Genomic DNA, 57,671 nt, shown 5'->3' on the forward strand with positions numbered 1-57,671 from the left:
GGGACCTTTCACCCGGCGACCTTTCTCCGCTCCCTCGGTCCGGAACCCTGGCGATCCGCCTATCCGCAGGCCTGCCGTCGTCCTACCGACGGGCGCTACGGCGAAAATCCCAACCGGATGCAGCACTACTATCAGTATCAAGTGGTCCTTAAACCGGCGCCGTCGGATATTCAGGAGTTGTATCTCGAAAGCCTCAAACAGCTCGGTATCGACCCGGGTAAACACGATATCCGGTTCGTGCAGGATGACTGGGAGTCGCCCACGCTCGGCGCCTGGGGATTGGGCTGGGAAGTTCGGCTCGACGGCATGGAGATCACCCAGTTCACCTACTTCCAGGAAATCGGCGGCATCCCGCTCCATCCCATCACGGGTGAGATCACCTACGGCACCGAACGCATCGCCATGTACCTGCAGCAGGTCGACAATGTCTACGACCTGACCTGGACCGATGGCGTGACGTACGGCGACGTGCACCATCGTAGCGAGGTCGAGTTCTCCCGCTACAACTTCGAGGAGGGGGACGTACCCATGTTGATGGCAACGTTTCAATCATTTGAATCGGAATGTCGCCGGCTGCTGGACAAGAAGTTGACCTTGCCGGCCTACGACTACTGCATCAAGACCTCGCACATGTTCAATTTGCTCGACGCACGGGGGGCCATCAGCGTCACCGAACGAACGTCCTACATCGCCCGAGTGCGGGCGCTGGCGAGACGTTGCGCCGAGTCGTACCTGGCCGATCGCGAGGCGATGGGGCACCCCTTGATCAAGCAACCGGCCGCCAGGACCTAGAGGGCCGACGGGACCCACGATGCCATCACAGAAGCCCAACCGGAAGATCCCCGCTCGCGCCAAAGCCAAGACGCCCGGTTCCAGCGAGCTGCTGCTCGAAATCGGCACGGAAGAGTTGCCCTACCAGTTCGTGGCGCCCGCTCTCCGCGCCCTGCAGGAAATGGCTGCGACGCTCTTGAAGGATCTCCGCTTGACCTACGGCTCGATCCGCACCGTCGGCACGCCGCGGCGATTGGTCCTGTTGATCGAACAGTTGGCGCGACAGCAGGCGTCCGCTGTGAAAGAAGCCATGGGGCCCTCCAAGGTGGTGGCGTTCGACCAGGCCGGTCAACCGACGAAGGCCGCAATCGGATTTGCGGCGGGGCAGGGGATTCCCGTCGAGCAGTTGCAGGTGCGGCAGACGCCCAAGGGCGAGTACCTCTTTGCCGTGAAGCAAGAGAAGGGGCAGGCCGCCGCCACCGTGTTGACCCAAGCCTTGCCCCAGTTGTTGGCCAAACTATCCTTCCCAAAAGCCATGCAGTGGAACCACACCGGCGTACGCTTTGCCAGACCGGTCCGCTGGATCGTGGCGCTGTGCGGCGGCAAGGTCCTTCCCATCGAGTTTGCTTCGATCAAGGCCGGCAAGATGAGTCAGGGCCACCGGGTATTGGGCGGCAAGCGCTCCGGGGCCAAGGGGTTCGCGGTCAGTTCAATCGCCCAATACCTCAAGGAAACGGAGCGGTACGGGGTCATCGTGGATCAAGACCGGCGGCGAGCCATGATTCTTGAGCAACTCGCCTCGCTGGCCAAGTCGGCACGCGGCCAGCTCCACCAAGACGATGATCTGCTGGAACAAGCTGTGTACATGGTCGAGTATCCGCATACGATTCTCGGGTCCTTCAAGCCGCACTACCTTTCGCTGCCGAAAGAGATCCTCATGACCTCCATGAAGGAACACCAAGGGTACTTCGCCTTGGTGGACCAGAAGGGCCAGTTGTTGCCGAATTTTTTGGCCGTGACGAACATGAAACTGCCGAACATGCAGTTGATCCGGGAAGGCAATGAACGGGTGTTGGCCGCGCGCTTGGCCGATGCGAAGTTTTTCTTCGACGAAGATCGCAAGGCTCCGCTGGCCGACCGCGTGGTCAAGCAACAGGCGGTCACCTTCCATCAGAAGCTCGGCAGCTTACAGCAGAAAACTCAGCGCGTCGTGGCGATGGCCGCGCATCTGGCAGAGCAACTCGGTGATGCGGAGCTGGCACGCGAGGCTCGGCGTGCCGCGGAGCTGAGCAAAGCCGATCTGCTGACCGGTATTGTCGGCGAGTTCCCGACGCTTCAGGGCATCATGGGCGGGGAGTATGCCAAACATGACGGCGAATCTCCGGCGGTCAGCGCGGCGATCCGCGAACAATATCTGCCCCGTGCGATGGACGGCGGGTTACCCGACACGCTTCTTGGCAAGGTGCTGTCGCTGGCTGATCGTCTGGACAATATTGCTGCCTTCTTTCTCGTCGGTCTGGTGCCGAGCGGATCCGAAGATCCCTTCGCGCTTCGTCGGCATGCGTCCGCGATCGTGAGGATCATCATCGAGAGCGGACTCAAGTTGGATGTGTCCCAGGCGCTCCGTGCGGCACAGTCGGCGCTGAGCGCACAACAGATCAGCGCGGCCCCTCCGCCTGCCAAGGGAAGCCAACAGGATGCCCTCGGGTTTCTTTTTGAACGTGTGCGGTTTTACGGCAGAAGTGCCCATCAGCTGCGGGACGATGTCATGGAGGCCGTGCTGAATGCGGGAGACCGGTCGCAGATCGATTTCGTGGACCTGTTTGATAGGATGAAGGCCTTGCAGCAAATCACCACCAGGGCGGAGTTCGATCCACTCATCGTCGGCTTTAAACGGGCGCATCGTCTCACGGACAAGGAGCAGTGGGACCGGAAGCCGGTCGAGCCGGGGTTGTTTCGCGAGGCGGCCGAATCCACGCTCTCCCAGATGCTCCACGGCAGCCGCGATCAGTATCGTGCTGCAATGGCGGCCGGGAACTACGGGCAGGCACTGGACGTGTTGGTTCGCATGAAAGGACCAATCGACGATTTTTTCAACGCCGTCATGGTGAATGCGGAAGATCCGGCGGTGCGCGAGAACCGGCTTTCGCTGCTCAAGGAAGTCGATGATTTGTTCATGTCGTTCGCTGATTTCTCGCTGATTGTGGTACAAGGATCATAGGGAATGGTGAGCCCTTGGATCCCACGTCAGTTCGTTCCCCTGACCCGTCCGAGGCCAGTGCTGCGGCCGAGTTGAGGGCCAAGAAAGTTCGGCGGTTCGCGTCCGGCATCAGCGTCGTGATGATGGTGCTGTGCAACGCGGTGTTTCTGTTCGGCATCTGGGTGACCGGCGTCAATGTCGAGCGGTTGGTGCGGACTCCGGACATCTATGATCCCAGACAGGATGTTTGCCTCCGGCTGGCCTACCAGCAGGTGCCGGGCGCGGAAAATCCGGTGCAGTTCTGCTCTGAATGGCTCAATCTCGCAGATGCGACCGGGAAGACCCATACGTTTCAGAAAGACACGCAGATCAAGCAGGGCGCAGACGGGAAGTTCTATTTCGACTACGGACCATTCGTAGACTACCGGCTGTTCGCGGTCGTGGCATTCGTGGCGGCGATTATCGTGTGCGGCATCCGCGTCACCCGGCATCTTGTCACCCGTTATCGCATGCGATTGGAAGCCGCCGCCCACCAGTCGGTCCCGACTCATTGACCTCATAGCAGAAGGAGAGCGTCGCGTGGCCAAGAAATACGTCTATTACTTTGGGGATGGCAAAGCCGAGGGCGACGGGAACATGAAGGAGCTCTTGGGCGGCAAGGGGGCCGGGTTGGCGGAAATGACCAACCTGAAGGTGTCGGTTCCGCCGGGGTTCACGATTTCCACCGAGGCCTGCGTGGAGTACTACAAGCGCGGCAAGACCTATCCTCCCGGCATGATGGAACAGGCGCTGCAGGCTTTGAAGCGGGTCGAACGGTCGATGCATGCCGGATTCGGCGATCCCGTCAATCCGTTGCTGGTGTCCGTACGGTCCGGCGCGCGCGCCTCCATGCCGGGCATGATGGATACCGTGCTCAATGTGGGCCTCACGACCAAGACGGTCGAAGCCCTGGCCGCGAAGACTCGGAACGAGCGTTTTGCGCAGGACAGCTACCGTCGCTTCATCGGCATGTTCGGCAGCATCGTCATGGGCATCAATCGCGAGCACTTCGAGGACATCCTCAAGCACAAGAAGCAGGACCTCGGCGTGACGCAGGACACTCACCTCGATGCCAAGGCGTTGAAGGAACTCGTCGCGAGTTACAAGGAACTCGTGAAGGAGGAAACCAAGCGCGACTTTCCTGACGATCCGCTCGATCAGCTACGCATGGCGATCAACGCGGTGTTCTCGTCCTGGTACGGCGCGCGCGCGGTCACCTATCGACGCCTCTACGGCATTCCGGATTCCTGGGGCACCGCGGTGAACGTGGTGGCGATGGTGTTCGGCAACATGGGCGAAACCAGCGGCACTGGGGTAGCCTTTACGCGCGACCCTGCGACTGGCGAGCGGACCTTCTTTGGCGAGTGCCTGATGAATGCGCAGGGGGAAGACGTGGTGGCTGGTATCCGAACGCCGTTGCCGGTACGCCAGCTCGAGAAACACGTGCCGCAAGCCTATCGGGACCTCGAACATACCTACAAACGGTTGGAGCGCCATTACCGCGACATGCTGGACCTGGAGTTCACGATCCAGGAGGGCAAGCTCTACATGCTCCAGACCCGCGTCGGGAAGCGCACGGGCATCGCGGCCGTGCGGATCGCCGTGGACATGGTGAAGGAAGGCGTCATCTCCAAACGGGAGGCCCTGCAACGGATCGGACCGGACCAGCTCGCGCAGTACCTCTATCCCATTTTCGACGCGAAGGCCGAGTCCCACTGTACGGCGCTAGGCAAGGGCCTGCCGGCCGGACCGGGCGCCGCAGCCGGACAAATCGCGCTGACGCCTGATCGCGCCGTGGAGATGAAGGCCGCCGGCAGCCGGGTCGTCCTCGTACGCCAGGAGACCAGCCCCGACGACATTCACGGCATGAACGCCGCGCTGGGCTTCCTGACGGCGCGCGGGGGCATGACCTCGCATGCGGCCGTCGTCGCTCGCCAGATGGGCAAGGTCTGCGTGGCCGGTTGTGACGCGGTGGAAGTGTTGGATAGCGGAAGCGTGCGGATCGGCACCCAAACCTTCCGTGAGGGGGACTATCTCTCGGTCAATGGTTCTACCGGGAACGTCTATGCCGGCGATATTCCCGTCGTCGAATCCGAAGTCATCCAGGTGCTGCAGGGCAAGCTGGAGGCGGCCAATTCAGAGAAGTACCGGCTGTTCGACACGGTGTTGAAATGGGCGGACGACGTGCGCCGTCTGAAGGTCCGTGCTAATGCCGATGTACCAGACCAGGCCCGCATTGCGCGAGGCTTCGGCGCGGAGGGGATCGGCCTCTGCCGCACCGAGCATATGTTCTTCGCGGAGGACCGCATCCTCATCATGCAGCAAATGATCCTGGCCCGGACCCGCGAAGAGCGGGAAAAGTATCTCGATCAGCTGCTGCCGCTGCAGAAGCAGGACTTCATCGGCCTCTACCGCGAGATGAAGGGGTACCCGGTGACGATTCGCCTTCTGGATCCGCCGCTGCACGAGTTCTTGCCGAAGCGCGAAGACCTGATGGTGGAGATCGCCCAACTGGAACTGACCGGCGGCGCCGCGTCGGTGCTCGAAGAGAAGAAACGGCTGCTGGCGCGGGTGGAGGAGTTGCACGAGTTCAATCCCATGCTGGGCCTACGCGGTTGCCGTCTCGGCATCACCATGCCGGAAATCACGCGCATGCAGGCGCGGGCGATCATGGAGGCAGCCTGCGAGTTGGCAAAGGAAGGCGCGAAGATCGTGCCTGAAATCATGATTCCGCTGGTGGGGATGGTGTCGGAAATGAAGGCGCAGAAGGATTTGGTGCGCGAAGTCGCAACCGAGACCATGAAGCGCTGCAACGTGAAGCTCTCCTATCTGGTCGGCACCATGATCGAACTGCCGCGCGCGGCGGTGACTGCCGATCGGATTGCGGAAGAGGCGGAGTTCTTCTCGTTCGGCACGAACGACCTCACGCAAACGACGTTCGGATTTTCCCGCGACGATGCGGCGAAATTCATCGATCATTACAAGACCGTCAACATCCTCGAAACCGATCCCTTCGCGGTGCTGGATCGTGAAGGGGTGGGAGCGCTCATGCGCACCGCGATCAATGGTGGACGAAAGACGCGCCCCGACATCAAGTTGGGCATCTGCGGTGAGCATGGTGGCGATCCAAGCTCCGTCGAGTTCTGTCATCAGCTGGGATTGGATTATGTGAGCTGTTCGCCCTATCGTGTGGCCATTGCCCGATTGGCCGCGGCCCAGGTGGCCATTACGGAGGGTGATGCCAAGCCCAAGGGCACAGCCAAACCAAAGCCAAGGTCCGGCAAGGTCAAGGCTGGAACCAAGGCTGCCGCATCGAAACCTGCGGGGCGTAAGGCCGTCCAGCCGGCGAAGCGTGCTGCGAAACCGGCTCCTGCTAAGGCACGGCGGGGCAGAAAGCCGGCTGCCCGCCGATCCACCCGCTCGAAACGGTGAATCCGTCCGCACGTGATCGTGAGTACATGACCCTGGCCCTTCGCCTCGCTGCGAAGGGCCGGGGTTCGACCAGCCCCAACCCCATGGTCGGAGCGGTGGTGGCGAGCGGAGGTCGCATCGTCGGCCAGGGTTCCCACCGCAAGCCGGGCGGACCCCATGCCGAAGTGCTCGCCTTGAGCCAAGCCGGAGCACGGGCCAAAGGCGGCACCCTCTACGTCACGCTCGAACCCTGCAGTCACCTCAAGAAGCGAACCCCTCCCTGTGTTCCACTCGTCATCCGATCCGGCGTCCGGCGGGTTGTGGTGGCGATGGTCGATCCGAATCCCTTGGTCAGCGGCCGTGGCATCGCGCAACTGAAGGAGGCCGGGATCAGCGTGGTCGTCGGCTGCGGCGAGCAAGAAGCCGTGCAGCTCAATGAGGCCTACTGTCATTGGATCAAGACCGGGCGTCCCTTTACGATTCTCAAAGCGGGAATGACCCTGGACGGCAAGATCGCCACCGCCGTCGGGGAGTCGCAATGGATCACGGACGAAGCAGCCCGCCTCCATGCCCATCGGCTCCGAGCCGAGGTGGATGCGATCCTGGTCGGGGTCGGCACGGTGCTGTGCGATGATCCAAGACTGACCGTTCGTTTGCCGAACGATCCGATATCCGCAAGGCGGCGACAGCCGCTGCGGGTGGTCGTGGATAGTCGCCTGCGCATCCCGTCCAAGGCCGCCGTGCTGGAAGAGCAGACCTTGGCCCATACGCTCATTGCTACGACCGGAGCGGCCCCCACTCGCAAGGTTGCGCAGCTTCGAAGGCGCGGGATTGACGTGTTGGTTCTGCCGAAGGCCGGAGGGCGCGTCGACCTCTCAACGTTATGGGCGCGGTTCGGACAATTGGGCATCACCAGCCTGTTGGTCGAAGGCGGCAGCGAGGTCAATGCCGCGGTGTTGCAGGCCGGGCTCGCGCAGCGGCTCATGTGTTATGTCGCTCCGCTCTTGCTCGGCGGGCAGGACGCCAAGGGGCTGGTGGGCGGCCGTTCGCCCAGACGGCTTCGGGAGGCCTTACCGCTGAAGAATCTCCGCATCGAGCCGGTAGGGCGTGATATGCTGATTCAAGCCGACGTGATCAACGAATAGGGAGTCTCGTGTCACCACAGTCCCGCCCGCTTGCTCGGCTCAGTTTTGCCTTCTCCCATCGAGGTCGTGCGTTCCTGTCGGTCTGCATCATGTTGTGCTGCACGGCGTCGACCGCCTGGGCTGCGGAGGAACCGGCTGCGCCGGAGCTGGCTGCACAGGTATGGGAATACATCACGACGGAGGACGGCGATCGCGCCCGCTCCCTGCTGGCCTCGATCGTGACCCGCCCGGATGCCACGGTGTCGGCACTGGAAGACCTGCTGCGAAAGGGGCGTCCTCACGGACTGCAACCGGTCGGGTTGTTGCCGGATGAGCAGCTCGTCGTTCGTGATCGCACCTACCAGTACAGCCTCTCAGTGCCCCAAAGTTATGAGCCGACCCGCGACTATGCGCTCATCCTGTGTCTGCACGGAGCGGGGTTTACTGGCGAAGCCTATCTGGACCGTTGGAAACCGCGTTTGGGTGAAGGGTATATCCTGGCCTGTCCGACCTATCCTGCCGGTGCTTGGTTCACGAGACGGGCGGAGGATCTGGTTTTGGCGACGATACAGACCGTCCAGCAGCGCTATCGGATCGACCCCAACCGGATTTTCCTGACGGGCATGTCCAACGGCGGGATCGGCGCCTGGTTGATCGGGATGCACCATGCGCCGCTGTTTGCCGGCCTGGCGCCGATGGCCAGCGGAATCGATGACGTGCTGTTTCCGTTTCTGGAGAATCTCCGCACGACTCCTGTGTACATCATTCATGGTTCACAGGACCAGGTGATGCCGGTGGAGTTGAGCCGGAAGCTGGCGGGTGAATTGAAGAACCTCGGGTACCCGTTCATCTACCGGGAACATAACCGGACCCATGCGATGGCAGGCGGACACTTTTTCCCGCGCGAGGAGTTGCCCGACCTGGTCAAGTGGTTCGATACGCAGCATCGTATGGTGGCGCCGAAGGAAGTCACGGTCGTCCGTGAGGCCAGTCACCTGACGGCGTTCGGCTGGGTGAGAATCGATGCGACGGACGAGATCGCCTCCTTTTCCGAAGATCTGATCGATAAGCGTGACGACAGTATCCGCCATCGTCGTTACGCCAGGTTGACGGCCAAGGTGACTGGGCCCAACCGGATTGAGGTGCGCACCGACAAGGTTCGTCAATACACGTTGCTCCTCAACGAGGATCTTGTGGATTTTTCTCAACCAATCGTGGTGACGACCGACGGACATCCGTCGTTTGAAGGGATGTTGACGCCTCAGGCGGGAACCTTGTTACGGCAGGCTCGTCTCAGGCTCGATTCGGGGATGCTCGTTCCTGTCTTGCTCACGGTCACGGTTCCACCACCGTCGTCATGATGGGAGCCGATGCGGCGGGGAGACCCAGCGCGATTGCGTTGGTCGTGGCGGTTGCGCTGGTCGCCGTCAGTCCCCCGACGACCGACGCGGAATCCTGTGCCCTGCCGACGAAACATGCGGGTGTGACCTTTCCCCTCGACCGGCTGGAGGCCGGGTGGGCCTGCCGCCTCAGGCCGATCGTCGAACAATTCACGACGGCGAACAAGTTTGGACCCCTTCGGGCGCCTCTGTCCGAATCCCTCTATCAATATTTCCTGGAACATCCGGTCATGGCGGCCGCCTTGTTGAATCGTCTCGATCTTGGTCTGTACAAGGCTGAGATGCGCGGAGGCGGGACCTTTTGGGCGACCGACGGCGAGGGAACCGAAGGCGTCGTTCAGCCGCTCTATCGCGACGGTGTGACGCGAATTTATTTCGCGCAGGGTAGCCATGACGGACGGTTTCTCCCCCGGGTGACCGGCAAGGCCGTCGTGCTTCTGCGCTTCCACCCCGTGCAGGACCACCAGGGACGCGAGTCCGTCGATAGCACGATGGTCGCTTACCTGCGGCTCGACAACCGGTTTCTCTCCGGGCTGATGTCGCTGTTACGACCCTTGATCGGTCAGGTGGTGAATCGCCAGTTGCTCAAGGGATTCGAGGCGGTTCGTCGTCTGGGGGAGATGATGCACACGCAACCGAAGCAGGTGTGGTTCGAGGCGACGGATCCGCCGGCCTTGCCGGACGAGGAGGTGGCGTTCTTGAAGCAAGCGCTTCAGGAAATCGGAATGAAGGGCCCATGACGACGGCGCGCAGTTTCATCTATCTCTGCACCTTGGGGGTGTTCTGCTTCATCAGCTACAACCTCGTACGGATGCCGGTGTTGTCCCTCTTTGCGGAATCGCTGGGTGCCGGGCCGGAACAGATCGGGTTGATCGTGTCCGTATCGACCATGACCGGCGTGCTCCTGAAGCTGCCGTCCGGAGCCCTCTCCGACATTTACGGACGCAAGATGTTGTTGCGTATCGGGGTGGTGGCATTCGGGCTGCCGCCTTTCCTTTATCCCTTCGTCTCGGACCTCGACGTGCTGACGGGATTACGGTTCGTGCATGGCTTGGCGACGGCGATCTTTGCTCCCAGCGCGTTGGCCACGGTGGCGGATTTGTATAAGGAACGGCGTGGTGCGGCGCTGGGGACCTATACGGCCTGCACACAATCAGGCGCGTTGTTGGGCCCGTTCCTCGGCGGATGGCTGGTCTACCAAGCGGGGTTTACCACGGCCTTCGTGACGGCCGGCGTGTTCGGCTGCATGGCGATTCTGATTTTCTTCAGCCTTCACCTGGAGCCGCCCCCTCCGCGGATGCACGAGCAGGGAATCGGTCCGTTGATCGCTGAGATCGGGAAAGGGTTTTGGGCCGTGGCGCGGAACCGGCGGGTCTTGATCACCAGCTCGACGGACGCGGCGAAGATGATTGCCAACGGCGCCCTGATGGCCTTTTTGCCGCTCTATGGCCTCTCGGTTGGGCTCAATCCCGGCGAAGTGGGGTTCCTCTTTACGGTGCAGGCCTTGACCTCATTCCTTTCCAAGCCGATTATGGGGCGGATTTCCGATCGGGTCGGGCGGCAACCATTGATCTTGCTGGGATTGCTCATTTGCGCCGTCACCTTTATCAGCATCCCGCAGGTTGGGTCCTTCCCCCTCCTGTTGCTGCTCTCTTCGGGGTTCGGCTTTGGAGAGGCCGTCGTGTCCTCCTCATCGGCGGCGCTGGTGGCCGACAGTTCGGAATTCAAACGGCTCGGAGCCGGGATGGGCATGCAAGGTACGGTAATGGACATCGGGCATGCGAGCGGGCCCCTGTTGGCCGGGCTGCTCATTGCCCATGTGAGTTACCAGGGGGCGTTTGCGGTGATTGCCGGGATTCAACTGCTGGCCGCCTTGGGGTTTTGGGCGACGATGAGGACTGTCGCGCGCTCGTGTATAATGCCGCCGCAATGAATACCGAGTTGCTTGAAACCATGCAGCGCGCCATCACTGCCGTGGGCACCATCGGGCTGATCGGTTTCTGTCTCTATGTCTTACGAACCAACAGAGGAGCGTAGCCATTGTTCAGCGGCATCGTTGAAGAGATGGGGGCAGTCACCGCCCTGAACAAGGGATTGGCCGGCACCAGGCTGACCATCATGGCCTCGACCGTCATGAGTGATTTAGCCATCGGTGCCAGTGTCAGTGTGAACGGCACTTGCCTGACCGTCGTTGCGCGGAGCGACCATGACTTCTCCGTCGATGTGTCGCCGGAAACGCTTCGGGTCACCACGCTCGGCACCCTCACCTCGGGGGCTCCGGTGAATCTGGAGCGGGCGATGAAATTGAACGAGCGAATCGGCGGGCATCTGGTGTCGGGCCATGTCGATGCGATTGGCGTGCTCCGCAGCCGGCAGCAGGACGGCAACGCGCTGGTGCTGGAGTTCGAGGCGCCGAACGAGATCCTGCGCTATTGCGTGGCGAAGGGATCGATCACCGTGGACGGCATCAGTCTCACGGTCAACGATGTGACCGAACGATCCTTCGCCGTGGCCATCATTCCACACACGGCGAAGGTGACTACACTCGGGCTGAAGCAGGTCGGGGATCAGGTGAATCTGGAGGCGGATGTGATCGGCAAGTACGTCGAACGGTTGCTGCAGGAACGCGGCGTCCTCCCGCCCAAGCCGGCTCCGGTCATCGATACCGACTATCTGAAGAAGCGCGGCCTCATCTAGTCTTCGATAGTCGAAATATCTCCCACGTCCTCTCCCAACTCCTTGGCCTTCAGCACGCGGCGCATGATCTTGCCTGAGCGTGTTTTCGGCAACGACGGCACGATGTCGATTTCTTGCGGGACGGCAATCTTCCCAAGTTCCTTCAGGACGTGGTCCTTCAGCGACTGCACCAGTTCCTTGGAGTCCTGATACCCCTGCTTCAAGATGACGAAGGCCTTGATGGCTTCCCCGGCCGTACGATGCGGTTTGCCGATCACCGCCGCTTCGGCGACCGCCTCGTGGCTGACGAGCGCGCTCTCGACCTCCGCGGTGCCGATGCGGTTGCCCGCTACCTTGATCACGTCGTCGGCGCGGCCCATGAACCACATGTAGCCGTCGTGGTCCTTGCGGCACACATCGCCTGCCGTGTAGCAGTTCGGAATGGTGTTCCAGTAGACCTTGTAGCGATCAGGGTCCTTGTAGATGGTCCGCATCATGGAGGGCCAAGGGCGCTTGATGACGGCAAAGCCGCCGACGTTACCAGGGAGGCTGCGGCCTTCCTTATCGACTACGTCGGCCTCGATGCCCAGGAAGGGTCTTGTGGCGGAGCCTGGTTTGAGCGGCACCCCAGGCAGGGGACTGACGAGAATCGCGCCCGTTTCGGTCTGCCACCAGGTGTCCATGATGGGCTTGTCGCTGCCGGTGACACGGTAGAACCATTCCCAGGCTTCCGGGTTGATCGGCTCGCCGACGCTGCCTAGAATGCGCAAGGTCGACAGGTCGTATTTCTTCGGCCACTCTTCGCCATACTTCATGAGCAGGCGGATGGCGGTCGGGGTGGTGTAGAAGATCGAGACGCCGTAACGTTCGATCAAATCCCACCAGCGGCCGGGGTGGGGGTAATCGGGTTTACCCTCGGCCATAAGGATGGTCGCACCGTTCAGGAGGGGCCCGTAGACAATATAGCTGTGCCCCGTTACCCAGCCGGGATCGGCGACGCAAAAATAGACATCTTCTTCCTTCAGGTCGAAGACATACTTGGTGGTGATGTAGGTGCCGACCATGTAGCCGCCGTGGACATGGACGACTCCCTTCGGTTTGCCGGTGGTGCCTGACGTGTACAAGATATACAGCGGGGCTTCTGCGTCCAGCGCCACGGCCTCGCAGACGGCCTTCTGGCCACTAAGCCATTCGTTCCAATCAATCTCCTTCGGCGAGGTGAGTGGCGCGGCATTGGCCTCCCGGCGTACCACCACGACCTTCTCCACCGAAGGACAGGAGCGGACCGCCTCGTCGACGACGGCTTTGAGGTTAATGGTCTTGGCGCGATCGTAGCCGACGTCGGCGGTGATGACGACACGCGCCTCGGCATCCTGAATTCGGCTGGAGAGGGCCGGGGCGCTGAAACCGGAATAGACCACACTGTGAATCACGCCGAGCCTCGCGCAGGCCAGCATCGCGACCATCTGCTCGGGGATCTTCGGCAGGTAGATCGTGACCCGGTCGCCCTGCTTCAAACCCAAGTCTTTCAGCGCATTGGCACAGCGGTTCACTTGCCGAAACAGTTCCCCATAGGTGAAGATCCGCTCCTCACCCTGTTCACCGACCCAGATGACAGCCACCTTATTCCGGCGCCAAGTGTTGACGTGTCGATCCAGGCAGTTGTACGCGATGTTGCAGGTCGCGCCGACGAACCATTTCGCCCAGGGATAATTCCAGTCCAAAACCTTGGTCCAGGGGGAAAACCAGTCCAATTCCTTGGCCACGCCGCCCCAGAAGCTTTCCGGATCGGCGATCGAGGCCTTATAGGCCCGGTCATAGTCTTGGATATAGGCCGCCGCTTTGGTCTTCGCCGTCGGTTCAATGATGCGGCCGTCTTTCAGTAGCGTATCGATTTTGTCGTCCATCGATCCCATTCCTCCAGATCCAGGGCGTCACCCTGCGCCATACGATCGAGAACGGCATTATGCGGATGGGACCCAGGAACTGCAACCCTCGCCGCAGCTGTACAGCTCGGACGCTCACAGAGGCCCCCGGGTTTCTTGACAGTCGAACGGAGGCAAGGGTAGGCTGAGGTCGTCGGAGCCCACTGGAATTCACACCCCATGCGCACTCACCCATCAAGTCGGTCCGTCGGCGTCTTCGCGCTGGCGGTTCTGTGGCTGACCCTTGTGGTGGTCGGCGCTCCTCCTCCACTATCGGCCCAGGTGGGCAAACCCGAGGGTTTGTACTACAAGTCCTGGGGGGTGGTGGTCGGTATCGAAAATTATCTGGTCGCGCCGAAAGCGCCCGGGGCGGTGGATGGCGCTCGGGTGATGGCGGCGGCTTTGCGCGAGCTTGGATTCGATGAAGTGGTCGAACTGTACGATAAGGATGCCGCCTCCAGGCGGGTGCTGCAGGTGCTTAACGACTATCTTCCGCGTAAGGTAGGTCGCCAGGATCGCGTGGTGATCTTCTTCGCCGGGCATGCGGGCGTCATCCAGGAGGCTCAAACGAAGGAAGTCGGGTATCTCGTGCCGTGGGATGCGCAGCTCAATAACCAATCCAAGGCCATCACGTTCGATTACCTCAAAGAGTTCACCCGGCGTTCGGCCTCGAAACATATGCTGTTATTGATCGATGCCAACGTGCGTGGGTGGGAGGTGACGGCGCCTCAGCCGCTCTCGCTGGAGGGCCGATTGTCGCCCGAGGACGACACGGAGAAACGGGCCATTCAAGTCTTGACCGCCGCGGAAAAGGACGAAGTCCTGGCTCGCAATCCAGGACCCAGTCCCTTCGTGACGGCCGTGCTTGCCGGGATCAAGGGTGCGGCGGATCTCAATAGGAACGGTTGGGTCATGGCGAGCGAGCTGGCCGCGCAGGTGAAGCAGGAGGTCGAAGCGGCCACCAACGGCGCGCAACATCCGCAATTCGTGCAGTTGGAGGGAGACGGCGATGTGATTCTGGTCGAGGGCCGTAAGGCGCTGTTCCAACTCGGCAGTGAGCCGACCAGCGAGGCCGATCGCGCCAAGGCCGCCCGAGCCCAGTATGAGCAGGCGTTTGCGTTGCTGCAGCAACAGAAGTCGGCGGAGGAAGCGTTGGAGCGGCTCAATCGAGCGATCGCCTACGATCCATCGTTCGGCGATGCCTATGTGTTGAAGAGTTATGTGCGGCTTGAGGTGCTGCCGAATCTGGAAGAGTCCTTGGCGGCTGCGCGTGCGGCCGTGCAATATGCACCCCAGAATCCAGACTCCCACTACTCGCTGGGGCTCGTGCTCGAAAAACAGGGACAGTATGCGGAGGCGGAGAAGGCGATGCAGCAGTCTCTTGCCGTGAACCCTGCGTATACCGACGTGTATCTGTCGCTCGGCTTGCTCTACGCCGACTATCTGAATGAACCGCACAAGTCGGTCGATGCGTTCCGGCGTTATGTAGAACTGGGTGGTCAGAACGAACGGGCGATCCGCGCCGTACAAGGGGCCGGTCCGCCCGCCGATCAGCCGTCTCGTTAGTCTTCTTTCCCTCCGCCCTTCAGATAACCCAATCCGATTTTGAGTGCGCGTCGTGTGATCTCCGGCCAACGGACCTGCGGATACTCCGCCAGGACCGCCGCCGCCTTCGGATCCTGAACATCCAATTGTACGACCCGAATAATCCCGTCTTCGATTTGAACATCCGCCATGTGTCGGTCTCCTTGCCTGACGCGTAGGTGATTCCGCTGTGATGCCGTCAACGCCGGACGTCGTCGCGCGTTGACAGCCTAGGGGGTGCATGTTAGCATAACCCCGCGTGTTTTCGTGCAATTGTATCTCCGGCACCTGTGAACCTCACCCGACGCCATCGACGACCTTGCCGCGAACGATCCGAACCGTCAGCTCTCACATGCGAGATACCAAGGAGGAACCGTATGAGCAGAGTAGAGGGGGCTGTTGCGAAAATTTCCGGGAGCGCGCTGGCGCTCGTGCTGTTGCTCGGTCTCACCGCCTGCGGGGGACCGCCGAAATGGGTGAAGCAGGGGGCCGGCGCCCTCAACGAAAAAAACGACAAGTCCTTCTACGGCGTCGGATCCGTTGTCGGGGTGAGGAACGAACCACTCGCGTGGGATACCGCCGAAAACCGCAGCCGCGCGGAGATCGCTAAGACCTTCGAAACCTACACCGCCTACCTGATGCGCGACTACGCCGCCTCGACGACCGCCGGCGATTTTTCCCGCAACAGTGAAGAACAAAATATCGAGCGAGCCGTGAAGACGTTCTCCGCAGTCACCCTCAACGGCGTGAAACCGATCGACCGCTACAAGGACGAAAAGTCGGGCACCTACTACGTCCTTACCAAATTGAGTCTGGAGGATATGAAGAACAACCTGGATCAGGCCAAGGAGCTGAACAGTCAGGTGCGGGACTTCGTGCGTAAGAATGCGGATCGATTGTTCGACCGATTGGAAAAGGAAGAGGAGAAGCGGGCGACGAAGTGATCCGTTCCGTTGCAAGGCGCGGCTGCAGACCGGGAGGATAGGCATGATCGAGTGGTGGAGGCGTGCTGCAAGACGGGCGATGGTGGGAGCCGCGGTTGCGATGAGCGCCGTAACAGTCAGTGCCTGCGGCCATGAAACGAAGGTCACCCGCGTCGATACCGGCGTCGTGACCGACCTCAGCGGGCGATGGAACGATACGGATTCCCAGATGGTGGCCGAAGCCATGGTTCGGGAGGCATTGAACAATCCGTGGTTGGCGAATTTCACCAAGGGAAAGAGTCGCCAGCCGGTCGTCATTGTCGGCACGGTGTTGAATAAGAGTCATGAACACATCAATGTGCAGACATTTATCAGCGACCTCTCCCGCGAATTGACCAATTCACAAAAAGTGACGTTCGTGGCCGGGAAAGGGGAGCGCGAAGAAGTGCGGGAAGAGCGGCGAGAGCAGGCCGTGCATGCCCGCGAGGATACGCAGAAGGCGCCGGGGAAGGAACTCGGGGCCGACTACATGCTGCGTGGCAGCATCTCCACGATACTGGACGAGCAGGACGGGGCGAAAGCGGTCTTCTACCAGGTCGACTTGGAAATGGTCGACATGGAAAACAACGTCAAAGCCTGGTTGGGCCAGAAGAAAATCAAGAAAGTGATCGAACGGAAACGCACGGTATTCTAGCCAGCCGGACGCCGTTGAAACCGCACGTTCCATCGACTACGGCCTCCCTTGCGGGAGGCCGTTTCGTTTCATCAGGCCGCCGATTCTTCCTGCTGTGGGGGCTCATCTGGACCCTGAGCGGATGCGGCCTGTCCGCCAACCATTACCTGCTTATCGAACAGAGCCTTTCGGTCAACGACCCACGGCGTGCCGATGCCGTCATGGCACAGGCCGAGTCCGACTATGGGCCGCGAAACCGGCTGCTGTACAACATGGATCGGGGTATGACGTTGCATCTGGCCGGCAACTATGCCGAGAGCAATCGGTTGCTCGAACTGGCGGCGCAGGAGGTAGAGCGGCTGTACACCAGAAGCCTGAGAGTGGAAACCGCCGCCTTTCTAACCAACGACATGGTCCTGCCCTATGAGGGAGACCCCTACGAACACGTCATGATCCACGTCGTCAAGGCGCTGAACTATGCGGCGATGGGGGAGTTGATGGAGGCGCTGGTCGAGGCGCGGCAAATCGATCATCGGCTCAACGTGTTGTCGGATAAGGTTGCGGACAAGAATGCCTATCGTGAAGATGCCTGCGCGCGCTATTTGACCGGCCTGTTGTATGAAGCGGCAGGGGACCTGAACGATGCCTTTATCGCCTACCGCAAGGCGCTGGAGATCTATGAGGCGAACGGCGGCTGGGCCCGCACGCCGGTTCCGCCGATGCTGCGCGCGGACCTCTTGCGTGTGACTGATGCGCTGCATCTGGCCGCGGAGTTCGAAGAATACCGCCGACGTTTTCCCGAGACACGGTGGGTGTCGCGGAATGACCAGCCCGATCTCGCCCAGGTGGTAGTGATCGGCTATAATGGCCGCGCGCCGCGCAGGGACGAGACCTTTTTGGACCTGCCCATCAGTCTCAGCGCTTTGCAGCTGGTGTTGTTGAATCGCGGCGTGCTCCATGCCTCCAATCGGCACGAGCGCCGTGTAGCGGACAGCGTCCTCTATGGGTTGAACGGTCGGGTTGTGCGGGTGGCCTTGCCTCATCTCGTGCCGCAAAAAACTTCGGTGCAGTACGAAGACGTCACCTTGGTACCCCGAGAAGGACCTCCGGTTTCCGCACAGTCTCAGCTGGTATACGACGGGACCGCCTTGGCCGAGCAGGCTCTCTCGTCGCGCATGCCCGGCATCACGACCAAGGCGCTTGCACGGGCGGCGATGAAATTCGCTGCGGCGGAGGCCGCCACGCGCGGTTCCCAACATGCGGTCAGCAAGGATGATGCGCCGTGGGTCGGGCTGATCGTGGGGCTCATTACGCACGGGTTGGCGGTGGCGTCGGAGGCGGCCGACACGAGGAGTTGGAGGACCCTCCCGGATGAGATTCAGATTGCGCGCCTATGGGTTCCTCCCGGCGAGTATCAAAGCCGAATCCAGACCGTGACACGCGGCGGCGGCGCCAGACCGGGGTCGACACGTCCGTTCGTGCTTCGGGCCGGGCAGACTATCTTCGTGATCGAACGGGTGATTTTATGACGCCGGTTCGACCGGGACGGCCAGGGGGGCTGAGAGGCCTTCTCGCGCTCCTCCTGTTGGCGCTCGGGGCATGTAGTTGGGGAGGAGGTTCGATCCGCCCGCAATGGATCGATGGGCAGAGTCCGAATTACCCTGATTCGCAGTACTTGGTGGGGGTCGGCCAAGCCGAGTCCCGTCCTCGCGCGGAGGAACAGGCCTATGCCGCCCTGGCGAGAATTTTCAAAGCCGCGATTACTGCCGAGGCTAAGGATTGGGAGTCCTACGTGGTGGTGGAGCAGGGGGGGCAGACGAGCACCGAACGGCATTTGACGCTCGATAAGGTGACGACGGTGACTTCCGACAAGGTCCTCGAGAGCGTGCGGGTTCTCGATACCTGGTTTGACCAACGGACCAGACAGTACTATGCTCTGGCCGGCATGGATCGCGCGCAGGCCGAAGCGGCGATGCTCGAGCGCATGGGCGCCTTGGATCGTGAGATCGAATCCCAGGTCAGCGAGGCCCGGCGGGCGAAAGAGAAGTTGCTCTACGCCAGGAATCTGAAACGGGCCACGACCAACCTGGTGATACGAGAAGCCTATAATACGGACCTTCGCGTCATTCGGCTCAGTGGGAAGGGGCTGTCGCCTGCGTATCGTCTCGCCGAACTTACCGCGGAGTTGGAACAATTCCTGGTGACGAATCTGGGTATGGCGGTGGCATTGTCGGGGCCGGAGGCGCCACCGGTCGCTCACGCTCTGGTCGAGGGCTTGGCTCGGGAAGGTTTTTCCGTGGTGGAGGTCGACTCCGAAGCCGGAGGGGAGCAGGCCGATTTGCTGATCCGGGGGACGGTAGCCACGTGGCCGATCGAAGTCGGCGATCCACAGTTTCGATACGTGCGCTGGTGTGCGGATGCCGTCGTCGAGGACGTGCCCACGCACCGCGTGATCGGCGCGGTGACCAAGGGCGGGAAAGAAGGCCATGTGGCCGAACGTGAAGCGTTGTCCAAAGCCGTGCGGGTGATGCAGCAGGAGTTTTCCGCGAACCTCGCGAAGGCGCTGGCTGCATATGTTTATGGGGAGCAAGACCTGATGGTTCCGGTCTCCGCGCCGTCCGGCTGTTCGAAGGAGACCGTGATGCCAAAGACGGGTCGCTGAGAGTGGATCGTCAACCATGGGGGAGGAGCCAAGGATGGCCAAATTAGGGATTCGAAAAGTGACGAACCTGGACAACAGTGGACGCCGCTTATCCAGTCAAGCGATGAAGAAACGGCTGCGCGAGCGGCTGGCTGCGGACACGCAGTTGGTGCTGAAGCGGGACATCGTCAACATTTTCCGCAAGCAGGGGTATTACGAAGAATTGCCGCTCGATGAGTTGCAGGACCGTCTGTCCAAGCTGCAGTCGCCGCTGGCCGGCAGCCTCTTGAAGGGGAGGGTCTAGAATGCCCTACTACTACTTCGACTCAACCGCGCTGGTGAAACGCTACAGCATGGAGCGGGGAACACGCGTCGTCAACAAGTTGATGGTCAAGCGCGGCAAGGTGGCGATTCTCCCGATGTGGACCGTGACGGACCTGTATGCGTCGTTGTCCGTGCGGGCTCAACAGGGGGAAATCACCAGGGATGATTGTTACTCCGTCCTTTACAAATTCGAAATGGAAGCGGGACAAGGCCTGTTTCAGTTCATTGCCCCGACCATGGATACCTATTTGGCCGCCAAGGAGTTGAGTTTGGATTATCCGGCACTGCATTCGCCGCAACTGCTTCATCTGGCCTTGGCGGTGGAACTCAAGCCCTTGCGCATGACCGTGGTCAGTGCGGACAAGCAACTGCTGGCAGCCTGTCGTCCGGCGGGACTCCATATCATCAATCCCGAGGACGACTAGCGACCGCCCGGGGCGCTACCGCTCAGCTTGAACAGCGAAAGTCGGCTTGCATCGAGTCGAGGAAGATGCTCCAGTCTTCCACGGTTTGGCGGAGCGGCTGGAGTCGCGGCGGGAGAGGCTGTTCGGTATCGGCCAAGGATGGGGACGTGAGCCGGTCTTGCGCATGGCGAAGCTCAAGATTGGCCAGTTGCAGACTCCCGCAGACTCCGGCCGATGCGGGCAATTCCCCACCCGCCCGCCGAAATAGGGCCATGGCTCGGTAGCCGTGCTCCTGGGACCGGTAGAGATGTTCCGTTGCCTGCCACAGCTGTCGGGTGGAGCCCTCAGGATGGCGTTTGCTCAACTGGGCGGCCATGAGCGCCGCTCGACCCGCACTCATGGCCGCGCCCTCTGCGTCCTCGTTGGCGAGAGCCTCCTCTGCCTTCGCACTGAGCCGATCGAGTTCCGCTTCTTCGCCGACCACTTGCGCATGGCCGGGTAAGGCGACCCAGACCACCAGCGCCAGCATCGACGCCAGCAAGGCTCGAACGCCCGAACAGGTTCGGTCTCGATGGCCCACACAGGAATGGTCAACGTCTACTCGACATGTTCCCAGGTGTCGATCTGCTTGATGCTCCAATTGACGGCCTCGATGAGTTTGACGAGATGGGGGTCGGGATCCTGATGATGGAGGCGGTAGAGCGATTTTTGAAGTTCCATGAGCGGCTCGTGTGAACGATGGTCCGGTAGTTTGCCGAGGGCCCATGCGATTTCGGTCTTGACGGCGACGTCCTCGGTCGAGAGGGTTTCGAGCAACGGATCGATGATGGAGAAATCGCCGTGCAGGGCGCCGACGATGCCGAGGGCCTTGGCTGCGGACGCTCGCAGGTCCGGCGCGCCTTGCTTCATGGTGCGGATAAGGATCGGAATGGTCTCCTTCTGGCCGATATTGCCGAGCGCCACCGTGGAGGCCTTGGCCAATGCGCGATCCGCTCCGTCGAGGGCTGCCAATAGGCGCGGCACGGCCTTGGTCGAAAACAGCTCGCCGAAGAGTGTGGCAAGTTTTACCCTGCGCTCGGACGGAGTGTTCGGATCGTCATAAAGCCGAAACAGTCGCTCTTCTTGTCCCCATTCGGCGGTGATCAGGGCCGGGAAATCATACTCCTCCAGGCGTGTTTTCAACTTCTCCATGGCGTAGGTCGTCGGATCGCCGGCTTTGGCGAGGATCGCGGCTGCCGCCGCATCCTGAAACTGGGTACGGACTTCCTTGCGCCAAGCCATCTTCTTCCCGTTCAACAGATAGGCCAACTGACAGGCCGGACCTTTCCAGAGCCGAGACGGTGAGTCCGGGAGATCGGCATCGCTGCCCATGGTCGTGCTGCCTTCCCAGGTTTTTCGCTGTTCACACTTCACCTTGAAGGCTACGTCGTGAGGCTGGCCGGAATCGGTGACAGAGGTGTAACCGAACTCCTGCAATCGTCTGACGACCACTTCGGTCAGTGGTCCGGCATCGATCACTCCCTTATCCGAAAGGGCGAGCACCTCGACCAGCACCCGGTCGATCCGTTCCATCTGCTGCTTCTGTTCAGCGGTCAGGGCTTCCTGCCTTGCCGCGCTCGTCTCGACGAGAAGGAGGAGGGAACCGACGGCCAGAAAAGGGAGGATGCGTCTCATGTCTGCTCCATTCTGCTGACAGGATGAAGAGGCGACAGTATCGGCTCACTGTATACAACCAGTTCCGGCGGTTGCAAGTTGCGCCGCTTGAAAGCCGATCAGTATAATCGCGCGATGTTCACGGATACGCAGGTCGCCTTCATCGGCGGCGGGAATATGACCGAGGCGTTGGTGCGAGGCCTGCTTCGACAACGGCTCTTTGCCCCCGGACAGCTCGCCGTGAGCGATCCCTTGCCTGGACGGCGCGAATGGCTGGCAACTCAGTATGGTGTGATGACGGGTGCCGACAACCGGGCGGCTGTACAGGGGGCCGGGACCATCGTGCTGAGTGTCGAACCGCAGGTGTTGGACAGCGTGTTGGAGGAACTCCGCCTGGTCATTGCCGCGAATCCATTGCTCCTCTCCGTCGCCGCGGGGTATCCCCTATCGCGGATCACACAACACGCGGGTACGGTTTCACGAGTGGTGCGCGCCATGCCTAATACTCCGTCCATGATCGGGGAGGGAGTGACGGCGTTGACCTTTGCGGCAGACTTGTCGCCGGAGGATCGGGCCCGTGCGTCGCGGATCTTTGAAGCCGTCGGAAGCGTCGTCGTGGTAGAGGAACGGCTGATGGATGCGGTGACGGGATTGAGCGGCAGCGGACCGGCATACGTCTATGCGATGATCGAGGCCTTGGCCGACGGTGGCGTGCAGGTCGGCCTCCCACGCGCGACCGCGCAGACACTGGCGGCCCATACCCTCGCGGGAGCCGCGCGTATGGTCCTCGATTCCGGTGAACATCCCGCTGTGCTCAAGGATCGCGTCGCGTCTCCCGGCGGGACGACGATCGCCGGACTTCGGTCGCTGGAAGAGGGGCGGTTACGCGCGACGCTGATGTCGGCCGTCGAGGCGGCCGTCCGGCGGTCACATGAGTTGGGACAGTCTGCATCGCAGGACCTCTAACAAGGAGTGCGTTTCGTGCAATATTGGGTCAAAGTCGTGTTCGTCGATAATCAGGAGCTGGTCGTGAAAGATGCGATTCGCCACACGATTTCCGAAGACATGGAAGTTCTTGAAGTGGACTCGGCAAAAGAAGTCGTGATCATTCCCATGAAGCAGATTAAGTACATCGCCTGCGATGCCACGGTATTCGCTCAAAAATCAAAGACTTAGGAGTTTTCGTGGGCGTTGGTCACGGTTTTGGTCACGGTTCCAGAACCGATTTTTAACGAATCCAGCTTATCGACCGCTTGCCGATTCCCGCCTGGAATCAGATGCCCATAGGTGTCACAGGTGATGGTAATCGACGCATGGCCAAGTTGTTCTTGGACATATTTCAGGTTCTCGCCATTCGCAATGAGTCGGCTTGCATAGGTATGTCGGACACTATGCATATCGAGTCGTCGTAGTCCCGCTTTCTCCACCATCGGAAACCACAGTTTGTACCGTAACCAATTCTCGGCCATATAACTCGGCTCCCGCCTGGTTCCGCCCAGGTTGCCTGGAAAGAGGATTTCAGGCGCTGGGTGCCCAACGGCTGCCGCCTCCAGGTCCTGTAACTCGATCCATTCCGTCAGAGCCTTCGCGAGCCCCTGCGACATGTCCACGCGCCGGGCCTTCCCGTTCTTGGGTGTGCCCAGGATTCCCCGCGACCAGTTCCGTTGCACGTAGATGGATCGGCTCTGAAAGTTCAGATCGCCCCGATGGAGTCCCAGGACCTCTCCCGCTCGTAGGCCGGTGCGAAAGAAGGTCAGGGCCATCGGGTAAAACAGCGGGCGTTCGCGTCGTATTGTCTCCAACAACAGGCCCTCCTCTTCCTGGGTGAAGATCGCGAGTTCGGATTCCTCGATGGTCGCCGGCCGTTTCAGGAGTTTGCCGGAACGGAGGGCCGGGTTGTGAGTGATCAGCCCATCTTCGACGGCTTCGGTCAACACCGCGCTGAGAGTTAACAGGGCATTGAGTGCCGTATCGAAATCCAGCCCTTTCTCAAGCAGCCCTGCGGCCCATGCTTTGATCCGTGGTCGTGAGATAGCGGACAGTTGCGAAGTCCCAAAGGCGGGGAGGGCATGTTTTCGCAATCGCGACTCGTACGTCTTGATGGTCGAAACCTTCTTGCCTCGTGCCGGTTGATTCTTGAGCCACGTCACGAAGTAATCTTTGAGCAGGATTGATTTCGTCGTCTTCTGTTTGGGAAAGAGTTTTCCCTCTCGTGCATTGGCCTTCAACTTCCCATACAGCGTGCGTGCTTGGCTCTTGGTGTCGCACTTGTGCCACGTCTGGCGCCCCTCTTCATAGACACGCACCCACCACCCTTCCCGGCCTTTCCGCTGGGTGATGCCTCTATCCTTGCCTTCTTTTCTTGCCACGGTGGCTCTCCTTTCGTTGGTCTGCTTTGTGATGTTCTCGCCATTTGCGTGTCGCGACTCGCGTCTGACAACGAGGGCCACAGTAGATTTGGTCAACACGAATGGCGAGGTAAATCCGTTGGCACTCTGGGCAACGGCGAATGCGCCCGGAATAGTCGACCAATAAATGAGCGAACCGATATTCAAATTCCTTCACTTTCCGCTTTGTCGCCACAAACACACTGCCTTTGCGTTCGTCGTCGACTGGCAGCGTGACAATGATCGTGAATTGCGGGAACGTAAAGGCAGCGACGGCGGTGTCCCATAGCTTTTCCAGGCTCCCCAGGACCATCGCCTGGATCTCTTTGGCCTCTCCACGACTGGGAAGGGTGCCACGGAATCCTTCTCCTGGAATTGATCGAACGCTCCAGCCCGCCTCTGTGGCGATGTCCGCCCCCCGGCGATTGGCCACGTCATCGACAAAGCTGGCGATCTCAAACGCCAAGACCATCCATTCACTGGCCGTGAGGGTGTCCAGATCCGTCTGAATAAACTTCAGGAGCCATCCCACCTCGCCGTCTGCCGTGGTGAGAATCCTCTCTCTCGCCTTCTTCATCTCTCCGAAAAATTGGTCGTGGATTGCGACTCGATCAACCGGCATAGGGCACTCCTTCTCCTGATGAGTGAATGAGCATCGCACTCCATCCTAGTACAAACAAAAAAAGTTAAGGCCAGCGGTAGGCGTAGAGCTGAAATCGCTTGAAGAGTGTACCTCGGTAGTGGTAATGCGTGTCAATATAGGATATGCCTTAACGATATTAGGCATAACATCATGTATAGCTAATTACCAAGGAGGTGCCCGATGGTCCCTAGTACAAAATTGATCACGATTCGAGAAGCGGCGGAACGGTTAGGACTCAAAGAAAGCACGATCAGGAAAGCCATCCTGAAACGGCAGATTGCCTATGTGAAGCCGTCGGTGCGTGCCGTGCGGATTCCCATTGAGGAATTGGAACGGATTCTGTCTGCCGGTCTTCGTCCAGCCATTCCTCAAGCGGAGGCTGCCCGATGAGCCGCTGGAAGGAGTTCCGGCGGGAGCCAGTCGCCGGCGAATGGACCAGGAAGCAGAAACGGGGCTATCACCGGGTGCGGTCGCTGCTCTGGTTCTGGGAGTGCCATCAGTTCCAAGTGCTTTGGGTCACGCTGTCCACGGCAGAAGGCGGGGATGCGGAGAAGCTGACGTATCACCATAAGCAGCTGCGCCAGCGGATCGAACGCCAGCTGGGGTTTCAAGGATTGGAGTACTACCAGGTTCGAACGGAAGAAGGGCATGGCGTGCTCCATATCTTCTGGGCCTGGCGGGTGCCGGATGGGGAACGCCCTCGCCGGTTCTGGATTTCGCAGGAATGGCTGTCGTCGCAATGGCAGGCCCTCCATGGGGCTCCGGTCGTCTGGATCAAGGCCTATCAGCCCAGCCATCGGTCTCGGAATCGTCTCAGCCGCTACGTCATTAGCCAGTACGTCCAGGATCAATGCGGGTACGTGAATATGTGCTGGTCCTGGAAACGATCTCTTGGATTTCCCATCAGCCGACTGTGGGAAGAGATGCGGCACCAATGGTCCACCAGGAATGCCTATCGCCGGATCAGGGGCGAAATCGAAATCCCTCGAATCGTGTTCATTAAGACCTGGGAGGATCTGCTCTCGGGGCATCCGATTTGGTTTAGTGGCACCATTCTGCAATTGGTGCTTGGGAAGGGACTGGTCTATCAAGAGGTGTGAGGATGATCTGGCATCGATGCAGCCTGAAGCAGCCAAGCCTGTTCGGTCCAGCCTGTTGCGGACGGGAAGCGACCACCTATGATCGTGCGCGAAAAGCGTGGCTCTGTCATGAGCATACGAAGGAACGGCTCTGCGAGTTATGTCAATTTGAGCAAGCGTGGGTACGGCTTTTTAATAGGGAGCATGACGTCACATGCGAAATCTGGCTCTGTATCGACTGTGCGGGACTGACGGGGCGACGGTGAAACACTCTAATCAATTTCTCCCTGTCACCCGTCCCGTATCCTTCACGGGTGAGAGGGAACGATGCGCCGTCTTATGCGAGGCGGCGATGCCTCAGCTTGGCCGCCGTTCTCGTCTATTGATGGTTACAGCAGCGGGAAGAGGGAAGGGATACTGAAACCATGCGGAGAATTAAACGCAATGATTCCGCCCACCGAGGCCGCCCGGCCGTTCCGGACCACTGGACCGGACGGCCGGGGGGATCGGGGGCGCAGCCCCCGCTTCACTTGATCTAGATGGTCAAAGTAGGACTGCAAGGTTGGTGAACAATGCTTTGAGTGTCAGGTTTTTGCCTCACTTGCAACTACGAAAAGTCATGTTATCGTCGACCTAAGCCCATGGTGTTAGCGGAGGTTGGCATATCCTCCTAGAAAGGAGACACACGATGTTAAAAGAGTTGGAGTTTCGATGGAAGCAACGGCGGTTGTCTCGGCAATATCACCGACTCATGGAGAGAGAATTGAATGCTAGACGGCGAGAAGAGATATGGTGGGAATATTCTGACGAATACAATGAACTTCTCACGGAGCGCAAACTTTACCAGGACAGCATGCTACTCAGTACGGCAGTCCGAATGAGACTGCCTGTTCCGGTCATATGTGATAGCGCCGGAGCCTTAACCCGTGCCTGGAGGAGGGACTATGCAGGTCGTTTGCTGATGACGGAGAAGGCCTTTTGTGAGTTGCGACAAGAAATTCGAAGGAAACGGCGGTTATATCGTTTTGACTTTTTCCAATGGGTGAACTTTTTGAAGTTCCTGGTTGTAACTGCTGCATTGATCGTAGAGCCACCTGTTTCGTATGGTCTAACTGTCGATGAATGGCTGAAGACTCAAGACAAAGCGGAAACTGACAAAATTGAAATTTCTGTACGGTATGATAAGGACAAATGTCGAGTTAACGTTGAAATGAAGGGAAACGCTATTCAATATCTTGAAGTTTTGGAAAAGGCGGAGAGAAAAACGCTGCTGGTATCCATTCACAATAGAAGCAAACATACTTCAGCAAAAGTTAAGTGGTCACTAGCGGTGCGTCGCAAAGGACATAGCGATGATTTAACTGACTACCATGAACTTCCGCCTAATCAGCAGTTGGAATTCAAGCGGAGTAATGCATTCGCGAATGATAAAATCCTGCTGCCAGGTGAATCTGATGAACAATGCTACGATCTGCCACACATGTCAGGCGGCTATTCACCAGCAGATCTCGTTTACTCAGTGAAATCAAAAAGTGTCGATTTTATCAAATAGCACCGCTATTTTGTCTTGATTGCCAGCTGGCGCAAACTCCCTCGTCTAGTGTCCCCATCGAACAGCCACAGACTGGCAGTGTTAGATTTTAGGAGATGCTGATGAGCCACAACGACTGTAAAACTTATCGGGAGGTTCTTCAGCGCTACAACGAGTTGATGCGGGATTATGAGATGTTTTTGTCACAATTAGAGGAGGCAGATTTGGAGAACTACTGGCTCCCGGCGATAATCCCGCACAGAAGCATGCTCTATATTGAGCGGCGTTGTGAGTTTGCATCTGACGGCGAGGTTTTACGCTTTCTCAGTGTTCCTGGCCAGCGAGATATTGGTTTAAAGGAACTCCGAGATTTTACGAGAGAAGCCAAATCCCTCATGATCATTGATCCGTACATTTTCTCAGTAGAAAAGGAACAGGCGGAGCGTTTCGCTAAGGACCTTATGGAATCGGCTCGAGTTGGCGGACAATGGCTAGAACAGATTCATTTTGTCCATGATCCTCGTCATACAAGGAGTGGTGTTAAGGGGTGCATTGAACAGCGCTTGAAGAAGAAGCGTATCCGTATGACAGATAAACCCACGACCGAAATACACGACCGAGTTTGGATCGCAGATCGCCAGCGTGCCATAGTTGTTGGGACATCGCTGAACGGCATCGGCAAAAGGGCAGCGTTCCTACTCCCACTGCCTGACTGCGACTTAATGGCATTATTAGAGTTTTTGGATCAAAGGGCCTTGTCACGCGCGCCAAGATGACCGAATGATCGGCCTGGTCCGCCGGCGCGCCAAGTGAGGAATCAGGATTCTTGATCACAACTTAAACCTATGGAACGGGCTCGCATTTTTTTAAGCGGTTCACCGAGCCCCAGTCACGACCTAGTGCACTCTAATCTCACGGTTCGTAAAGGATAAAGTGCGTGGACCATCCCGTAATTCTAGAGATTGTCCTGATGTTCTAAGTAGTTTCTTGGTCACGGTTTTGGTCACGGTTCCAGGTCGAATTTGGTCATAAATGGTCGCAACCGAGTCGGAACGGTGATGGCCACTTTCTCTTTATATTTCATGGACTAGCGCGATAAATCGCAGTTAGTCGCAATTTGGGACTTTCGAATAAGTACATCGCCTGCGATGCCACGGTATTCGCGAGCAGGAAGTCCAACACCTGAGCAGAGTGATTGTGCGCCTCGTCGTCAGGGGCGGTCCTCGACGGGATTCCATTCATGGTCACGCTCGATCGCCTCGATCAGGCGCTCGAAGATGTCGGGTACTGCGCCGGTGACTCGGCTCCAATTCGAGATCATCGGCACGCCCAGCGGATCTTCCAGAAAGGTCTCCGTTGCGATCTTCATACCCTTGAGAAAGACCTCGACAGCCATGCGTTCCTCGTGGCGGTCGAACTGCAGGCTGTTGATGGCGGCATCGTTTTGATAGCGCGTGATGGCTTCCTGGGCCGCCTGCAGGTAGGTCGCTCTCAGCGTCTTTAAGACGCCTTCCGACAATACCACCCCTTCACTCGCCAGGTTCCGAAAGAGGGACTTGGTAATGTCCACACACATTTTCTGCAGGCCCTGTTCGGCGTTATCCGCGGAGAGGCCCTGGTGTTTGTGCTCATACGCATCGGCGATGTCGGCTTGGCAGATGCGCCGGAGCGCGCAGTTTCGATAGATCTCCGACAACACGCCTACTTCGAGTCCCCAGTCGCCGGGGATGCGGTTGATCCAGGCCAGATCCCGGACCATCGCGAACTCGCCGGCCAAGGGATAGCGGAAGCTGTCCAGGAACGTGAGCAGGGGATGGGCGCCTGCCACTTGTTGCAGGCTGCGAATGAGCGGCGTCAGGTACAGGCGGGTGACGCGACCGTGTAGACGGTTCGTGACGCGGGCATAGTACCCTTTGCAGAATTCGTAACCTAGGTTGGGGTTGACGATCGGATAACAGAGTCGGGCGAGATATTCGCGGTTGTAACTGAGAATGTCGCAGTCATGCAGGGCGATGACGTTGCTTTGTCCCCGTGCCAGGACATATCCGAAGGCCATCCAACAGCCGCGTCCCTTTCCCTGGAGACCGGTATCGATTTCATGGTCGGCCAAGAGTTTCAGAATGTCCTGGATGTGGGCGCCGTCGTTCCAAACGATCCGGACCCGTTGCGGCAAGACGGCGAAAAATTGCTTGGCCAGGCGAAACTCCAGCGCCGACGCCCGATCCAGCGAGATGACGATTTCGTTGACGTAACGAATGTCTTTCAAGACCTGCACGATGTGTTTGAGCGCCGGGTTTTCTAGTTCCGAATAGAGGGAGGGGAGGACCAAGGCGAGTGGGTTGGACGCGGCATGTCGTTCGAGTTCCTTTTCCAGCTGATCGAGATTGGAGGCTCCGAGACGGTGAAGCACTGTCACGAGTCCGTTTTGATGAAAATCCGACATGCACCCTCCTCACGGGAGAAGTTTCCGATGACCGAATGAATGACAGTTGAAACAAAAACCACGGCGTCGGCCTTCGAGGACGGAAGACCGTGGGCGCCTGGTTGAGCGTGAATGCGGGTCGGGGAAATCCTGTTTATTGAGCCGGAGGCATGGCCTTGCTGGTGACGACCGACTTCACGATTTTGGCCCGCTTCACCGACTCCAGGAAACGATCCGGAGGCTCAGGCTTCGGTAACGTCACTTCGACCGAGTACCACCCGGATTTCATGGGACCCTTCTTGGTGCCGTTGATTTCTTGAACGAGTTCCTCGATGCTTTTCTCGGTGGTGCCGTCTTGGAATGCCACCCAGAACATGAAGGCTTGGCGATCTGCCTCACGCAGGTTGTCTGCCACTGGAGTCGGGACGGCCACGTCTTTCGGAGCCTCCGCCTTCGCGACCACCGGGGCCTTGGCGACTGCATTGCTTTTTGCGACCTCCAGCGAGGTCAGGGCCAGACGGGCGTGGAGCTCGCGATTCTTGCTCTCCAGCACCGCAACCTGCTTGATCAAGGTCTCGTTGACGGACTTGACCGATTGCAGGTCTTGGCGGACGAGTTCTCGGTCGGCCTCTACGGCGTTGGCCGCCACTCGCATCCCGTTTTGAATTTCTTCGGCCACATCGGACTTCACGGCCTGGAGATTGTCCTGGACGGTGACGACCTGGGCCGTCAACTTTTGCTGGGTATGGGAAACCGTGTCGAGTGTGCGCGCGAGCTGTGCGACCCGTTCTTGCTCGGCGCGGGAGACGGCGAGTGCGGCGGTTTGTGTCTCCACAAGTTGGGCCAACTGCTGGTGCACCCGATCGACCTGCTCCTGCAGCGACTGCCGCGCGGCCTGCTCCTCTTCGAGCTGGTGAGCGCGATCGTCCCAGCCCATCCAACTCGGCACCCGTTCCGCCAGCAATGCCACGACTCCCACGGCCAGCACGAGCTGGGCGAAGGCGGCGGTCATCGTCCACACCGGAGTCAGGCGGGAAGCCTGAGCCGAAGCGCCGGTGTTGAGTCCCATGGCACCGGCCAATCCAGCCCACCAGTGAGGAGCCGGCTGATACTGCACACGGAGCGATCCGCCGTCAAAATGATTCTGGACCTGGATCGCCAATGTTCCCTTGCCTGCCCGGACAGTCAGCGTCTTTTGTCCCGCTTCAGGCGCGACGCAGCCGCCGATCAAGACTCCCGCCTCGGTGCGGATCTCGAGGTGCTGGATGCTCCGCTCACGGGCCGTGAAGGCAAAGGCGGCGTTGGGCTGCGAGCAGTCCAGCCCGCCCACGCGCTCATGGTTGACGAGCACCTGAAGGAAGCTCAGCCGTTCCTCAGCCACGCGACGCGGCTGGTCGTCCAAGGCTTCAAGCAGATGTTCGCGATAGTCGTTGAGTTCTGGGGCTTCCATGGTGCCGTCCTCCTCGATCCCCTCCGAAAAGCGCCAAGACGCCGCCCTTCTTCAGCGGATGGATATGGAGATTGACCTGCGGTTTCGACTTACCGCCGACCTCGGTCTGCCGTCGATCTGCGACTTCCATAAAGCAGTCGCGACATAAGGCCAGGTGCCAGACGCGGTAATCGTGACCGTAGTCATCCTGAAATAATTGTCCCCACTTCTGCTCGGAGAGGCAGGGGTAGTGCTCGGGCTCGCTCTTGCGATAATGCGACTGAAGGATTGGCATCAGTCGCTCGACTTCATGGTTGAGATGGTCGGGCTTGCTGCGCAGTTGCTCCTCCAACGATGCGATGTCCGAACCGCTCAGGCCGGTTTCATTCATTGTCCGTTGCCAGCCGGTTTGGCGCCAGCGCTCGAAGTTTTTATAGACTCGCTGGCTCTCGGCTTGACCGAAGCCCAGGAGTTTCACCACGTGTGCTTGGCTAAAGCCGTAAAAATGATAGAACAGTGCGATCAGGGCATCGCGACTCACCACGGCCCGCGAAGCCAGTCCGTCCAGGAATCGCCCCACCGGCGTCAGAAGTTCCTTGTGGTAGCAGAGCGGGTCCGGCTGACTGAACGACTTGGCAATCAAACTGTCGAGCAGAAAAAACGGCCGACAGGGCACCTCCGTCCGCCCGAACACGACGAACCGTTCTACGAGTTCATACCCCCACCGCAAGGCCAACTTTTCGTGGGTGATGTCGTCATCCCACTGATTGGTTTCCCGAAGGAACCGCTTGGTTTGTCCCGTGGCACGGTCCAGCAGTTCAGGCAGGGATTTTGTGACCAGTTCGTCGAATTCCCGTTCGGTCGTGACGACGTGGTTCAGTCGCGTGGAGAAGACCTGACCATCTCGCATAGTTTTTCCGTCCGGCAACTTAAAAAAGATAATGGCCGGATTCGTGCAAAATTACAATTCGACAAGTCGCTCTATAGAAGACCATATTTGTCTACACGAGGTCAATGGGAGAAGGGCTCGGGAGCCGCGCTGTATCAGGCTGAGACAACGTTGCCTATCGCGGCGTAGAGCGTTCAGGGACGATCGGTGGAGAGTCCTTTTGCTAACCGTTTGGCTAGGCGCAGCATGGCAGGGGAACGGTCGGCCAGATCAAGCAGCACATTGATGACATGGGGTTGGCTAGTATCCGCCAAGGCCTTTGAGAGCGTCTGAACGAACTCCCCATGCGTCGCCACCTGAGACCCTTGCCCGCCGCCGATCACGTCACAGATTCGCTCATACCGCCATTCATGAATATCGTTGAAGGGGCCTTCGAGAATTTCCCGTTCCGTCGAATAACCGTGGTTATTGAGCACGATCACCACCGGCGCCTGCCGGTATCGTACGGCTGTGGCCAGTTCCGATCCCGTCATTTGGAAGGCCCCGTCTCCCACCAGCACGATCGGACGCAGGGATGGATCGGCGAAGCCGGCCCCGATGGCGGCCGGGACCGCAAACCCCATCGATGTGTAGTAGGCGGGCGATAGGAACTCGAACCGCCGATGGACATGGAGGTCCACGGAGGCGAACAGGGATTCACCCACATCCGCGATCACCAGCATCTGCTCGTCGAGCACGGTGTCGAGATGGCGAAAGACCCCCTGGAGCGTAACCGACGCCTCGGCCGGCGGCAGCGGCTCGTCCGGTTTGGCGGGGACGGGCAGGCTGCGGGTTGCAAATGAGGAGAGGGGAGCGGCCGCCAAGCCTCTGACGAAATCCTCGAATCGAATCGAGTCGTAGCGATGGTGTTTGATGGCCACCCGATCCGCCGTGGCGTGGATGGTCTGGCCGTCGGAAAAGAGGGCGCTCCTGGCATCGAGATCTTCCACGTCGGAGAGGATCGAGCCGAGGATCAACAGGCAGTCGGTCTCATTGACGAAAGCCTTCACTTCATCGCGGGCGACGAGCCCACTATAGACTCCTACGTAGAGCGGGTGATCCTCACGGATGATGGACTTGCCCAAGAGCGTCGAGGCGATGGGCACGTTCAGCCGCTCCACCAAACGAGTGAGTTCGTCATGCAGGCCGAACCGTCCCACCTCGGCGCCGGCCAGAATGACCGGCCGCTTGGCTGAGTTCAGCATGGCGCGCACCTCGGCCAGCGCCTCTTCCAAGGCGGCCCGATCGGTTTGGTCCTCCTGGGTGCCGAGCACCGTCGACGTTTCGACGAGCGGCACATGGACCATGTCACGGGGGACCTCGATGTAGATCGGGCGACGGTACCGTAGAAGAGCGGCGAAGGCCCGATCCATTTCCCGCTGGGCCGTGACGGGATCTTCCAGGCTCACGGCCGCGACGGTCATCTTTTCGAACACTTCCCGCTGGGTCGAAAATTCACGCACCATATGGTGCAGGTAGGGATTCCTCGCACGCTCCGAGAGGCCCGGCGATCCGGTCAGCAAGACGACCGGCGATCGCTCTGCGTAAGCGCAGGCGATGGCATTAACAGTGTTGAGTCCGCCGACGCAGTAGGTGACACAGAGCGCCCCAATGCCGTTGATGCGGGCATATGCATCGGCGGCGAACCCGGCGCAATCTTCCCGCGTGGTGCCGATGTGGCGAATCGGCGACCTCTCCAGCAACTTGTACAGGCCCAAGACGTAGTCACCTGGGATGCCGAACATGTGACGGACGCCAAGCCGATGGAGTCGGTCCAGAACTGCGGTGCCGATGGTCTGCGTGCTCATAGCGCGTGACTCGCCTCCTGAGCTGCAGCAAACCATAGGTAGTGGGGAAGGTCAAGCATGGGAACGTGGTTCGGCAGCGATTGGGTTGCTTCGCGGCGTGATTTCAGGCACCCTCTGGGACCGTTGCGGCGCACCCACGTCCGAGAAAGCCGGCCGTCACACCGGATTCACGATACAACCATGATGCACTTGTTGACCGAAGCGACTGCCAAGATCCGTCTGGCTCCCCTCCGAGGGCGCGCGCGTCCCTCAGGCCACTTGTGGGTGTTTGAAGGCCAGATTGCCGAGGTGCGCGGCAGTGCCGGTGCAGGCGACGTGGTGGATGTCTATACACATGAGAAGCGGTTTCTCGGCCGCGGGTTTTACAATCCGCATTCCAAGATCCGGGTTCGACTGCTGTCGTTCCAGGAAGAGCCGATCGATGAGGCGTTTTTCGTGTCTCGGCTGCGCGCCGCTGTCGCCTTGCGCCGCATGGTCGCCCCCCGCACGAATGCCTGCCGGCTGGTCTATGGGGAAAGCGATCTGTTGCCGGGTCTCGTCGTCGACCGGTTTGATGACGTGGCGGTGATGCAGACCTTGGGATACGGCATGGATGTCAGGAAGGATCTCCTGGGAGCCCTGTTGGTGCGGGAGGCTGGGGTACGACGGGTCTATTTGCGTAACGATGCCAAGAGCCGCACCCTGGAGGGGCTGCCGCTCTTCAAGGGATTTTTGTCTGGGGAGGGCGACACGGCGGTGCCCATTCATGAAGGGCCGGCGCGGTTCGTCGTCGAGATAGCGGAGGGGCAAAAGACGGGGTGGTTCTGCGACCAGCGGGAGAACCGGTTGGCGGCGGCGCTCTATGCCAAGCACAAGACGGTGCTCGAAGCCTTTTGCCATACGGGCGCTTTCGGCATTCAGGCCGCCCTCGCCGGCGCGCAGTCCGTGGAAGGGTTGGATGTGAGCGCGGCGGCGGTGGCCCTTGCCGAGTCCCATGCGATCCGGAACGAGGTAGCAGAACGGTGTCGCTATCGGCAGGCTGATGCCTTCGACGAATTGCCCGCGTTGGAGCAGCAGGGGCGGCGCTATGATCTGGTCATTCTCGATCCGCCGGCATTTGCCCGCAGCAAGCAAGCCGTGGCCCACGCCTTGGCCGGATATAAACAGGTGAACCTGCGGGGGCTCCGTCTCTTGCGTCCGGGCGGGGTGCTGGTGACCTGCTCTTGCTCACACCCCATCAGCGAGCAGGACTTCTGGGCCATGGTGCAGGCGGCAGCTCGGGACGCCGGCCGTCCCATTCGATTGCTCGAACAGCGCAGCCAAGGGCCGGACCATCCGGTCTTGGCTGGCATGCCGGAAACCCGCTACCTCAAGTGTTTGATTGTGCAAACCTTCTGAGTACGCCATGCGCGACCGCCTCGGTTCTGAGACCCCTTCCGATCGGCCCCTCGTTCCTGCCTCGGTGACATTGCCGGAAATCACTCCGAAGGCGGTGGTGTTGTCCATCGTGTTGGCGGCCTTGTTGGCCGGAGCCAATGCCTACCTGGGGCTGTTTGCCGGCATGACTGTGTCCGCGTCGATTCCTGCGGCGGTCATTTCCATGGCCGTGCTGCGCCTGTTCCCCCGGTCCAACATTCTCGAGAACAACATCGTCCAGACCGCCGCGTCATCGGGAGAGGCGCTGGCGGCGGGCGTCATTTTCACCATTCCCGGCCTCTTGCTGATCGGGCACTGGGCAGCGTTCGATTTTTGGTACACCGTGATCGTCTCGCTGGTCGGCGGAGTCCTCGGAGTCCTGTTTACGATCCCGCTTCGACGGGCCTTGATTGTCCATGCCAGACTTCGTTTTCCCGAAGGCGTTGCGACGGCGGAGGTGTTGAAGGTCGGCGCAGGCGCGGAAGAGGGAGCCGGCGGCCGTTTGCGAACGTTGTTGGGTGCGGCTGCCATCGGAGGCGGCTTCAAGTTTGCCGAGGGAGGCCTCAAGCTCTGGAGTGAGTCGTTGGAGGGCGTCCTGCAGTTGGGCCGCTCGACCCTCTACGGAGGCGTGAATCTCTCGCCAGCCTTGTTGGCGGTGGGCTACATCATTGGACTCAAGACAGCCGTGGTCGTATTTTTCGGCGGGGCTTTGGGGTGGCTGGTGCTCCTTCCGCTGTTCCAGGCTCTCGGTGACCAACCGAATGCCGTCAGCGGCATGACCGCGGCCAAGGCGACCTGGAGTGGACAGATTCGGTACCTCGGTATCGGAGCTATGTTGATCGGTGGGCTGTGGACGTTGGTCCAGGTGCGAGGGCCGATCCGAGAGAGTCTTCGCCAGCTCGCCGCATTGTACGATGCACGTCAGAGATCACGGGCCGCGGTCATCCTCCGGACTGAGCAAGATGCCGGGGTGGGTTGGCTGATCACGTTGGCGTTTCTCTCCTTGGTGCCGATGGGGTGGCTGTATCAAGACCTGCTGGGACACAACATTTTAGCGGGCATCGGGTTGACGTTCCTGATGGCGTTGGCTGCCTTTCTCTTTTCGGCCGTTGCAGGGTATATGGCAGGGCTTGTGGGAAGTTCGAGTAACCCAGTCTCCGGCGTCACGATTGCCACGATCATGTTGGCCTCTCTCCTCCTGCTGGCCATGTTGGGGCAGGGGAATCCTGCCGGTCCGGCTGCAGCCCTTCTGGTGGGCGCCGTTGTATGTTGTGCTGCTGCCATGGGAGGAGACAATCTGCAGGATTTGAAGACCGGCTATGTGCTGGGGGCGACTCCTTGGAAGCAGCAGATCATGCAAGTCATCGGCGTGGCCACCGGCGCGGTCGTGATTGTGCCCGTGTTGTCGTTGCTGGAGGCCAAATATGGGATCGGAGAGGTGACGGTGGTCCATCCGCATCCGCTGACGGCACCTCAGGCCACCTTGATGGCAAACCTTGCCAAGGGGGTGTTCGGTGGGTCGCTGCCTTGGCACCTGGTCGGAGTAGGAGTCCTGCTTGGCGTGGGCATCATTGCGCTGGATACGAGGCAGGCACGAGAGCCGAATCGAATGCGGTTCCCGGTCCTCGCCGTGGCCTTAGGCCTCTATCTGCCGTTGAAATTATCGGCGGCCATTCTCTTGGGCGGACTTTTGGCCGAGCCTGTGCGACGCGAAGGAGCCGCGCCTAGACCCAGTACGGAAGATCGTGGCCTATTGTTCGCGGCAGGGTTGGTGACCGGTGAGGCGCTCGTGGGAATTCTTCTGGCGCTTCCAGTGGCGCTCAGTTCGGTGTGGCCTTCATTATCGGGAGACCCCTTTCAGCTGTTCGCCGAGGCTCCGTTCGGAGGGTGGCCAGGACTGGGCGCGTTAATCGTCGTAGGTTATGTCCTTACCAAGGCTGTTCGCATGGGTACGACTCACTCAGCGTAGGTCTGAAACCGGCTAGTCACTCGGCGGTTCGAAATGGCCAGGAGGCCGTGATTGCCAGGGTACCGTCGCCTGTTTGGATTGCTTCACCAGGCCTCGCAGGTTGACCTCCGCCGCCCGCAAGAGTTTGGGGTCCCCGGCTTGGATGAGGGCGGTCAGCAAGACATAGAGAGAACGATCATAGCCGGCTGCCAGAACGATCCGGTCCAGAACAGGATCGGCCCCCGTCAAGGCCTGAATTGGGGAACCCTCTTCATCGTCCTGGCAGAGAAGGGTCAAATCCGAGGGAGAGATGCAGAGCCAGGAGAGAGAAATCTGGAGTCCGGCAGCCAGTGATTGGAGTGTTGAGAAGTTGGGGTCAACCTCTTCCGACTCGATGGCCTCGATAAGCTCGGACGACAGGCCGGTTTTCTCGGCGAGCGCACGTTCGGAGCATTTTTGCGACAGGCGCCAAGCTCGAACCAGTGGACCAATGTGTGACATGGGACCTGATCTTAATGGAACCGATTGAGGTCCTGCAATGGAGTGAGACTGGATCTGGCGGTTTTGCGCAAGATCAATCGGTTAGCTCATCAGAGACCGGGTAGAACCATATTGTTGAATCGGGTACAATAGACCGTTACTGTTGTTGTACCTGAGGCGAGGAGGAACAGCCGATGTTAGGAACCGATATTCGCGGCATCATGGCCGAAGAGGAAGAAGTCCAACGGCGGCAGGAAGCCTTGCAGTCGTTGATGTCGATGCGTGAGAGGCTTCTGCGCGAGTCCCTTGAGGCACGGATAGAACGGGCCAAGGGTTCCGGTGATTGGACGAATTTATCTCGTGCAGAATGTGCCAGTATTTACAAACAGGAGCGCGTCCATCTTCGCGCACAACTCGAACAATTGAAGGCTGAGCGCGATCGGACCCGAGGAAAACTCTCCGCGCTCAGACGAGCCAAGGCGCGGGCTCAGCGCATTCGTGCGGCTGAGGCTGCATCCGGCAAGAAGCGCAAATAGCTCGACGTGGAAGAGGGGTCGAGCTATTCGCAGCAGGCCCCTCTTTGCCTCTATCTCCTACCACGGTTCGCTGTTGGCTGCCCCACTTCGCACCATTTCCCGCCGTCAGATTCAGTATATTCGGGAGCTGCTCTCCACAAAGCGGACTCGCGATCAGGAAGGAGTATTCGTGCTCGAAGGAGCCAAACCTATCCTGGAACTGCTCCGGTCGGCACCGGACCAAGTCGTCGAGGTCGTTGTCACCAGCAATTTTCTTGATCGTCACACGTCGTCGGAACGGAAGCAGGTGCTCGAAGCAAGCGGCAGGGTGTATTCCTGTCCGATGGAACGGTTTTCGCCATTGTCGGATGTAGACTCGTCACAAGGAATTCTGGCGCTCGTGCGCCGGCCTACCTGGGATCAGCAGACGATCTTGGCACGACCCAGGCTGTTGGGCGTCTACGGTGACCGGCTGCAAGACCCAACGAACCTAGGGTCTATCATTCGTACAGCGGCTGCGTTGGATATCGGAGGATTGTGGCTGACGGCTCATTCAGTGGATGTATTCAATCCCAAGGTGGTTCGGGCCACCGCTGGAACTTTGTTTCGCCTTCCCATTTTTCTTCACGCGGAATTGCAAGATTTGGTTCAAGCAGGGTGCACGGTGCTGGCGGCCGATTCCGCCCACCGAGACAGTATTTCCTTGCGATCGATCCACTCTCTTCCGGCGAGGACCATCGTCGCCTTGGGCAGCGAGGGGCAGGGGCTGTCGCCCGCTACGCTTCAGGCGGCGCGGACACGGCTCACCGTTCCTTTGCGGAAAGGGGTGGAGTCCCTCAATGTTGCCGCCGCTGCTGCCATGATTCTGTACCACTTGTCCGGGCTTCCGTCTTCCCGTTGATGGGTTCAAAAGAATTTCGCCGCCTTCGCAGTAGGTGCTACTGAGTACTGACCTGCTGCAGCCTTCTGAAGTGTTCGTTCAAACTCTTGGCAATCAGAGCATGACCGAGTTCATTCCAATGCGCGTCGGACGCGGATACGTCGAGTCCATTTGCCTCTGCATTACGAACCGCATCCGGCACGTCCTTCCAGAACTGGATTTGATGATGAGAGGAAATTTGTTCAAACGCGGTGCTGTAGGGCTCATCACGATCGCAGTTGAACGCGTAGAGAGGGACGTTGCCAATGCGGCGCCGTACCATGCCCATCAGCTCATCGGTGGTCTGAACTGAGCGAGCGAATCCGGGATGCGCAAATCTTGCGCGATCGATCTGGAACTCGATGGATTCAAAGGGCCCCCTGGCGCGCAAGCGATCAACCCTACTAACAATAAAATAGAGGAACCGGCTGTGCCGTTGAATCCATTCCCTGGCTTGCACTCCGCTTGGTTTCGGGGAGCGCAAAACCGGGCGACCATTTTCCCAGTAGGGTCGGATCCAGCCGTTATTGTTGAGCGAGCTGGCCATCTCCAAGGCGTGATCGTTATTGATGAAGTCATTACTGCAGAATTGCCACAGCACCATGGTGGGCCGTATCGTGTCGAAGACTTCATCGAGAAGAAGGTATTCCTGCAGCGTGCCGTACCCGCCGGTTCCATAGGCAAATGTCTCCACGCCGAGCAGGTCGCTTAGTAAGGCGTAATAGGTCCTGTCATTGGACACCGCCGTTGCATGGGTAAAGGAATCACCAATGACCAGCATCTTCGGCTTGGTGGACCGCAGATCGCCGTATGTGCGGAAGCCCAACAGGCCTTGGGTCCGATGAACGTGGTAGGGTTGTCCACGCAAGGTGTGTTCTTCGAGGTCCTGCCCGTAGTGCTCCGTCGCACGCCATCCCAACTTCGAATCCATTGTGATGGGTCCGATGCGCGCAGGAGATTCAAAAAATGGAATGTCATCGCGGAGCAGGTGGACCGCACGGATAGCCAATTCGCCAAGGATTAGGCAGAGGAGAATAGAACCAAGACCTGCAATCGTAAGACCGGCGACCAAGACTCTGCGCCGGGGCTGCACCTGTTGGGCCATGGAGAAGTTCCGTAGTCTTGGAGTGAAGTATATAACGCCCAGCGGCAATTCCCAACATGTCCTAAGAAAAAATCCGTGAGCAGTATGCGCTTAGGGGCCACGTTGCTATGTGGGCGACTTCTCTACAGCGGAATGGGATATGGTGCCGAGGGACAGAAGACGCACCATCACTTCGATATGCTCCAAGTTGTTGGATTCCCACAGGGTGCCCCTTGGGTCAGAATCGAAAAGTGTAGCGATTCACCATCGTTTCTTGTAGCTGTCCGGAGTGCCCAACCGCAAGCCTTATACCACCCATCAGCAGGCTGGAGTCAAGGTAGTCCCTAAGGGGGGGCGTAAGGGCGGAACGTAAGGGCCGATATGATCGGCAGGGCACCTGTAAACACGATTTGCTCAGGTAGAAAAATCTGTTGGCCTATACGCTCCAACATCGGCCCGACGTTCCCCCCATGCCATCGGCCCATCATTAAATTCTTCCGCAGGCGCACGCATCCCACTCTCAAATCGCAGCCTCCATGGGGCATCATCCTTGCCTACGCCCATAGTTACGCCGATAGTTACGCCTACAACGCCGTTCGGGTGCATGGGCGGAGTCGCTGGTCGGTCGTATCTGCCGAAGCTCTGGCTGAGGCCATAGCCAATTGGGTTCAAGAAGGCAACCCTTCCACTGTTGGAACCGTTCCAGCGGCGCAGACGCCTCCAGCCGTGAGGTGATTCCACTCCCTCACTCAATCCACCTCAGCAATCTTTCCACCTCTGCAGTTGATCCACCCTTGGAAGCTTTTCAGCCTATTCAGAAATCGTCTCCGTTTTAACCTTTCTGAACTCGTTGAAATCGCGAAGGGCGATCCCCTCGCTTTCTGCTATTCAGTATACAGTTGATTATTGAATAGAAGCGTGATACCTTTCCGCATAGCATGAACCAGACCGCAACGGTCAACCACCTGGAGGCAAGCACCATGAGCCACAGCAGCACGAAGCGAGTCGCCTTGTACGCCAGAGTTTCCACTGACGGCCAGAGCGTTGAGAACCAACTGCGAGAGCTTCGAGAAGTGGCAAGGCGGCATGGATGGGAGATCGTTGGAGAGTTCGTAGACCGTGGAATATCAGGCGCGAAAGGCCGAGACCAGCGCCCTCAGTTCAACGCTATCCTCAACGGCGTGGCCAGGAAGGACTTCGACCTTGTTGCGGCGTGGTCAGTGGATCGCTTAGGTCGTAGCCTTCAACATCTGATCGGTTTCCTCAACGAACTACATGCGAAGAAGGTGGATCTCTATCTTCATCAGCAAGGCATCGACACAACCACACCAGCAGGCAAGGCCATGTTCTCCATGTTGGGCGTCTTTGGTGAGTTCGAGCGCAGCATGATTCAAGAGCGCGTTCGCGCAGGCCTTAAGCGAGCAGTGGCGCAAGGCAAGGTGCTGGGCAGGCCGATGATCAATGGAGAGGTTGAGCAGCGAGTGCATGTGCTTCGAGCGAAGGGGTATGGAATGATCAAGATTGCGAAGGAAGTTGGCATTGGTGTTGGAACGGTTGTCCGGATGGTAAAGGCCACACACGTCTAGTAGGCAACCAGGACGAAAGAGGATACAGAATGGACAACCCACAAGATGTGCAGAAGAGGAAGCCTCGATGGGGCCGGATGCTCCTCATTGCCGCTTTCATTGGCGCGTTCTTCGCAGGCATTGAAGGTGGGACGAGCAAGGGACTGGAGCATATCTTGGTCGGAGGCTTTCTCGGCGTTCTGGCGTTCCTCATTGCGGTGATCATTATTCACACCAACGACGGCTTCAGTGGTCGTTAGGGAACTAGCAAGGCGACTGGGTCAATCTCCCAGGCTTACCCAAGGCCAACCAAATACACTACTGAAGTATAATTAGGCTGTCCTACATACCTAGACTGCCTCCAATCAACCCTCCCTCCCAGAAGCCACAATCCCAGCTCTTCTCCCTGTTCGTCGCTCATAATGCCAGCCAGAGGCCTTCCTAGGTCGGTTCTTGGCGAACCTCCAAGAGGCCTTCCGACTCAGTTCCCTGTGAGCGACAAAGAGCGTTGTTGAGAATCTTCTCAAAGAGCCTCGAACTCGCTGCTCTGAAAGAAGGTACCTGGCTGTGCGGGAATTACCCACTACCATAGGAGCCCCAAAGCGTTCCAGTACTGTGCGGATTTAAGTCGCATCTTAGGAGATAGGAACATGGGGCTTCGCCTGCGCGACGTTTCACACAGGAAGACGCAGAATGCCGGGGTCGGTCTGACGACCTCCTGGGTCGGTTCATACCGAACCTCCTGTTCTCTGCGTATTTACAAGTGGTTGTGCAGCTTTTCCGATTCAACCACCACCATAGGAGAGAGGGCTGTGCATGAATTAAGTCCGATCATAGAAGGGAGGAACCTGGTCGGCTGGGTCAGCTGTGCTGGAATTAAGTCGTACCATAGGAGCCCCCAAAGCGTTTCAGGGCTGTGCAGGGAATAACCTACGATCTTAGGAGAGAGGAAGGATTGTTGAGCATCCAGGTCAAGTATTCATGCTCTCACCTTCGTTCTTAATCCCCTGTCATTAGTTTCTTCGCCGTTTCTGCAACCACAACCAACCATCAGCAAGGAGCATCATTCGGAACAGACGAACAACAACAGCACAAACCGACCACTGAGCTCGTAGAACGACCACTGAGTTCGAAGAACGACCACGACTGAATAACAACATGCACGAAGGAGTAACAATGGATAATGAAACACTCTCAAAGATTGTCGAAATGGTCCTTGGTCGGCGCTTCCGATCTAGGACGGAGCTCGCCACCTACATCGGGGTTGATGTCAGCTACATCTCAAGGATCTGTCGGACGGCTGTCCAGCGGGGCATGGTCGATCCCAAGGAATGGCAGGATAGCTTTCGCACAGGGCGGTGCGGTCATCGAGGGAAGAATAAGAAACCGCGTGTGAACGCCCATGGCAGAACGGCTGAGAAGGTGAAGCAGGCACTCGCCCTGAAGGAAGGTCGTCAGACCGACACGGAAGGCGGGGTCAAGGCCGACCAAGGAGACCAACCCTAGCTCCAGTCTCACGCCAGCGTCACCACAACCTGCTGATTTCCTTACAACCCACATATGGTCCTGGCCTACCCATCAAGACCGTGTTTTAGCCATCCCACAGCCCCTGAAATATCAACAAGTTGTGGGCCGGTTTCTGACCACCTGAGAGTCGGTTTACCAACCTCCCAGCCCCATGAGGGGGGCAACCAGCCCTGTCGAAGGGCAACCAGAAAGGACGCCCAAAAGAAATCGCATCATGCCAGCCCCCACCAAGTTTGTGTCAGTCGGTGAATTGCCAACCAGCACCACCAAGAACAAGAAGTCCACCAAGAAGTCCACCACCAAGAAGTCCACAAAGCCCGTTCAAGTGAGACCACAGCCCCGCGTCTCTGATGAAACCAGAGAGCGCCTCTATCAGGAAGCCCTAGCCTATCGAGGATGTGAGGGCATGGCACCGGAGGATGTCCGCCAGTGGGTGGACGAACGGTTAGAAGCCTACCTCTCGAAGCAGCCCTTCTGGTTTGGCCATACGCAAAAGGCCGACGTTCCACATAGGGCAGCCCATGCTCAGTTCAGAAGGGAACGAGAGGCTGACAAGGGAGTCGTCAGCGACGACAAGGCAAAAGACAAGGGTAAGTGTTTGTGCCCATGGTGTACTGGGCAGTTACCGAGGTCGTCAGAAGCGACCGACCCAAGGAAAGGAGAATCTGAATGAACGCCCCAAAGGCAAACCCAGTCCACGTTGGCCAGACCTTGGTCGATAGCAACGGGGGGCAGCACAGTCCACTGTGGTTTCCCCACAATAAAGTCTTCCTCTGCAGCTGCGGTCAGTGGGGCTGCTTCAGGACCATCCCTGCAATCGGCCTCCAGCGTCTTGAGGAGCATGTCCAGAAGTGCTGCGAAGCACTCGGTGCGAGCGACGCAGGGAGTCGTCATGGCGTCGCCTCGACGGATCTCGAAGCTCTTCCGAGAGCGGAAGACGACAAGCAGCCCTGTGAAGGGCAAGGAGCGCCTAGATGCTGAGCCAAAAGGACATTGAGGAAGCCAGCGCCATGCTGCGTGAGTCAATGGCCAACCACAGGCCGGTCAAGAGGCGCACCTATGCAGAATACGAGGAAGAAGAACGGCGGCTGCACGAAGACCCCTACGGCTGCGGCGGGTCGTTCGGTCGGTGGCTCATTGCTGAGCGAAAGGCCAAGGATCTGGCCGCTAGGAAGAAGGTGGAGCCATTGGTCAACCCTAAGGGCAGGCGGGGACTGCGGCAGTCTAGGAACGGCCCTCGCGTCCCCTTTGAAACCATCTTGGGCACAATCCAGCACGGAGCCTGGAGGTCACCCGATGAGATGGCCAAGGCGTACTCAAGGCCTCGCGCATGGGCGATGCAATTCAGGGCTGTGGCGATTGCCCAAGGGTACATCACGAAGGAGGAATGGAAGGCAGCCTTCAGTGAGCCTTCCTAGGCGAAGGCAGCGGCATTGTAAGTAAGTAGTCAGCGGCCCTCAAAAGGGCGAGCGGCCCTCAAAAGGGCGAGCGGCCCTCAAAAGGGCGAGCAGTCAGCAGAAGTAAACCAATCAACCAGCCCCATGAGGGGCAACCAGACCACACAAAGGGAGTAATCATCATGGCAGCACGAGTTAAGAACCTGGGCGGAGGTGTGACGGAGATTTCGATCAGCGACAGCTTTGGAGCCGACGATGGTTCTGAATGGGAAGCTGTGGGCTCTCGAACATGCTTCAAGAGCAAGGCGGAGATGGTCAAAGCGATGGCCAGTCCAGACTACAAGAAGTCTGCAGGATACCGTCAGGTGGTGCGGCAGATCATTGCGCAATCTGACCCCGTTGTTCTGGGATTGGCAGAAGCGCCTGTGAATGATCGCTTTGAGTACGAGCAACAGAAGACTGCAGCAGCACGGGAGCTCTTTCGTGATCCCCGCTACCGTACGGATGCACGGTATCGGCAGTATGTAGCCGACGTGGTGGCTTCACAGGAAGCCGAAGGGTACTACCCAGAGCTCTCGCAGGCTGCAGTCGATAAGCAGCAGGCGCGGGTGCGTGGTGGCAGTTATGAGGAGCCGACCAAGATGACTGGCCCTGAGAATCCGAATGCGAAGCGGGACCGCAACGGGGACCTCAAGTAGACAGTAAGTAAGTAGTTCATCCACTGACAAATAGACAGTCCGCTGTCGGACTAGACTGGGACTAGAAAGGTATCAACACCATGAGCACCACCATTCGCACAGACAATGAGAACGCGCCCGTTGAGTATGAAACCATCACCAACAAGATTGTGGAGGTCAGTTCATCCTATCCCACGACCACGGTACGTAGTGATGCTGGAGGGGCAACGACTGAACACACGCAAGTGATCCACACTACGCGTAAGGAGTGCCAATGAGCGCTCAGCCCAAAGGAAAGCAGCCCAAAGGCAAAGACACCCCTCCGCCTCCCGATCCGTATTCTGAGGCTGACAGGCAGGCAAGGCTTGAGGCTACACGAGCGGAGTATGTGAAGCTGGCGAAGAAGAAAGCCTACGATGACAGGGTGAAGAAGGGCCAGGGTGTGGATTGGAACAGTTTATTCAACATTGAAGGAGTGAAAAAGGAGTGAACGCTATGAAGTGCGAATGCGCCCCTGGTGGGCAAGGCAGAGGCCCATCAAACCCTCTCAGTGAGTTGCTGGTCCCGCCAGTGAAGAAATTCAAACTGTAAGTAATCCACGCATCTGCAGCGGCGGAAGCTCCTAGCCTCCCTGAGATCAACATTCCCACACAACGCATCACACGCGCCCACTTCCGGAGGACTGCGGTCGTCCAGCGGTGGAGAACGGGTGTGGTATTGCGGGAGTGAGGCTCAGGGTGGCGCACTAGGGCGGGCCATAGCATGCAGTCTCAGAACCTTAAGTGGGTGGCTGTAATGCTTGTCAGTGCCCGAGAGATCGGTGGGGAAGATCCCGCCGGTCTCACCCTTGGTGTCTCCTACGTAGTTATCAATCAACACATCTGGAGGAAGGAAATGGAACAAGTCCCGATGACTGCACAGGCAACGGAAGAACGCTGGTGCTCGGGGTGTCAATGTAAGCACCCTGTGGAAGCCTTTGGGGTGAATCAAGCGAAGAAGAGGGGGTATCAGAACCTGTGCAGGGAGGCGAAAGACTGGGTATGCGTCATCCGGCCAAGCTTTAAGCCAATGGATCGTGGGCCATCCGACAGTGGCCAAGAAACGCATTCAATGCCTTTGCGAAGTCCACAATAATTTCAAGGCTGACATGCCCGAAGACGAAGCGCGAGCGAAGTGGATCGCCAAGTATCCAAGGTCGTCTTCAGGACAGCTGTCTTCGACCGACCCACTCCTCAGAATCGCATCGTAAGTAGTTCCTCTTTTCTATCAATCAGACAAGCGAGCAGCCCTCCAGGGTATGGCTTCGTGATTGAGCGCGGCCCCCTCCCTCCGCTATTTGCGCGAGGTTGTGTCTTGCGAGGGCTGTTCACTTGTCTACGTAAATACGAACTGGGAGGTTCGTCAAATGTTATCCACACACGAAGCACAAGAGCTTGAACGGCTCACCACAACGATTCACTTTCAGATTCTCAGGGAACACGGCAACAACCCCGACGATGCTCAGGAGCTTGCCCTTAGAGCCATCCACAATCAACTTGTTGGGATGGTCACAGAAGACTCACGAATGCATGGTCGTTGGTGCTTATCTGCGCCCATCGGCTTCGGTAAGTCGAGTGCTGTGGCGGCATTCCTTGCTGCAGCCTTTCAGAAGAAGCTACTAGGAAGGATCACCGTTACAATCGCAGCCGCTAGGGTGGAACAACTCTACGACTTCGAGGATGCAATTCTGGATGCTGGTATCCCGAAGGACGAGATCAGACGCTACGTATCCGTTCTACACAAGGACAAGAGCGCTAAGAGAAACAGCGACGAAGACCGATCCGTACCAGTGCTCCTCATCACTCACGAGAAGATCCGGCGAGTCTACGCACGACCCGAGCGGGATGTTGTTGACCGCAAGCCAGTCTACTTCCTCAAGCGGGATCTCGTGGTGTGGGATGAACGGTGCCTTGTAACCTCCCCTGTGAGTCTCCCATTGAAAGACCTCAAGCAAGCCCATGGTGCGTTGAAGGCGGACCACAAGCCCCACCATCGTCCGCTGATTGACTGGCTGGATCAAGTGTTGCCTGTGCTGGTGAAGTCAGCGGCGGACATGTCGAGCAAGTACAGCAAGGGGTTGTTGCCTAAGTCTGTGGGTGTTGCCCCTGAGCTACCAGCGGGGAACATCACCAGCTTCCTAGCGAACATTCATGGTGCAGGAGTCGTACAAAAGACCCTCCAAGACTTCCTGAGCATGATGCAGTTTAGACTACGCCTTATCCCGATCAAAGGGCATGAGGCTATGGTCAGTTACTTTGTCGTGGTGCCGGATCACATCACCAACGTGCTTGTGTTGGATGCCTCGTTCAAGGTGTCAGAGTTGAGCACGCGAGATGCTTCAATCAAGAATCTGGAAGACCATCACCCGATGCTGAACGAGTTGAAGCAGAGCTACAGGAAGACTCTGCGAGACGTGATCGACTACTCATCAATGCAATTCCTTCACTGGAACGTCCCAACAGGGAAAGACTCTGTGGTGAAGGCGTTGAATGAGTACACCAAGGGACAGGCTAAAGGCGGTAACCCAGTGGTGGAGTTGATTGAGATCGTGAAGGCCCGTCAGGCTGCTGGTAAGGCGGTGCTGATCTGGACACATAAGAGCAGCATGGGGTGTAAGGACATCCCACAAGCCCTTGAAGCTGCCCTGGCGAAAGGTGGAGTAGACACCATGCAGATGGTCAACAACCCAAACAGACGAAGTGGCAAAGAGCAGGTTCAACAGATCGTGGTGGAGAACTATGGAAAACATGACGCAACGAACAAGTACTCCTACTGCAATGTCGTCATCCTGTTCGGGGTGCCACGTAGACAACTAGGAGACATCAGTGCGGCTATCCTGGGGGTAGACCGCGAGCTTGGCGGAAAGTTGAAGTACCAGGAGGTCTACTCAGCGAGGGTTGGGGAGTCTGCTGTGGGTGCTCAACAAGCCATCGGTCGGGGTATCAGCAGGATCACGTTGAACGGGAAAGCTGGTGGTCAGGAGACGATCCTGTTCTACGAAGACACTGTAGACTTCAACCTGTCAGAGCGACTGGTAGAGATTTACCCTGGTGCAAGTTGGGATGCTTACCAGCCTGTGTATGCCAAGGAGTCGAAGACGCTGGTATCGAAAGGTGTTGAGGCGGTGATGAACTTCCTCGACATGGTGCCAGCCGAGCAGAACGAGATGAAGATGCTAGCCCTGAAGGTTGCAACTGGAATGCAGAGCACCGCGAAAGCAACCTGGAGCAGAATCATGGATCAGGTTGAGGCTGAATATTCCAACCCTCACAAGAAGACCCCTCTTATGCCCGATGGAACATTTCCCGCAACCCCTTGGAAACGTGAAGGACATTCGCTTGTAAGGGTTGAGGCTGGGCTGTATGGCCTCAAGGATGAGACAGCAGCCTAAGCCATTCCGCTAAATGTGCCGGTGAGGTTGCCCCCAGAACGTGGGACCGTGTGTTGGATGCAATCTGTGATGATTCTGCCAACTCTCACATAAGACCTCTTCTTATGCCTCTTGGCAGAACGGGTGCAAGTGTATGGAAACGTGAAGGAAAGCGGATTGTGAGGGTTGAGGCTGGCCAGTACGGTTTCAAGGATGAGTCAAAGGCAGCTTAGTCCTTACCATACAAAGGGAGGGTCTACCGTACAACGAAAGTAAGTAGGCCCTCTCTTATCCACACCCAACTATCCCAACACCGACAGCCTAGTAAGGCCTTCAATGACGTAAGCCAGGGCCGGTGCTCGCAAGAGCGCCCTGGAGGTCTATCAACATGAAAGGTCAATCCAATGAATCACTGTAGCGTGTGCGAACGGGCCAACATTGCCTTGAAGCCCGATGCCATCGGCGTTACGGGCGGAGGTCTTTAGGAGACACGTAGGGATTGAGGGAAGGGTGTCTTAGACTACCATTGACTCTCCTGAGGTCTTTGGTGTGCTAGGTGGGTGAGGTAGGAACTCCCCACAAGTAATCTATAAGTAAAGCCTCACACAAGCTCTACTGTGGGGACCGTAAATCTTATTGAAAATACAGGAGAGTTTCTCAAAGTGACACTTCTGTATTGGTTGCCGAAGCAGCCTTACGGTCCCTCAATTCCTTACGGTCCCTCAATTCCTTACGGTCCCCAATAAAACACAGTGACGGTTTTCGTCACTTTCAACAGGTCTATTCAACATGAAAGGTCAATCCAATGAATCACCAATGCAGTATTTGCGAACGTACAGGAATTGCCTTGAAACCTGACACCATCGGCGGTCGTATCCGCGGTCATCTGTGTGGCAACTGCCAGCACCTCATCCAGTACTTACAACGGGAGGCTTGGTGGTTGGGGCAAGCTTTGAACTATCTCGGATTTCATCTAAGCCGGTGAGTTCTCACGAACACGGTAACCAGAACGAAAGGGAAATGAACATGTCTACAACCAAGACAAGGCTTTCCGAAGCCGGAAATGATGTCGTCCGAGTCATCATGGGCGATTGCAAACCACAGTGTTTCTTCCCAACAGGCCACAGAAGTGTAGAAGGCTCGAAGTTGGATCTACGTAGTCTCGAAGACAGCGGCTGTCCCGAAGACCGTTGGTCCAGTCGTCCGCTGAGTAAGACGCTAACCGTGGAGGTGAGAAAATGACTCCTGAGGTCAAACAGTCCACACCGGACAACCAGCCTGAGTGGGACGCCGACTTGCCCGATGCAACGGACCAGATCCTTGACCGTATCCACGAAATGAAACAGGCGGGAATTGTCTTTCACTCAGCCGAAGAGTTCGAGCAGCCCGCAACGGGCAAGCAGCTGGAGCAAGACCGTGGCGCTAAGGGGTACACAATGTTCAAATCAAAGCAACAGTTCGACGGCGGCAGATGGCCTGGGAGGTGATATGGCTACGCTATGGGACGTCAAAGCGAAGCTCCTAAGCATCCGGCCTGCAGCCTTTGAGCCAGAGTGGTACTTAGAGCCTTGGTTCAATCCAGCCGTTTGCGAGTACTACGTAGCCAATGCCGTTGAGATCGTCCCAACAGCCATTCGGTGGGGGCAAGGAAAGCCCTTCTGCTGCCATTTGAACAGCCTTGAGCACGCCTCAACTCACCCAGGGTCGGTGCCATACTGGGGAATGCAGTATCTCGAATGGGCACCTGTTTATGGCCAGGAAGTCGCTGCCTCGTGGGAGGTCCACTCAATCGCTGTTGAACCAGACGGCACAGTGATTGATTCAGGGGAATACGTACCAGCGAAAACGCGATACGTCATGGTCCCATGGAGTTGGCAGCTGCACGACTTACTAACAAAGGGGATGGAACGGAGGCCATATGATAGGTAGCCTTTAACAAGACTGCCACTCACACAGGAGATGTACGAGGATCTCATCGGCAGGGTTGCGTAGGAGTAACTAGGAACTCACCAGGCCAGGGAAGGCCAGCTTCTCCAGATGCTCCTTTAGCAACGCCAGAGGTATCCCCTCACGATGCACATAGGTCTGCCCATGGACATTCTCAGCGGCGTGTCCAACGATCACCTCACGCATATCTTGTGGCGCCCCAGCAGCCGTCAACCGAGTGACCACAGTATGCCGGAAGGAGTGGATCACCTTCGCAGGATCGGTGATGCCAATCTTGTTCAGATGCCGCCCAAACCATTTCCCAACAGCATCCCCGTACCCGTTTCGGTTCTTCTCTAGCTGGTAGAACAACCGCGAATGTCTCGCCTTCTTTGTTTGCTCTACGTACTTCAGGAAACCAAGCCTGATCAGTTCTGAATGCACCGGCACTCTTCGCTTGCTTCCTTGTGTCTTCAACTTCTTGCGCGGCTCGCCAAGTATAAGACGACCAACGCAGCGTGACCACAGAACCTCCCATCTAGTTTCGTCTCAGGTTCAGGAACCCACCCGACCAAGGACGGTCAAGGCTGTCAGCGGACTGACAATAAGTTCCTGTAGTCTAACTTCTCCAAGTTCTCTTGAAGCAACTTCAGTGGAATCTGATCTCTGTGCATGTAAACGCGGGAATGTACCCCCGCTGAGGCATGACCTACGAGGATCTCCCTGATGTCCTGCGGTACAGAAGCAGCAGCCAGCCTTGTCACAACAGTATGCCGTAGGCTATGCAGGGTCTTGTGTCCCTTGATACCGGCATCCTTCAGCAGCCGCGCCCACCACTTGCCCACAGCATCACCAACAGTCTCCCGCCCTTTGCTGCCTTTCTTCTTTGGCGGCTTGGGGAAGAGCATTGTCCCCTTACTACACTCCCGCTCGCTAATATAAGTACGTAGGCCAAGCTCCAGCAGATGGGAGTGAATCGGCACTCTTCGGATGCTGGCTGTGTTCTTGAGACGCCTCCCACGATCTTCCTCGAACTTCAGATCCATGTACCAAATCCCATCCTCACTTTGCCTGATGTCTGCCAAGGCGAGTTGATCGATCTCGGAGCGGCGAGCACCAGTGTACAGAAGCATGAGAGGCAACCAAAACCGTGGAGGGTTCTTCGTCCGCTGAGCCAGGAAGTCTGGATGCGTGAATGCTGCTTTGATGTCTGCATCCGTGAACGGCTCATAGGATCTCTTCTTGACACCTTCATAGTCGATGCCCTCACAGGGATTCTTGCCCATGTAGTGGTCATGCCGGATCGCCCAGCTGAAGAAGTGTCGAAGATCACTCAAGCCTTGGTTCACGGTGCTGTGGGTCATTCGGATGTACGGTTTGTCCTGAGATTGGGAAAGGATCTCCGCCATGGGCAACCCTCTGAGCTTGTCAGGGATACGCTTTGGAAGTTGCCCATACGTACTCCTGAAGGCAATGCATTGCGCCTTGATGATGTCTTTCAGCAGGGTGGCATCGTTCGCAGGCAGAGACTCTGTGAACCGTTTGAGCACAGTAGCTTTCTCGTTGTTGGTTCGCTGATCCCTATGGGCATAGTGCTCCATGTAGAGCGCCACAGCTTCCTTGATGGTCGGGGTTGAGGCGAAGACATTGTGCGGTCTGGAAGGCTCTTGGTTGCTGTAGACCGCTGATGTTGGGTGTAGCGGATGTTCCTCAAGATAATTGCCGCTGAGCCTGTCCATCTCCATCTTGACGACTCGCTGTTGAGCCACTAGGACAGAGCGACAGAGTTTCTTGTACGCTGGGGAAGTCTTGGCAAGGGTCAGCTTGTGGGAGGCTAGCAATTCATCAACTGTTGGAGAAATTCGCCTGTAGTCGTGATCCGTGAGATTCATGACAGTGGAGTCAAGGAGGTCGGAGAGGGCAAGCCACGTGGCTTCCTGTTCCTCCTCAGACATCCTCCCACGGTCAATGCGTTCCTCTTCACACCGATCCAGTGTGGTGCTGAGGTACTCCTGAACAAGAGCGTCGATTTGTTCTTGAGTCATGACCTGATGGTGTGTCCTGAGGATGGTAAAAAGCTTGGCGAGATTGCCTTCCCACTGTGCCCCCAAGAGCCTAGCACGGCGGTAGCTGGAGCACCGAAGGCTTTTCAGAATCTCGCGTCTACCAACTAAGTGGCGAAGGTCGGAGGGCACAACGACCCGTGAGACGTAACTGTCAGACCGTGAGGAAAGTGTAACCATGGGCAGTCCTTTGGTGTAGCGATTTCGACACCAAGGACCACTCGAAGTGAGAAAACGCAGGACTGGAGCGGGATTAACGAAACGATGGTGCCGAGGGACAGAATCGAACTGTCGACACCAGCCTTTTCAGGGGTGACTAAAGATGAGGAAAATCAAGACGTTATAGGAAAAAGGCGATGCAAATCATGACATTGCCTGCCTTTAAATTACATAGAGTTACAGATGCAGGTGCCACTGGTGGCACCTAACTTCAAGTCGGTTTCCATTGGCGAAGGGGACGAGATTTGAAGCCCCTGCAGTATCAGAGACTATAGGCCAAGATCTCATCTCATCGTTTCGTTCTCAATCACTTACAGAAGAGGCAGAGGTAGGGGATGAACCGATCAAACCTGATCGGACAAGATAGTTCTGCCACACTTTTGTCACAATCAGCAGTTTCTTAAGGGCGGCGAGACGATGCATTCGGATAGGCCTCGTTCCGTCCTGAAAGTCGGTCGAATTCCCAATTGAAGGCACTGAGAGTTGCGCATAACTTTTCATCGCCAAATGCCTTAGCTGCGAGGGCAAAAGAAAGGATTGCGCGGAAAAATGGATTGTAGAGGTCGTAACGATGTATGTCTTCCCTGGGGGTTCCAGCCATACCGTGGATATGAAATCGAGACGGGTCCCCGCCCCACATGTCCATGATATGCGATGAGGCACCGTGAATATATCCGGAGTAGCCACTGTGAATTGTGCGGGACAGCGTCACGGCAGAGCTTGGGTCATTGGGCTGTTCTTCAAGACGTGATAAGTAGGCTCGGATTTTTCGTCTCGGCACCATTGGACGATCAAGCACGGCGTTACCTGTTTCAGGGTCGAATTCTTCTTTGTAAAAGGCGTCGAGGTAGTCTCGATGAAGTTGCGTTATGTCGTTATGAATTATTCCGAAGGCCAGAAACCAGATGTCCTCATGAAACTCGTCAAGCATGCGTTGGATCGCGCCCTGCTCTTGAAAAAATCCTTTATCGCAAAGCAGCCGAGCGGCATGAAGGCCCGATACCATTCGGGCGAGTTTTTGAATCAGTGCTTGGTGAATCGTCTTTTCTGTATATCTGAAGACGAAGGAGTCTCTATGCCGCATTCTCTTGGGAGGAGGAACCATACCCTCAAGCCGTCTGAAGGATTTGTCCAACTGGCGGAGCGTCTGATTGTAGAGAACGTCCATAAAATGCATGCGTGGTAAATATTATCACGGTCGTATCTTGTCAGCGAATTGCTGATTCATAACCTCGGGGTTGGGCGAGAGACTTAGTGCTTCGGCTTTTTCTGAGTGGGACTCAAAGTGAGTAAAATCAAAAAGCCTATATGGAAATGGGCGTTGTAAAACGTGACCTCGCGTATCTCCTAATGAGAATGATTCGGAAGGCAAGGTGTCGGTGAGTGGCATCTCGCCAGGACGCACACTGGGTGGTCGGAAGTGAAAAGGGTCACTTATTTTTCTTAACTACTACCTTGCTGTCACACGTTGCGTCTTCATCAGCTACGCTGTCGCGTTGTGTCAAAGTCAGTAATTTGTCTCCGCTACTAGAAAGTGGCAGTTCCGGCATGGGTTCAGTGTTGATGGATGAAGCGATCTGCGTCTGGTCTACTAATACCTTTGCGATGGCTGCGTGTCCCTGAGCATTGGGATGGAACATCCCATAGAAACCATTTTCTCTCTCGATGATCTTTGAGTCTTTGCTTTCCGTTTCCATTGTTGTCCTGGGCCACTGTGTAAGTAAGGAATCATTGGCCGTTCTTATGAATCGACTGCGGGAGGTATACGGAGACCATTCTGTTGGGTTGACATGAGACAGGCATCTGGAATTACCGGTACACCACCCTCGGTCCTTCATCGCACTCTCTGTGGAGATAACTTGCCACCCAAACTCCTGTCCAATTTCTTTGAGGGCACGATTCAGTGGATTGATGACATGTCCCTCAACGTCACGTGCTTCGTCAGCTGTGAAATTGACTTCCCACTTGTAGAGCGTTAGCAATCCAAAAAGACTTTTGGAAGGAGGTAAGACTGTATGAATGGCGCGCCATTCATTCTCATCGTTGCTCCCCCCAGGGTTCCCGCAGAGCGCTCCCCCTGTTTTGTATAGAGGATTGGGATACAGGTTGAGTATGATTTTATCTGGGGTGAGCGTCTTCTCGTGAGGGTTCATTTGCAATACCTCTTCTAAAGCGAGTTTTAGCGCCCTATACCTCTGCGGTATGTCATGGATCCTGGTCTGGGCTGATAAGCCATATTCCCTACATTGTTTCTGCCGCTTGAGATCTTCCGGGCTCGTTCCTGCAGGCAGGTATGGACAAACAACCTTCCCCTCTTTTTGAACAATTTGTACTATCTGTTTTGCCAATTTGCCCAACAGGGGTGTTCTAATATGAGTGTCTCGCGGCAACAGTGCATCTGCAATGAGACCCGAAAACCCAACATCATTTCCCCCAATAGATAGCAATACATAGTCAATCTTGCGGAGTGGCTTCTGACAGAATCTCAGCCTTTCCTTTCGCTGTTCATTCAGCCAATTCACCTGAGCTTTGTTGTGCCAAATACCTTTTAATGCTGACTTGATTTTATTAATTTTGTCAGATCCTAGGGGCTTCGAAGGCTCAGGGCAAAGTAGGTCAACTGCTGCATTGAGTTGAGAATATGGAACATCACACTGTTTATCCCATTTATTAGGATTGGACCGTTCAAAAGGTGGTTGGCAGCGATGCATTGAATGACCAGGTGGAAATCTTTGAGGTGCTAATAGTCCGTCAATGATCTCGGCACCGGAACACGCCAAATGAACAAATGCAACGACCGCGTGTGGACTGGCGGATGCTACATGTAGTGCCGCGAGACTTTGGTAACTGTAGAAGGATCTATCGCATCGATTTGACCACCACTGAGCAGTCTTCAAGACTCGGTCACCTGTAGCAGTATCGTTCAGCGGAGGCCACTTTCTTTTAGCGTTTTCCTCCCATTTGGTGGGCGAGTCTGGATTACCCTCCCCGGCAGCATATGAATCACCTAACCCCAGAATAATTTTGAAATCGGGCTTTATCTCCGCTGAAGCGATTTCAACTCCGTCCTGGAGGACAGAAACTTTGGCCCCCCCAGAGTCAAATCCGGCAATGACGAATGGATCATTGCAGGGCTGAGACATTTCATTCGTGTTGATACGCCAAATACAGGGCTTCTGTGTCAGAACTTCCGTGCGATCTTTATCAGTTACTAAATAGGCTTTAACGAAAACAAGTTTTGGCAAATTGACGAAATCTTTTTCATACCTCCCCGCGGATTCATTCCATGGACCAGGATCAGCAATGTAAGGGGAATGCTGTTGCTCGATTATTCGCTTGAACCAGTCCTCTACTTTTTCTCCGGCTTCCTGTCTGTATCCTTCAAATTGCTTAGCCGACTGTTCAGCTGATTGTTTGACTCCTGCTTTGTAATCGAATGCTCTATAGCGGTTTCCCACTTCCCATTCTATGCGAGGGCCTGCGAAAGAAGCAGCTACGGCAGAACCGACAAAGTAAGTAGTCAAAGCGACAATCAGAAAATAGTCTTTAGTCCCCATACGATACTTCCACTTCTGAGGTTAAGGATGGAAATGGACTGAACTAATTCACCTGCTGTGGATGACACATTCCTTGGCACGGTGTGAAACTCTACCCGGAGGATGTTGTGTGGTCAAAATTGCACCCACCCGAATAATTCGGTTTGAGAAACTACGATATCGATAAGGATGGTTTGCAACCTTTATTTTTTTCGGGAAATTACTGCAGTTATCTCACCGTGGTTGTTCCAATAGAATCCTCGAGCATCATTCGCATAGAGAACCAACGAGCCATCTTCCTCTGCAAGAAGGTTCGAAGATTTCGATAAATCGTGGAGGTGACATTTGTTCGTGCCTTTGATTTCCGCTATAAGTGCAAACCAGTCTGCTTCGCGATTCTTTTTTAGAAGGGCAAACAGATTCATCAGCAAGGTTCCTGAGTCGCCCTGAGGAGGGATATGCTTGTGTGAGGCGTCATACCAGGCTTGTTCTCTATCCACTGACACGATGTACTCATCGCCTCCTTGAAGATGCAGCCCGACAGCATTTTCTGAAATCTCAGCCTTTATTGAGGCCACACATGAAGCTCCTACGGCAAGCCTGTGGTCATCCACCTGCGAACACAATACTTCCTTCTGAGGGGATACAATTGCTGCAGGATTGAGATAGTCATTTCCTGACCATGCATGTTCTCCGGCCATCACCCATACAGCACTGGCGATAAGGAACTGTCGTATTTTCGAACTCATTTTCCTAAGTGCCATCCGCGTGCTCCTATACTCATTGAAAAGAGGTTACTCTACGACCTTAAAATGTTTGGCGAAAAATTCATCGCTATTACCCGAGATGGTGCGACCTAAAAACAGATAGCGTCCTCCAGCCTCACGTCTGGCATGAGGCTTAAATATTTTTGCGGCTCTGATTCTCTGAAGCACACTCCTATGAATGCTATCGCCTGGATGAGGCCTCCGTGGAAACGTTCCCATGTTCTGAAAGAACCCAAAACCCCCATCAAAAAATTCGTCATGTAAGAGAC

The 57,671-nt window shown here is 57.5% G+C and carries 53 protein-coding genes (2 of these 53 running past the window's edge); 35 read left to right on the forward strand and 18 right to left on the reverse strand.

Features of this window, described 5'->3' with window-relative positions; all coding sequences use genetic code 11:
* The 9 genes from HRU82_18530 to HRU82_18570 all read left to right on the forward strand — a co-directional run.
* Positions 1-792, forward strand: the 3' portion of a protein-coding gene (locus HRU82_18530) for a glycine--tRNA ligase subunit alpha (GenBank protein ID QOJ36821.1). It extends 93 nt beyond the left edge of the window; 792 of the gene's 885 nt are visible here — the last part of the coding sequence; its start codon lies beyond the left edge, outside the window; its stop codon occupies positions 790-792.
* A 19-nt stretch (positions 793-811) separates the two neighbouring features.
* Complete coding sequence (locus HRU82_18535; GenBank protein QOJ36822.1) at positions 812-2,992, forward strand: glycine--tRNA ligase subunit beta; 2,181 nt, start codon at positions 812-814, stop codon at positions 2,990-2,992.
* Between the two features lie 14 nt (positions 2,993-3,006).
* Positions 3,007-3,525, forward strand: coding sequence for a hypothetical protein (locus tag HRU82_18540; protein ID QOJ36823.1), 519 nt, complete (start codon positions 3,007-3,009; stop codon positions 3,523-3,525).
* Between the two features lie 25 nt (positions 3,526-3,550).
* Entirely contained in the window at positions 3,551-6,442 is a 2,892-nt protein-coding gene (locus HRU82_18545) for a pyruvate, phosphate dikinase (GenBank protein ID QOJ36824.1), read from the forward strand.
* A 26-nt stretch (positions 6,443-6,468) separates the two neighbouring features.
* Positions 6,469-7,566: a bifunctional diaminohydroxyphosphoribosylaminopyrimidine deaminase/5-amino-6-(5-phosphoribosylamino)uracil reductase RibD gene (gene ribD, locus HRU82_18550; protein ID QOJ37267.1), complete on the forward strand. Its 1,098-nt coding sequence runs from the start codon at positions 6,469-6,471 to the stop codon at positions 7,564-7,566.
* An 8-nt stretch (positions 7,567-7,574) separates the two neighbouring features.
* Positions 7,575-8,906: a hypothetical protein gene (locus tag HRU82_18555; protein ID QOJ36825.1), complete on the forward strand. Its 1,332-nt coding sequence runs from the start codon at positions 7,575-7,577 to the stop codon at positions 8,904-8,906.
* Entirely contained in the window at positions 8,903-9,685 is a 783-nt protein-coding gene (locus tag HRU82_18560; protein ID QOJ36826.1) for a hypothetical protein, read from the forward strand. The genes HRU82_18555 and HRU82_18560 overlap by 4 nt, the downstream gene beginning before the upstream one ends.
* Entirely contained in the window at positions 9,682-10,878 is a 1,197-nt protein-coding gene (locus HRU82_18565; protein ID QOJ36827.1) for an MFS transporter, read from the forward strand. The genes HRU82_18560 and HRU82_18565 overlap by 4 nt, the downstream gene beginning before the upstream one ends.
* Positions 10,879-10,985: 107 nt before the next feature.
* Positions 10,986-11,642 (forward strand): riboflavin synthase, encoded by a 657-nt coding sequence (locus tag HRU82_18570; GenBank protein ID QOJ36828.1) that lies wholly within the window; start codon positions 10,986-10,988, stop codon positions 11,640-11,642.
* Here HRU82_18570 and acs read toward each other — a convergent pair.
* On the reverse strand, positions 11,639-13,528 hold the full coding sequence (gene acs / locus HRU82_18575; GenBank protein ID QOJ36829.1) for an acetate--CoA ligase: 1,890 nt from the start codon (positions 13,526-13,528) through the stop codon (positions 11,639-11,641). The two genes, HRU82_18570 and acs, sit on opposite strands and share 4 nt — an antisense overlap.
* 198 nt (positions 13,529-13,726) lie before the next feature.
* Here acs and HRU82_18580 point away from each other — a divergent pair, with 198 nt between their 5' ends.
* On the forward strand, positions 13,727-15,112 hold the full coding sequence (locus tag HRU82_18580; GenBank protein ID QOJ36830.1) for a tetratricopeptide repeat protein: 1,386 nt from the start codon (positions 13,727-13,729) through the stop codon (positions 15,110-15,112).
* Here the strand turns inward: HRU82_18580 and HRU82_18585 are convergent.
* A complete protein-coding gene (locus HRU82_18585; GenBank protein ID QOJ36831.1) occupies positions 15,109-15,282 on the reverse strand; it encodes a hypothetical protein in 174 nt (57 codons plus the stop codon). The two genes, HRU82_18580 and HRU82_18585, sit on opposite strands and share 4 nt — an antisense overlap.
* Positions 15,283-15,507: 225 nt before the next feature.
* Between HRU82_18585 and HRU82_18590 the strand changes: the two genes are divergently transcribed.
* From HRU82_18590 to HRU82_18615, 6 genes are read left to right on the forward strand one after another with little or no spacing between them, the layout of a single operon-like run.
* Positions 15,508-16,074, forward strand: coding sequence for an LPP20 family lipoprotein (locus HRU82_18590; protein QOJ36832.1), 567 nt, complete (start codon positions 15,508-15,510; stop codon positions 16,072-16,074).
* 43 nt (positions 16,075-16,117) lie between these two features.
* Positions 16,118-16,747 (forward strand): penicillin-binding protein activator LpoB, encoded by a 630-nt coding sequence (locus HRU82_18595; GenBank protein ID QOJ36833.1) that lies wholly within the window; start codon positions 16,118-16,120, stop codon positions 16,745-16,747.
* 14 nt (positions 16,748-16,761) lie between these two features.
* Positions 16,762-18,255, forward strand: a complete 1,494-nt coding sequence (locus HRU82_18600) for a hypothetical protein (GenBank protein QOJ36834.1) — start codon at positions 16,762-16,764, stop codon at positions 18,253-18,255.
* A complete protein-coding gene (locus HRU82_18605) occupies positions 18,252-19,388 on the forward strand; it encodes an LPP20 family lipoprotein (GenBank protein ID QOJ36835.1) in 1,137 nt (378 codons plus the stop codon). The genes HRU82_18600 and HRU82_18605 overlap by 4 nt, the downstream gene beginning before the upstream one ends.
* A 34-nt stretch (positions 19,389-19,422) precedes the next feature.
* The gene (locus HRU82_18610) at positions 19,423-19,671 is read left to right on the forward strand and encodes a hypothetical protein (GenBank protein ID QOJ36836.1); all 249 of its coding nucleotides are present in this window, start codon (positions 19,423-19,425) and stop codon (positions 19,669-19,671) included.
* 1 nt (position 19,672) lies between these two features.
* Positions 19,673-20,116 (forward strand): type II toxin-antitoxin system VapC family toxin, encoded by a 444-nt coding sequence (locus tag HRU82_18615; protein QOJ36837.1) that lies wholly within the window; start codon positions 19,673-19,675, stop codon positions 20,114-20,116.
* A 22-nt stretch (positions 20,117-20,138) separates the two neighbouring features.
* Here HRU82_18615 and HRU82_18620 read toward each other — a convergent pair whose 3' ends face one another.
* Together HRU82_18620 and HRU82_18625 are read right to left on the reverse strand one after the other, a co-directional pair.
* A complete protein-coding gene (locus HRU82_18620; protein QOJ36838.1) occupies positions 20,139-20,675 on the reverse strand; it encodes a hypothetical protein in 537 nt (178 codons plus the stop codon).
* A 17-nt stretch (positions 20,676-20,692) separates the two neighbouring features.
* Positions 20,693-21,769, reverse strand: a complete 1,077-nt coding sequence (locus HRU82_18625; GenBank protein ID QOJ36839.1) for a HEAT repeat domain-containing protein — start codon at positions 21,767-21,769, stop codon at positions 20,693-20,695.
* Between the two features lie 114 nt (positions 21,770-21,883).
* On the opposite strand from HRU82_18625, the gene proC reads away from it, so the two are divergent.
* Positions 21,884-22,714 (forward strand): pyrroline-5-carboxylate reductase, encoded by an 831-nt coding sequence (proC, locus tag HRU82_18630; protein QOJ36840.1) that lies wholly within the window; start codon positions 21,884-21,886, stop codon positions 22,712-22,714.
* A 6-nt stretch (positions 22,715-22,720) separates the two neighbouring features.
* Positions 22,721-22,924, forward strand: coding sequence for a hypothetical protein (locus tag HRU82_18635; protein QOJ36841.1), 204 nt, complete (start codon positions 22,721-22,723; stop codon positions 22,922-22,924).
* Here the strand turns inward: HRU82_18635 and HRU82_18640 are convergent.
* A complete protein-coding gene (locus tag HRU82_18640; GenBank protein ID QOJ36842.1) occupies positions 22,921-24,117 on the reverse strand; it encodes a site-specific integrase in 1,197 nt (398 codons plus the stop codon). The two genes, HRU82_18635 and HRU82_18640, sit on opposite strands and share 4 nt — an antisense overlap.
* Positions 24,092-24,757 carry a hypothetical protein gene (locus HRU82_18645; protein ID QOJ36843.1) on the reverse strand — a complete coding sequence of 222 codons (666 nt, stop codon included), beginning with the start codon at positions 24,755-24,757 and terminating at the stop codon, positions 24,092-24,094. Before HRU82_18645 ends, HRU82_18640 begins: the two co-directional genes overlap by 26 nt.
* Positions 24,758-24,958: 201 nt before the next feature.
* Between HRU82_18645 and HRU82_18650 the strand changes: the two genes are divergently transcribed.
* The 5 genes from HRU82_18650 to HRU82_18670 all read left to right on the forward strand — a co-directional run bounded on the left by HRU82_18650 (position 24,959) and on the right by HRU82_18670 (position 28,164).
* Positions 24,959-25,168, forward strand: coding sequence for an excisionase family DNA-binding protein (locus HRU82_18650; GenBank protein QOJ36844.1), 210 nt, complete (start codon positions 24,959-24,961; stop codon positions 25,166-25,168).
* Entirely contained in the window at positions 25,165-25,878 is a 714-nt protein-coding gene (locus tag HRU82_18655) for a hypothetical protein (GenBank protein QOJ36845.1), read from the forward strand. Before HRU82_18650 ends, HRU82_18655 begins: the two co-directional genes overlap by 4 nt.
* A gap of 2 nt (positions 25,879-25,880) precedes the next feature.
* Positions 25,881-26,123: a hypothetical protein gene (locus tag HRU82_18660; protein QOJ36846.1), complete on the forward strand. Its 243-nt coding sequence runs from the start codon at positions 25,881-25,883 to the stop codon at positions 26,121-26,123.
* Positions 26,124-26,545: 422 nt separating this feature from the next.
* Complete coding sequence (locus HRU82_18665) at positions 26,546-27,409, forward strand: hypothetical protein (GenBank protein QOJ36847.1); 864 nt, start codon at positions 26,546-26,548, stop codon at positions 27,407-27,409.
* Between the two features lie 101 nt (positions 27,410-27,510).
* Positions 27,511-28,164, forward strand: coding sequence for a hypothetical protein (locus tag HRU82_18670; GenBank protein ID QOJ36848.1), 654 nt, complete (start codon positions 27,511-27,513; stop codon positions 28,162-28,164).
* A 434-nt stretch (positions 28,165-28,598) separates the two neighbouring features.
* Here the strand turns inward: HRU82_18670 and HRU82_18675 are convergent, their stop codons facing one another.
* The 4 genes from HRU82_18675 to HRU82_18690 all read right to left on the reverse strand — a co-directional run bounded on the left by HRU82_18675 (position 28,599) and on the right by HRU82_18690 (position 33,975).
* Positions 28,599-29,831 (reverse strand): glycosyl transferase, encoded by a 1,233-nt coding sequence (locus HRU82_18675; GenBank protein QOJ36849.1) that lies wholly within the window; start codon positions 29,829-29,831, stop codon positions 28,599-28,601.
* A gap of 133 nt (positions 29,832-29,964) precedes the next feature.
* Positions 29,965-31,260 (reverse strand): hypothetical protein, encoded by a 1,296-nt coding sequence (locus tag HRU82_18680; protein ID QOJ36850.1) that lies wholly within the window; start codon positions 31,258-31,260, stop codon positions 29,965-29,967.
* Positions 31,217-32,149, reverse strand: a complete 933-nt coding sequence (locus HRU82_18685; protein ID QOJ36851.1) for a hypothetical protein — start codon at positions 32,147-32,149, stop codon at positions 31,217-31,219. Before HRU82_18685 ends, HRU82_18680 begins: the two co-directional genes overlap by 44 nt.
* Before the next feature lie 173 nt (positions 32,150-32,322).
* Positions 32,323-33,975, reverse strand: a complete 1,653-nt coding sequence (locus HRU82_18690) for an alpha-keto acid decarboxylase family protein (GenBank protein ID QOJ36852.1) — start codon at positions 33,973-33,975, stop codon at positions 32,323-32,325.
* A 180-nt stretch (positions 33,976-34,155) separates the two neighbouring features.
* Here HRU82_18690 and HRU82_18695 point away from each other — a divergent pair, with 180 nt between their 5' ends.
* On the forward strand, positions 34,156-35,352 hold the full coding sequence (locus HRU82_18695) for a class I SAM-dependent rRNA methyltransferase (protein QOJ36853.1): 1,197 nt from the start codon (positions 34,156-34,158) through the stop codon (positions 35,350-35,352).
* 7 nt (positions 35,353-35,359) lie between these two features.
* Positions 35,360-37,339, forward strand: coding sequence for an oligopeptide transporter, OPT family (locus HRU82_18700; GenBank protein ID QOJ36854.1), 1,980 nt, complete (start codon positions 35,360-35,362; stop codon positions 37,337-37,339).
* A gap of 12 nt (positions 37,340-37,351) precedes the next feature.
* Here the strand turns inward: HRU82_18700 and HRU82_18705 are convergent, their stop codons facing one another.
* A complete protein-coding gene (locus HRU82_18705) occupies positions 37,352-37,819 on the reverse strand; it encodes a helix-turn-helix domain-containing protein (protein QOJ36855.1) in 468 nt (155 codons plus the stop codon).
* Positions 37,820-37,992: 173 nt separating this feature from the next.
* On the opposite strand from HRU82_18705, the gene HRU82_18710 reads away from it, so the two are divergent.
* Together HRU82_18710 and HRU82_18715 are read left to right on the forward strand one after the other, a co-directional pair.
* Positions 37,993-38,334, forward strand: a complete 342-nt coding sequence (locus HRU82_18710; GenBank protein QOJ36856.1) for a hypothetical protein — start codon at positions 37,993-37,995, stop codon at positions 38,332-38,334.
* A gap of 169 nt (positions 38,335-38,503) precedes the next feature.
* A complete protein-coding gene (locus HRU82_18715; protein QOJ36857.1) occupies positions 38,504-39,214 on the forward strand; it encodes an RNA methyltransferase in 711 nt (236 codons plus the stop codon).
* A gap of 37 nt (positions 39,215-39,251) precedes the next feature.
* On the opposite strand, the gene HRU82_18720 is transcribed toward HRU82_18715, so the two are convergent.
* Entirely contained in the window at positions 39,252-40,337 is a 1,086-nt protein-coding gene (locus HRU82_18720) for an SGNH/GDSL hydrolase family protein (GenBank protein QOJ36858.1), read from the reverse strand.
* A 959-nt stretch (positions 40,338-41,296) separates the two neighbouring features.
* Here HRU82_18720 and HRU82_18725 point away from each other — a divergent pair.
* The 8 genes from HRU82_18725 to HRU82_18760 all read left to right on the forward strand — a co-directional run bounded on the left by HRU82_18725 (position 41,297) and on the right by HRU82_18760 (position 50,378).
* Positions 41,297-41,902, forward strand: coding sequence for a recombinase family protein (locus HRU82_18725; GenBank protein QOJ37268.1), 606 nt, complete (start codon positions 41,297-41,299; stop codon positions 41,900-41,902).
* A gap of 29 nt (positions 41,903-41,931) precedes the next feature.
* Positions 41,932-42,141, forward strand: coding sequence for a hypothetical protein (locus HRU82_18730; GenBank protein QOJ36859.1), 210 nt, complete (start codon positions 41,932-41,934; stop codon positions 42,139-42,141).
* Positions 42,142-43,057: 916 nt separating this feature from the next.
* A complete protein-coding gene (locus HRU82_18735) occupies positions 43,058-43,387 on the forward strand; it encodes a hypothetical protein (protein ID QOJ36860.1) in 330 nt (109 codons plus the stop codon).
* A gap of 995 nt (positions 43,388-44,382) precedes the next feature.
* Positions 44,383-44,826, forward strand: a complete 444-nt coding sequence (locus tag HRU82_18740) for a hypothetical protein (GenBank protein ID QOJ36861.1) — start codon at positions 44,383-44,385, stop codon at positions 44,824-44,826.
* A 161-nt stretch (positions 44,827-44,987) separates the two neighbouring features.
* Positions 44,988-45,503, forward strand: a complete 516-nt coding sequence (locus HRU82_18745) for a hypothetical protein (protein QOJ36862.1) — start codon at positions 44,988-44,990, stop codon at positions 45,501-45,503.
* Between the two features lie 253 nt (positions 45,504-45,756).
* The gene (locus HRU82_18750) at positions 45,757-45,972 is read left to right on the forward strand and encodes a hypothetical protein (GenBank protein ID QOJ36863.1); all 216 of its coding nucleotides are present in this window, start codon (positions 45,757-45,759) and stop codon (positions 45,970-45,972) included.
* 915 nt (positions 45,973-46,887) lie between these two features.
* Complete coding sequence (locus tag HRU82_18755) at positions 46,888-48,912, forward strand: hypothetical protein (GenBank protein ID QOJ36864.1); 2,025 nt, start codon at positions 46,888-46,890, stop codon at positions 48,910-48,912.
* A gap of 1,217 nt (positions 48,913-50,129) precedes the next feature.
* A complete protein-coding gene (locus tag HRU82_18760; GenBank protein QOJ36865.1) occupies positions 50,130-50,378 on the forward strand; it encodes a hypothetical protein in 249 nt (82 codons plus the stop codon).
* Between the two features lie 511 nt (positions 50,379-50,889).
* Here HRU82_18760 and HRU82_18765 read toward each other — a convergent pair.
* From HRU82_18765 to HRU82_18790, 6 genes are all read right to left on the reverse strand, one after another.
* Positions 50,890-51,267, reverse strand: a complete 378-nt coding sequence (locus HRU82_18765; protein QOJ36866.1) for a tyrosine-type recombinase/integrase — start codon at positions 51,265-51,267, stop codon at positions 50,890-50,892.
* Positions 51,268-51,407: 140 nt separating this feature from the next.
* Positions 51,408-52,862: a site-specific integrase gene (locus HRU82_18770; GenBank protein QOJ36867.1), complete on the reverse strand. Its 1,455-nt coding sequence runs from the start codon at positions 52,860-52,862 to the stop codon at positions 51,408-51,410.
* A 637-nt stretch (positions 52,863-53,499) separates the two neighbouring features.
* A complete protein-coding gene (locus tag HRU82_18775) occupies positions 53,500-54,183 on the reverse strand; it encodes a hypothetical protein (protein QOJ37269.1) in 684 nt (227 codons plus the stop codon).
* Between the two features lie 346 nt (positions 54,184-54,529).
* The gene (locus HRU82_18780; GenBank protein ID QOJ36868.1) at positions 54,530-56,656 is read right to left on the reverse strand and encodes a hypothetical protein; all 2,127 of its coding nucleotides are present in this window, start codon (positions 56,654-56,656) and stop codon (positions 54,530-54,532) included.
* Positions 56,657-56,838: 182 nt separating this feature from the next.
* Positions 56,839-57,399, reverse strand: a complete 561-nt coding sequence (locus tag HRU82_18785; GenBank protein QOJ36869.1) for a hypothetical protein — start codon at positions 57,397-57,399, stop codon at positions 56,839-56,841.
* Positions 57,400-57,429: 30 nt separating this feature from the next.
* Positions 57,430-57,671: the final stretch of a DUF2235 domain-containing protein gene (locus HRU82_18790; GenBank protein QOJ36870.1), read on the reverse strand. 1,189 nt of this gene lie beyond the right edge of the window; only the last 242 of its 1,431 coding nucleotides appear in the window; the start codon falls outside the window, past its right edge; the stop codon is at positions 57,430-57,432.

Source organism: Nitrospira sp. (assembly GCA_015709715.1).
GTDB lineage: Bacteria > Nitrospirota > Nitrospiria > Nitrospirales > Nitrospiraceae > Nitrospira_A.

Coding starts and splice junctions, on each gene's coding strand:
- HRU82_18535 (QOJ36822.1), top strand. CDS start 812: ATGCCATCACAGAAGCCCAACCGGAAGATCCCCGCTCGCGCCAAAGCC.
- ribD (QOJ37267.1), top strand. CDS start 6,469: ATGACCCTGGCCCTTCGCCTCGCTGCGAAGGGCCGGGGTTCGACCAGC.
- HRU82_18560 (QOJ36826.1), top strand. CDS start 8,903: ATGATGGGAGCCGATGCGGCGGGGAGACCCAGCGCGATTGCGTTGGTC.
- HRU82_18565 (QOJ36827.1), top strand. CDS start 9,682: ATGACGACGGCGCGCAGTTTCATCTATCTCTGCACCTTGGGGGTGTTC.
- acs (QOJ36829.1), bottom strand. CDS start 13,528: ATGGACGACAAAATCGATACGCTACTGAAAGACGGCCGCATCATTGAA.
- HRU82_18580 (QOJ36830.1), top strand. CDS start 13,727: ATGCGCACTCACCCATCAAGTCGGTCCGTCGGCGTCTTCGCGCTGGCG.
- HRU82_18585 (QOJ36831.1), bottom strand. CDS start 15,282: ATGGCGGATGTTCAAATCGAAGACGGGATTATTCGGGTCGTACAATTG.
- HRU82_18590 (QOJ36832.1), top strand. CDS start 15,508: ATGAGCAGAGTAGAGGGGGCTGTTGCGAAAATTTCCGGGAGCGCGCTG.
- HRU82_18595 (QOJ36833.1), top strand. CDS start 16,118: ATGATCGAGTGGTGGAGGCGTGCTGCAAGACGGGCGATGGTGGGAGCC.
- HRU82_18605 (QOJ36835.1), top strand. CDS start 18,252: ATGACGCCGGTTCGACCGGGACGGCCAGGGGGGCTGAGAGGCCTTCTC.
- HRU82_18610 (QOJ36836.1), top strand. CDS start 19,423: ATGGCCAAATTAGGGATTCGAAAAGTGACGAACCTGGACAACAGTGGA.
- HRU82_18615 (QOJ36837.1), top strand. CDS start 19,673: ATGCCCTACTACTACTTCGACTCAACCGCGCTGGTGAAACGCTACAGC.
- HRU82_18625 (QOJ36839.1), bottom strand. CDS start 21,769: ATGAGACGCATCCTCCCTTTTCTGGCCGTCGGTTCCCTCCTCCTTCTC.
- proC (QOJ36840.1), top strand. CDS start 21,884: ATGTTCACGGATACGCAGGTCGCCTTCATCGGCGGCGGGAATATGACC.
- HRU82_18645 (QOJ36843.1), bottom strand. CDS start 24,757: ATGCCGGTTGATCGAGTCGCAATCCACGACCAATTTTTCGGAGAGATG.
- HRU82_18650 (QOJ36844.1), top strand. CDS start 24,959: ATGGTCCCTAGTACAAAATTGATCACGATTCGAGAAGCGGCGGAACGG.
- HRU82_18655 (QOJ36845.1), top strand. CDS start 25,165: ATGAGCCGCTGGAAGGAGTTCCGGCGGGAGCCAGTCGCCGGCGAATGG.
- HRU82_18660 (QOJ36846.1), top strand. CDS start 25,881: ATGATCTGGCATCGATGCAGCCTGAAGCAGCCAAGCCTGTTCGGTCCA.
- HRU82_18665 (QOJ36847.1), top strand. CDS start 26,546: ATGTTAAAAGAGTTGGAGTTTCGATGGAAGCAACGGCGGTTGTCTCGG.
- HRU82_18670 (QOJ36848.1), top strand. CDS start 27,511: ATGAGCCACAACGACTGTAAAACTTATCGGGAGGTTCTTCAGCGCTAC.
- HRU82_18675 (QOJ36849.1), bottom strand. CDS start 29,831: ATGTCGGATTTTCATCAAAACGGACTCGTGACAGTGCTTCACCGTCTC.
- HRU82_18680 (QOJ36850.1), bottom strand. CDS start 31,260: ATGGAAGCCCCAGAACTCAACGACTATCGCGAACATCTGCTTGAAGCC.
- HRU82_18685 (QOJ36851.1), bottom strand. CDS start 32,149: ATGCGAGATGGTCAGGTCTTCTCCACGCGACTGAACCACGTCGTCACG.
- HRU82_18690 (QOJ36852.1), bottom strand. CDS start 33,975: ATGAGCACGCAGACCATCGGCACCGCAGTTCTGGACCGACTCCATCGG.
- HRU82_18695 (QOJ36853.1), top strand. CDS start 34,156: ATGATGCACTTGTTGACCGAAGCGACTGCCAAGATCCGTCTGGCTCCC.
- HRU82_18700 (QOJ36854.1), top strand. CDS start 35,360: ATGCGCGACCGCCTCGGTTCTGAGACCCCTTCCGATCGGCCCCTCGTT.
- HRU82_18705 (QOJ36855.1), bottom strand. CDS start 37,819: ATGTCACACATTGGTCCACTGGTTCGAGCTTGGCGCCTGTCGCAAAAA.
- HRU82_18710 (QOJ36856.1), top strand. CDS start 37,993: ATGTTAGGAACCGATATTCGCGGCATCATGGCCGAAGAGGAAGAAGTC.
- HRU82_18720 (QOJ36858.1), bottom strand. CDS start 40,337: ATGGCCCAACAGGTGCAGCCCCGGCGCAGAGTCTTGGTCGCCGGTCTT.
- HRU82_18725 (QOJ37268.1), top strand. CDS start 41,297: ATGAGCCACAGCAGCACGAAGCGAGTCGCCTTGTACGCCAGAGTTTCC.
- HRU82_18730 (QOJ36859.1), top strand. CDS start 41,932: ATGGACAACCCACAAGATGTGCAGAAGAGGAAGCCTCGATGGGGCCGG.
- HRU82_18735 (QOJ36860.1), top strand. CDS start 43,058: ATGGATAATGAAACACTCTCAAAGATTGTCGAAATGGTCCTTGGTCGG.
- HRU82_18740 (QOJ36861.1), top strand. CDS start 44,383: ATGCTGAGCCAAAAGGACATTGAGGAAGCCAGCGCCATGCTGCGTGAG.
- HRU82_18745 (QOJ36862.1), top strand. CDS start 44,988: ATGGCAGCACGAGTTAAGAACCTGGGCGGAGGTGTGACGGAGATTTCG.
- HRU82_18750 (QOJ36863.1), top strand. CDS start 45,757: ATGAGCGCTCAGCCCAAAGGAAAGCAGCCCAAAGGCAAAGACACCCCT.
- HRU82_18755 (QOJ36864.1), top strand. CDS start 46,888: ATGTTATCCACACACGAAGCACAAGAGCTTGAACGGCTCACCACAACG.
- HRU82_18760 (QOJ36865.1), top strand. CDS start 50,130: ATGACTCCTGAGGTCAAACAGTCCACACCGGACAACCAGCCTGAGTGG.
- HRU82_18770 (QOJ36867.1), bottom strand. CDS start 52,862: ATGACTCAAGAACAAATCGACGCTCTTGTTCAGGAGTACCTCAGCACC.
- HRU82_18775 (QOJ37269.1), bottom strand. CDS start 54,183: ATGCGGCATAGAGACTCCTTCGTCTTCAGATATACAGAAAAGACGATT.
- HRU82_18780 (QOJ36868.1), bottom strand. CDS start 56,656: ATGGGGACTAAAGACTATTTTCTGATTGTCGCTTTGACTACTTACTTT.
- HRU82_18785 (QOJ36869.1), bottom strand. CDS start 57,399: ATGGCACTTAGGAAAATGAGTTCGAAAATACGACAGTTCCTTATCGCC.